The sequence below is a fragment of the Agrobacterium sp. ST15.13.015 genome (assembly GCF_027871645.1).
Lineage (GTDB): Bacteria > Pseudomonadota > Alphaproteobacteria > Rhizobiales > Rhizobiaceae > Agrobacterium > Agrobacterium leguminum.
Genome location: NZ_JAQAHF010000026.1, coordinates 1 through 51,132 on the forward strand (window position 1 = coordinate 1; position 51,132 = coordinate 51,132).

Annotated in this window: 48 protein-coding genes and 1 pseudogene; 25 read left to right on the forward strand and 24 right to left on the reverse strand. The window is 59.1% G+C overall.

All coding sequences use genetic code 11. The features are described 5' to 3' along the window. Positions 1 to 388: 388 nt before the first annotated feature. A complete protein-coding gene (locus PIB16_RS25095) occupies positions 389 to 1,282 on the forward strand; it encodes a lytic transglycosylase domain-containing protein (protein ID WP_271046555.1) in 894 nt (297 codons plus the stop codon). 173 nt (positions 1,283 to 1,455) lie between these two features. Continuing rightward, positions 1,456 to 1,869, forward strand: a complete 414-nt coding sequence (locus PIB16_RS25100) for a hypothetical protein (RefSeq protein WP_271046556.1) — start codon at positions 1,456 to 1,458, stop codon at positions 1,867 to 1,869. 36 nt (positions 1,870 to 1,905) lie between these two features. On the opposite strand, the gene PIB16_RS25105 is transcribed toward PIB16_RS25100, so the two are convergent. Further along, positions 1,906 to 2,808 (reverse strand): hypothetical protein, encoded by a 903-nt coding sequence (locus PIB16_RS25105; protein WP_271046557.1) that lies wholly within the window; start codon positions 2,806 to 2,808, stop codon positions 1,906 to 1,908. A gap of 191 nt (positions 2,809 to 2,999) precedes the next feature. On the opposite strand from PIB16_RS25105, the gene PIB16_RS25110 reads away from it, so the two are divergent. The 6 genes from PIB16_RS25110 to PIB16_RS25135 all read left to right on the forward strand — a co-directional run bounded on the left by PIB16_RS25110 (position 3,000) and on the right by PIB16_RS25135 (position 9,354). Next, positions 3,000 to 3,980 (forward strand): 3'-5' exonuclease, encoded by a 981-nt coding sequence (locus PIB16_RS25110; protein ID WP_271046558.1) that lies wholly within the window; start codon positions 3,000 to 3,002, stop codon positions 3,978 to 3,980. A 182-nt stretch (positions 3,981 to 4,162) separates the two neighbouring features. Then, on the forward strand, positions 4,163 to 5,248 hold the full coding sequence (locus tag PIB16_RS25115; RefSeq protein ID WP_080857148.1) for an ABC transporter ATP-binding protein: 1,086 nt from the start codon (positions 4,163 to 4,165) through the stop codon (positions 5,246 to 5,248). 30 nt (positions 5,249 to 5,278) lie between these two features. Beyond that, positions 5,279 to 6,568 (forward strand): ABC transporter substrate-binding protein, encoded by a 1,290-nt coding sequence (locus PIB16_RS25120; protein ID WP_271046559.1) that lies wholly within the window; start codon positions 5,279 to 5,281, stop codon positions 6,566 to 6,568. 236 nt (positions 6,569 to 6,804) lie between these two features. After that, positions 6,805 to 7,716, forward strand: a complete 912-nt coding sequence (locus PIB16_RS25125) for an ABC transporter permease (RefSeq protein WP_271046560.1) — start codon at positions 6,805 to 6,807, stop codon at positions 7,714 to 7,716. Between the two features lie 4 nt (positions 7,717 to 7,720). Continuing rightward, positions 7,721 to 8,539: an ABC transporter permease gene (locus PIB16_RS25130; RefSeq protein WP_059758750.1), complete on the forward strand. Its 819-nt coding sequence runs from the start codon at positions 7,721 to 7,723 to the stop codon at positions 8,537 to 8,539. Positions 8,540 to 8,550: 11 nt separating this feature from the next. After that, positions 8,551 to 9,354: an aspartate/glutamate racemase family protein gene (locus tag PIB16_RS25135; RefSeq protein WP_271046561.1), complete on the forward strand. Its 804-nt coding sequence runs from the start codon at positions 8,551 to 8,553 to the stop codon at positions 9,352 to 9,354. On the opposite strand, the gene PIB16_RS25140 is transcribed toward PIB16_RS25135, so the two are convergent. Beyond that, positions 9,246 to 9,872 carry a hypothetical protein gene (locus tag PIB16_RS25140; RefSeq protein ID WP_271046562.1) on the reverse strand — a complete coding sequence of 209 codons (627 nt, stop codon included), beginning with the start codon at positions 9,870 to 9,872 and terminating at the stop codon, positions 9,246 to 9,248. The genes PIB16_RS25135 and PIB16_RS25140 overlap by 109 nt on opposite strands. An 840-nt stretch (positions 9,873 to 10,712) precedes the next feature. Here PIB16_RS25140 and PIB16_RS25145 point away from each other — a divergent pair. The 5 genes from PIB16_RS25145 to chrA all read left to right on the forward strand — a co-directional run bounded on the left by PIB16_RS25145 (position 10,713) and on the right by chrA (position 16,320). Further along, positions 10,713 to 11,615: a hypothetical protein gene (locus PIB16_RS25145; RefSeq protein ID WP_065656051.1), complete on the forward strand. Its 903-nt coding sequence runs from the start codon at positions 10,713 to 10,715 to the stop codon at positions 11,613 to 11,615. Between the two features lie 59 nt (positions 11,616 to 11,674). Next, positions 11,675 to 13,543, forward strand: a complete 1,869-nt coding sequence (locus tag PIB16_RS25150) for a tyrosyl-tRNA deacylase (RefSeq protein ID WP_174039791.1) — start codon at positions 11,675 to 11,677, stop codon at positions 13,541 to 13,543. 221 nt (positions 13,544 to 13,764) lie between these two features. After that, a complete protein-coding gene (locus tag PIB16_RS25155) occupies positions 13,765 to 14,307 on the forward strand; it encodes a hypothetical protein (protein WP_271046563.1) in 543 nt (180 codons plus the stop codon). A 135-nt stretch (positions 14,308 to 14,442) separates the two neighbouring features. After that, complete coding sequence (locus tag PIB16_RS25160) at positions 14,443 to 14,925, forward strand: hypothetical protein (RefSeq protein WP_080857141.1); 483 nt, start codon at positions 14,443 to 14,445, stop codon at positions 14,923 to 14,925. Positions 14,926 to 15,111: 186 nt separating this feature from the next. After that, positions 15,112 to 16,320 carry a chromate efflux transporter gene (gene chrA / locus PIB16_RS25165; protein ID WP_271046589.1) on the forward strand — a complete coding sequence of 403 codons (1,209 nt, stop codon included), beginning with the start codon at positions 15,112 to 15,114 and terminating at the stop codon, positions 16,318 to 16,320. Between the two features lie 3 nt (positions 16,321 to 16,323). On the opposite strand, the gene gcvA is transcribed toward chrA, so the two are convergent. Further along, positions 16,324 to 17,205 (reverse strand): transcriptional regulator GcvA, encoded by an 882-nt coding sequence (gene gcvA / locus PIB16_RS25170; protein ID WP_271046564.1) that lies wholly within the window; start codon positions 17,203 to 17,205, stop codon positions 16,324 to 16,326. 133 nt (positions 17,206 to 17,338) lie between these two features. Here gcvA and ampC point away from each other — a divergent pair, with 133 nt between their 5' ends. Both ampC and PIB16_RS25180 read left to right on the forward strand, forming a co-directional pair. Then, on the forward strand, positions 17,339 to 18,496 hold the full coding sequence (ampC, locus tag PIB16_RS25175) for a class C beta-lactamase (protein ID WP_271046565.1): 1,158 nt from the start codon (positions 17,339 to 17,341) through the stop codon (positions 18,494 to 18,496). A 248-nt stretch (positions 18,497 to 18,744) separates the two neighbouring features. Then, on the forward strand, positions 18,745 to 20,067 hold the full coding sequence (locus PIB16_RS25180; protein WP_078053583.1) for a solute carrier family 23 protein: 1,323 nt from the start codon (positions 18,745 to 18,747) through the stop codon (positions 20,065 to 20,067). A 122-nt stretch (positions 20,068 to 20,189) separates the two neighbouring features. On the opposite strand, the gene PIB16_RS25185 is transcribed toward PIB16_RS25180, so the two are convergent. Continuing rightward, positions 20,190 to 21,086, reverse strand: a complete 897-nt coding sequence (locus PIB16_RS25185) for an SDR family oxidoreductase (RefSeq protein WP_271046566.1) — start codon at positions 21,084 to 21,086, stop codon at positions 20,190 to 20,192. A gap of 107 nt (positions 21,087 to 21,193) precedes the next feature. Here PIB16_RS25185 and PIB16_RS25190 point away from each other — a divergent pair, with 107 nt between their 5' ends. Beyond that, a complete protein-coding gene (locus tag PIB16_RS25190; protein WP_078053581.1) occupies positions 21,194 to 22,012 on the forward strand; it encodes a helix-turn-helix transcriptional regulator in 819 nt (272 codons plus the stop codon). Positions 22,013 to 22,085: 73 nt separating this feature from the next. Here the strand turns inward: PIB16_RS25190 and PIB16_RS25195 are convergent, their stop codons facing one another. From PIB16_RS25195 to PIB16_RS25225, 7 genes are all read right to left on the reverse strand, one after another. Beyond that, complete coding sequence (locus tag PIB16_RS25195; RefSeq protein WP_271046567.1) at positions 22,086 to 23,198, reverse strand: FAD binding domain-containing protein; 1,113 nt, start codon at positions 23,196 to 23,198, stop codon at positions 22,086 to 22,088. 101 nt (positions 23,199 to 23,299) lie between these two features. Beyond that, positions 23,300 to 24,547, reverse strand: coding sequence for an oxalate decarboxylase family bicupin (locus tag PIB16_RS25200; protein WP_125146344.1), 1,248 nt, complete (start codon positions 24,545 to 24,547; stop codon positions 23,300 to 23,302). Position 24,548: 1 nt separating this feature from the next. After that, complete coding sequence (locus PIB16_RS25205; RefSeq protein ID WP_271046568.1) at positions 24,549 to 25,016, reverse strand: hypothetical protein; 468 nt, start codon at positions 25,014 to 25,016, stop codon at positions 24,549 to 24,551. Positions 25,017 to 25,256: 240 nt separating this feature from the next. After that, a complete protein-coding gene (locus PIB16_RS25210; RefSeq protein WP_080820869.1) occupies positions 25,257 to 25,631 on the reverse strand; it encodes a response regulator transcription factor in 375 nt (124 codons plus the stop codon). A gap of 66 nt (positions 25,632 to 25,697) precedes the next feature. Next, positions 25,698 to 26,354: a response regulator transcription factor gene (locus PIB16_RS25215; protein ID WP_271046569.1), complete on the reverse strand. Its 657-nt coding sequence runs from the start codon at positions 26,352 to 26,354 to the stop codon at positions 25,698 to 25,700. Continuing rightward, positions 26,347 to 27,927, reverse strand: a complete 1,581-nt coding sequence (locus PIB16_RS25220; protein ID WP_271046570.1) for a PAS domain-containing sensor histidine kinase — start codon at positions 27,925 to 27,927, stop codon at positions 26,347 to 26,349. Before PIB16_RS25220 ends, PIB16_RS25215 begins: the two co-directional genes overlap by 8 nt. 250 nt (positions 27,928 to 28,177) lie before the next feature. Continuing rightward, positions 28,178 to 30,472 (reverse strand): FdhF/YdeP family oxidoreductase, encoded by a 2,295-nt coding sequence (locus PIB16_RS25225; RefSeq protein ID WP_271046571.1) that lies wholly within the window; start codon positions 30,470 to 30,472, stop codon positions 28,178 to 28,180. 412 nt (positions 30,473 to 30,884) lie between these two features. Here PIB16_RS25225 and PIB16_RS25230 point away from each other — a divergent pair, with 412 nt between their 5' ends. From PIB16_RS25230 to PIB16_RS25245, 4 genes are all read left to right on the forward strand, one after another. Continuing rightward, positions 30,885 to 31,403, forward strand: a complete 519-nt coding sequence (locus tag PIB16_RS25230; protein WP_065656035.1) for a Dps family protein — start codon at positions 30,885 to 30,887, stop codon at positions 31,401 to 31,403. A 19-nt stretch (positions 31,404 to 31,422) separates the two neighbouring features. Beyond that, entirely contained in the window at positions 31,423 to 32,403 is a 981-nt protein-coding gene (locus tag PIB16_RS25235) for an alpha/beta fold hydrolase (RefSeq protein ID WP_271046572.1), read from the forward strand. A gap of 68 nt (positions 32,404 to 32,471) precedes the next feature. Further along, complete coding sequence (locus PIB16_RS25240) at positions 32,472 to 32,642, forward strand: hypothetical protein (RefSeq protein WP_271046573.1); 171 nt, start codon at positions 32,472 to 32,474, stop codon at positions 32,640 to 32,642. Positions 32,643 to 32,793: 151 nt separating this feature from the next. Continuing rightward, positions 32,794 to 32,925 (forward strand): hypothetical protein, encoded by a 132-nt coding sequence (locus PIB16_RS25245; RefSeq protein WP_271046574.1) that lies wholly within the window; start codon positions 32,794 to 32,796, stop codon positions 32,923 to 32,925. A gap of 46 nt (positions 32,926 to 32,971) precedes the next feature. On the opposite strand, the gene PIB16_RS25250 is transcribed toward PIB16_RS25245, so the two are convergent. The 8 genes from PIB16_RS25250 to PIB16_RS25285 all read right to left on the reverse strand — a co-directional run bounded on the left by PIB16_RS25250 (position 32,972) and on the right by PIB16_RS25285 (position 41,901). After that, positions 32,972 to 34,390, reverse strand: a complete 1,419-nt coding sequence (locus PIB16_RS25250) for an aldehyde dehydrogenase family protein (RefSeq protein ID WP_271046575.1) — start codon at positions 34,388 to 34,390, stop codon at positions 32,972 to 32,974. A 309-nt stretch (positions 34,391 to 34,699) separates the two neighbouring features. Then, entirely contained in the window at positions 34,700 to 35,116 is a 417-nt protein-coding gene (locus PIB16_RS25255; RefSeq protein ID WP_271046576.1) for an organic hydroperoxide resistance protein, read from the reverse strand. A gap of 149 nt (positions 35,117 to 35,265) precedes the next feature. After that, positions 35,266 to 36,582: an ATP-binding protein gene (locus PIB16_RS25260; protein ID WP_174036665.1), complete on the reverse strand. Its 1,317-nt coding sequence runs from the start codon at positions 36,580 to 36,582 to the stop codon at positions 35,266 to 35,268. Beyond that, positions 36,579 to 37,319: a response regulator gene (locus PIB16_RS25265; RefSeq protein ID WP_271046577.1), complete on the reverse strand. Its 741-nt coding sequence runs from the start codon at positions 37,317 to 37,319 to the stop codon at positions 36,579 to 36,581. Before PIB16_RS25265 ends, PIB16_RS25260 begins: the two co-directional genes overlap by 4 nt. A gap of 94 nt (positions 37,320 to 37,413) precedes the next feature. Beyond that, positions 37,414 to 38,460 (reverse strand): alpha/beta fold hydrolase, encoded by a 1,047-nt coding sequence (locus tag PIB16_RS25270; RefSeq protein WP_271046578.1) that lies wholly within the window; start codon positions 38,458 to 38,460, stop codon positions 37,414 to 37,416. Between the two features lie 201 nt (positions 38,461 to 38,661). Continuing rightward, positions 38,662 to 39,420, reverse strand: coding sequence for an alpha/beta hydrolase (locus PIB16_RS25275; protein WP_271046579.1), 759 nt, complete (start codon positions 39,418 to 39,420; stop codon positions 38,662 to 38,664). A gap of 45 nt (positions 39,421 to 39,465) precedes the next feature. After that, positions 39,466 to 41,211 carry a cytochrome c biogenesis protein DipZ gene (locus PIB16_RS25280; RefSeq protein WP_271046580.1) on the reverse strand — a complete coding sequence of 582 codons (1,746 nt, stop codon included), beginning with the start codon at positions 41,209 to 41,211 and terminating at the stop codon, positions 39,466 to 39,468. A 180-nt stretch (positions 41,212 to 41,391) separates the two neighbouring features. Beyond that, positions 41,392 to 41,901 (reverse strand): cytochrome P460 family protein, encoded by a 510-nt coding sequence (locus PIB16_RS25285; protein ID WP_065656028.1) that lies wholly within the window; start codon positions 41,899 to 41,901, stop codon positions 41,392 to 41,394. Positions 41,902 to 42,372: 471 nt separating this feature from the next. Between PIB16_RS25285 and PIB16_RS25290 the strand changes: the two genes are divergently transcribed. After that, positions 42,373 to 43,461, forward strand: coding sequence for a hypothetical protein (locus PIB16_RS25290; protein WP_174000088.1), 1,089 nt, complete (start codon positions 42,373 to 42,375; stop codon positions 43,459 to 43,461). A gap of 205 nt (positions 43,462 to 43,666) precedes the next feature. Here PIB16_RS25290 and PIB16_RS25295 read toward each other — a convergent pair. After that, positions 43,667 to 43,787 (reverse strand): annotated as a pseudogene (locus tag PIB16_RS25295) (transposase); the annotation flags it as partial. Positions 43,788 to 44,292: 505 nt separating this feature from the next. Between PIB16_RS25295 and PIB16_RS25300 the strand changes: the two are divergent. The 3 genes from PIB16_RS25300 to PIB16_RS25310 all read left to right on the forward strand — a co-directional run bounded on the left by PIB16_RS25300 (position 44,293) and on the right by PIB16_RS25310 (position 45,666). Beyond that, positions 44,293 to 44,811 carry a hypothetical protein gene (locus PIB16_RS25300; protein WP_271046581.1) on the forward strand — a complete coding sequence of 173 codons (519 nt, stop codon included), beginning with the start codon at positions 44,293 to 44,295 and terminating at the stop codon, positions 44,809 to 44,811. A 238-nt stretch (positions 44,812 to 45,049) separates the two neighbouring features. Continuing rightward, positions 45,050 to 45,301: a ribbon-helix-helix domain-containing protein gene (locus PIB16_RS26735; protein WP_333780005.1), complete on the forward strand. Its 252-nt coding sequence runs from the start codon at positions 45,050 to 45,052 to the stop codon at positions 45,299 to 45,301. Between the two features lie 2 nt (positions 45,302 to 45,303). Then, entirely contained in the window at positions 45,304 to 45,666 is a 363-nt protein-coding gene (locus tag PIB16_RS25310) for a type II toxin-antitoxin system RelE/ParE family toxin (protein WP_271046583.1), read from the forward strand. Positions 45,667 to 45,723: 57 nt separating this feature from the next. Here PIB16_RS25310 and PIB16_RS25315 read toward each other — a convergent pair whose 3' ends face one another. The 3 genes from PIB16_RS25315 to PIB16_RS25325 all read right to left on the reverse strand — a co-directional run bounded on the left by PIB16_RS25315 (position 45,724) and on the right by PIB16_RS25325 (position 48,817). After that, a complete protein-coding gene (locus PIB16_RS25315) occupies positions 45,724 to 46,485 on the reverse strand; it encodes a glucose 1-dehydrogenase (RefSeq protein ID WP_271046584.1) in 762 nt (253 codons plus the stop codon). A 41-nt stretch (positions 46,486 to 46,526) separates the two neighbouring features. Then, complete coding sequence (locus tag PIB16_RS25320; RefSeq protein ID WP_271046585.1) at positions 46,527 to 47,603, reverse strand: PQQ-dependent sugar dehydrogenase; 1,077 nt, start codon at positions 47,601 to 47,603, stop codon at positions 46,527 to 46,529. A 125-nt stretch (positions 47,604 to 47,728) separates the two neighbouring features. Continuing rightward, entirely contained in the window at positions 47,729 to 48,817 is a 1,089-nt protein-coding gene (locus PIB16_RS25325; RefSeq protein ID WP_271046586.1) for an alpha/beta hydrolase, read from the reverse strand. A gap of 312 nt (positions 48,818 to 49,129) precedes the next feature. On the opposite strand from PIB16_RS25325, the gene PIB16_RS25330 reads away from it, so the two are divergent. Next, positions 49,130 to 50,020, forward strand: a complete 891-nt coding sequence (locus PIB16_RS25330; protein ID WP_271046587.1) for a LysR family transcriptional regulator — start codon at positions 49,130 to 49,132, stop codon at positions 50,018 to 50,020. 47 nt (positions 50,021 to 50,067) lie between these two features. Here the strand turns inward: PIB16_RS25330 and PIB16_RS25335 are convergent, their stop codons facing one another. Further along, positions 50,068 to 50,250, reverse strand: coding sequence for a hypothetical protein (locus tag PIB16_RS25335; RefSeq protein WP_271046588.1), 183 nt, complete (start codon positions 50,248 to 50,250; stop codon positions 50,068 to 50,070). Positions 50,251 to 51,132 lie beyond the last annotated feature (882 nt).

The following is a 51,132-nucleotide window of genomic DNA, read 5'->3' on the forward strand; positions in this document are numbered from 1 at the left end:
TCATGCACCGGCGACGCACCGATCGGCTTCTCGACCCGCCACCGGACAAACCCAGAAACCAAAACCAGATGGCCTTCCAATGGCCGCAAATTTAAACCGGACAGTAGTGGGCTTGTCCCGAGGATCTGCAACGTATTGATTTTATTCGACGTGATCAGATCCTCGGCACATGGCCGAGGATGACGTCGAGAGAAAGTTGACCCTCCATTATTGACTTGAAAGGGGCTGCCCGCCGTCCGCGCCCCATACGATCACGCCAGTCCATTCGATGTTCGATACGTGATGACAAGCCGGAAAGCTGGGCATATCTTCCGGATTGGCCGATAATCGGCACATCGTGTCTGGAGTTTTCGGGGGCTTTCGCTTGGCAGGGATATCGACAAGCCGCATGGCTCTTGCCCTGTGTCTGCTGACCGCAGCCTTCGGCGCGGCGCAAGCCGAAGAGCCCGCCGGGAAAAAAGCCGCCTGCGCCTATAGCCATGATGTCGCGCCGGACCTGTGCATCAATGCAGGCAGTTACAATAATGATCTTTGCCATGCCATTGAGGTGCTCGCCGCCCGCCATGCCGTTCCGCCGGATTATTTCGCCCGGCTGATCTGGCGGGAAAGCCTGTTCCGGCCCAATGCGGTCAGTCCGAAGGGGGCGGAGGGCATTGCCCAGTTCATGCCGGGCACGGCCCGGTTGCGCGGTCTCGAAGACAGTTTCAACATCATCGCCGCGCTTGAGGCGTCTTCCCGATATCTCTCCGAATTGAATGTGCAATTCGGCAATTTCGGCCTTGCCGCCGCAGCTTACAATGCGGGGGAGGCGGGCCTGCGGAACTTCATCGCCAACGGTCGCCTGCCGACCGAAACCCGCGATTATGTGTTCGCGATCACCGGTTATCCGGTGGAGACATGGAAGGACAATCCGCCAGAAAAGGCGGCGCCGGCGCTGGATGGCAACCGTTCCTTCCTCGATGCCTGCGTGCGTCTCGCCGACACCCGCACCATGAACGATCCCGTTCTCATTGCATCGGCCGACTGGGCGCCCTGGGGCGTGCAGCTTGCCGCGCATTATAATCCGGCCGTGGCGAACCGGCTTTTCACCCGGTCGATCCTGCAGCTTTCGGAACCGCTGAATGCCGAGCGGGCTTTGATCGTGCGCCAGCGGGGCGGAAATTTCGGTTCGCGGCCGCGTTTTGCCGCCCGCATCGGCCGGGAGACCAGAGCCGAAGCGAATGCGCTTTGTGGCGATATCCGGCGCGCTGGCGTTCCCTGCACCGTGTTCCGCAACAGGTGAAAACGGCGCGCGCCGGACCAGTAAATCGTCTTCCCGCGACAGGGCTGGTCATAACAAGTTGATCGGCTTTACGGACGTTCCATCTTTCCGTGCAAAATGATCGTGCCTAGATTTGCCCCCGGACGCCGGCCGAGAACCGCGGCCGGCGAGGTTTTGTAGGGAATGATCTGGAAATGAGATGGCTTGAAAGAGGATGTCTGGCGGCCGTGCTGGTCGTCGTTGCGGCGTGCACCAGCGCCGGCGAGACGGAGATTTCCCGCACTGTCGCCGGTTTCGTGGGGCAACCGCGCGAGGCCGCAATCGCCCGACTCGGCCGCCCGAACAAGGTCATCATCGAGAACGGCGACACCGAATCCTACTGGCTGAAAGTCGATAGGGAGACCTATGCCGGTCTCAGCAACAGGCGCGAAGTCAAGACCGTAGACGGGCAGGCGCAGGTCTCGGAAATCGAGGGCATGAAGATCAAGGAGCATCGCCGCGACTGCATCATCAAGATAACCGCAGATGCCGCCTCCATCATCAGGACAAGCGAGATCATCGGCAATCCGGCCAATTGCGAGAACCTTCTCGACAGCCAGGCCTCCTGAGGAACTGCTGTCGCGGCCGCTCCGCTTCCCGAAGCCTCAAAGCTCCATCTTGATCGTCAGCATATATTCGGTGCCCTTCGCCCGGTCGCGCGTGCGGGAGACTTCGAGCGTGACCTTATCCATCTTGTGCCCAAGGGTTTCCTTGATCGTTCCTCCCGGCGTATCCTCGCGCCGGAACGAGGTGTCGCCGTAACCGACGCCGATTTTGCGGGTAATGGCGTTTTCCGTGTAGGTTCTTCCGAACATGGCGGAAGCCTGGCCGCTGCGCACCGTCGTTTCGAAACCGCGGGATTCGAGGTCGCGATAGGCCGAGGCGGCAATCGAATTGTCCGAGGTGCTATAGCTGCCGCCGGCGCTTATTCTGGCGAGGCGATGGCCGTCATGTTCCAGGGAAAAATTGCCATCCGCCGAAGGTCCGAAACGACCGCCGTTCATGGCATCCTTATAGGTGAAGCGGAAGCGGCCGCTGCGTGCGTCCACCTGATAATTATAGGAGGCGTCGCCGCTGCGGATCTGGATGCCCGGCGCCGGCTCGCTGCCGAGAATCGGCGATACCTTGTCCGCAAACTGGAACAGGGGTTTGGTGACCTCTTCGAATTCCGACTTCGACAATGCCAGCGGCTTGCCATCCGGGTCGAACTTCCCGACCGCCAGGCACGGGCGCTGGTTGATGATGCTCTTCAGGGCAAAGACCGTGCAATTGTCGCTTGTCGTGCCGGCAATCGCGGCGTGCACGGAATTGCGCAGGGTGTAACTGCCGCAGCAGGAGAAGGCCTCGTTGTCGAGGCTCGCATCGCGCGTATAGCCCGTAAAGACAATGCCGCTCGCCCCGTTGGTGAGGCCTGCATTCGCGAAATGCGGCCCGCTTTGCAGCGGAAACAGTTTTAGCCGGCTCTGGTCAGCGAGCGTTTTCGGGTTGGAAGGCGATGGAAGCGGCATTCTTCTTCTCTCCTGAAACACGGGAACGGTGCGCTTTTTTTACCATCGTAAATTGAAGTCGCAACCCTTAACTGTACCCCGTGAGATATGCCGTTTCTGTGGATGAGAGCGACCGCTGTTGTTACCGTGAGCCTGTGCGCATATGCTGGAATACTCAATCTTGATTTCCGGGCAAGGCGGACAGGCGCATAATGACCTCCCAGTTGGATTTTTTCGCACCCGCGGCAGCGCGGCTTCCGCAGGCTGAAAGAGGGCGAAAAGCCGGTGGTCGCGAAACGGCCCAAAAGACCGGTACGGACGATGAGGCCCTTACCGCCTATCTTGAATCCACCGGCAATTATCGTGTCCTGCGCCGGCTGCAGCCGCGCGCGGTCGTTGATCGGCCAAGGCCGGAATTTGCCCGTCAGGGTGTGATCCTCGATACGGAAACGACGGGTCTCGACCATCGCACCGATGAGATCATCGAAATCGGCGTCATCACCTTCACATTCGACGATAACGGCACAATCGGCGATGTCACCGGCATTTATGGCGGGTTGCGGCAGCCAGGTATCGCCATTCCCGAAGAAATCACCCGTCTGACCGGGATCACCGACGACATGGTCGCGGGACAGTCGATAGACATGGACCGGCTGACCTCCCTCGTTGCCCATGCCGATCTGATCATCGCCCACAATGCCGGTTTCGACCGTCCCTTTTGCGAGGCCTTCTCGCCGATCTTCCGCGACAAGGCATGGGCCTGCTCCGTTTCGGAAATAGACTGGCGCACGCGTGGTTTCGAGGGCAACAAGCTCGGTTATCTGATCGGCCAATCCGGCTATTTCCACGATGGCCATCGCGCGGTGGATGATTGTTTCGCGCTGCTGGAAGTGCTGGAGCAGACGCGCCCCGGCCAGAGCAGCACGCCCTTTGCCGAACTTGATGAGGCAAGCCGGCGCTCAAGGGTGCGCCTCTACGCGGAAAACAGCCCGTTCGACATGAAGGACCACTTGAAAAAGCGTGGCTATCGCTGGTCGGACGGCTCCGATGGCCGGCCGAAATCCTGGTGGGTGGAGCTGCCGGAGGAAAAGCTCGAAGAGGAGCTGCATTTCCTGCGGACCGAAATCTACCGCTGGGACGCCGATCCGACGGTCAAATATCTCACCGCTTTCGACCGGTTCAGGGCCGGGTGAAGCGCGGGGCATTTTGGGCTTTCAGATTGCATACAATTTCTGCAATGAATCGAAAACAATCGCTGTAAAATTGGGCAGGTCCGCGCACGGGTCTCCGAAGCGCAAAAAAATATCATTTTACATCAATGGCTAAGCCGATTGGCACGCCTCCTGCATGACAGAGACGTCGCAGGAGAGTGTTTATGAGCAAAGCCGCAGCAATCGACATCGCGTCCGTATCCAAGATTTACGGCAACACCACCGCCGTGCATGCGATAAGCCTCAAGATTCCCGCCGGGAGCTATTGCTGCCTGCTTGGCCCGTCGGGCTGCGGCAAGACCTCGACGTTGCGGATGATTGCCGGCCACGAAAGCATCTCCAGCGGCGATGTCCGGCTCGGCAATACAGTCGTCACCGATCTGCCGCCCGCCCGGCGCGGCACGGCGATGATGTTCCAGTCCTATGCGCTGTTTCCGCATCTCGATCTCGTCGACAATGTCGCTTTCAGCCTCAAGATGAAGGGCGTGGACAAGGAGACCCGCCGGGCGAAGGCGCTCGAAATGCTGCGGCTGATGCAGCTGGAACCCTATGCCAGCCGCCGGCCGGCCCAGCTTTCCGGCGGGCAGCAGCAGCGCGTGGCGCTGGCGCGTGCGCTGATTACCGATCCCGAGGCGTTGCTGCTGGACGAGCCGCTTTCGGCGCTCGATCCGTTTCTCAAGATCCGCATGCGCGCCGAGCTGAAGAAGCTTCAGACCTCGCTCGGCATCACCTTCGTCCACGTCACCCACAGCCAGGAAGAGGCCATGGCGCTGGCCGATATCATCGTTGTCATGAATGACGGCCGCATCGAACAGGCCGCCACCCCGCGCGAGGTGTTCGAGCGTCCCGCCACCGCCTTCGTTGCCCGCTTCATGGGCGACCACAATGTCATTTCCGGGCGTTACCGGGAAAAAACGGATGATTTCGTCACGCTCGAAGTGGCAGGCGGCGGCACATTTATCGCCAGTGGCGTGGCCCCGGATGACGGCGCGGTCGATATTGCCGTGCGCACCGACCGCGTGCGCGTCGGCGAGGCGGATCAGCCGGGCCTCGGTTTCACCGGCATCGTCTCGAATGTCGAATATCGCGGCGCAAGCGTGAAGATCGCCGTCGCCGGCGCGGGTATCGAGGATTTCAACGTCATCCTCAGCGATGCCGCCTTCTTCGAAAATCCGGTCAGGACCGGCGACGCCATACCGCTTTCATGGAATGCGGCCGATGCCATCGTGCTCGGCCGGGTAGAGAAGTGACCCCAAAAATAACCAGAGGAGAACTTTGAAATGACCGATACCACCAACAGCAAAAAGGGCCTGTCCCGCCGCGGCCTCCTGAAGGCGGGCGCTGCCGCCACGGGTGCGGCGATCGGCTCCGGCCTCATCACCGGCTTCCCGACCATCTGGGCGCAGAACCCGATCACCATCCGCCAGTTCGGCACGGGTGTGTCGAACCTCAACGCCATTGCCGAAAAGTGCAAGGCCGATCTCGGCATCACGCTCGAAATGACGGCAACGGATTCGGATGCTGCCGCCCAGCGCGCCGTCACCCAGCCGAATTCCTACGATATCGCCGATATCGAATACTGGATCCTGAAGAAGGTCTATCCGGCCGGCGTTATCCAGCCGATGGAAATCAAGAAGCTGAAATATTACGACGAGATCGTGCCGCTGTTCAAAAACGGCAAGCTGAAGCCGGACAGCGTCGTGGCGCAGGGCACGGCCCCGCACACCGTCGGTTTCGTCGAAAAGCCCGGCGACAAGAAGTTCGCCAAGGGCGAGACCGATTTTTTCACCATGGTTCCGACCATCTACAATGCCGATACGCTCGGCATTCGCCCCGATCTCGTCGGCCGCGATATCTCCAGCTGGGCCGATATCATGGACCCGAAGTTCAAGGGCAAGACCTCCATTCTCAACATCCCCTCCATCGGCATCATGGATGCGGCGATGATCATGGAAGCCATGGGCAACATCAAATATGCCGACAAGGGCAACATGACCAAGGAGGAGATCGACAAGACCATCGACTTCCTCATCAAGGCGAAGAAGGACGGCCAGTTCCGCGCCTTCTGGAAGAGCTTCGACGAAAGCGTCAACCTCATGGCCTCGGGCGAAGTCATCATCCAGTCCATGTGGTCGCCCGCCGTCGCGGCGGTCCGTTCCAAGGGCATCGCCTGCAAATACCAGCCGCTGAAGGAAGGCTATCGTTCCTGGGGCGGCGGTCTTGGCCTTGCGAAGCATCTTTCGGGCGCGAAACTCGATGCGGCCTATGAATATATCAACTGGTACACTTCTGGCTGGGTCGGCGCTTACCTCAACCGTCAGGGCTATTATTCCGCCGCCATGGAAACGGCCAAGGAACACATGAGCGCCGACGAGTGGGGCTACTGGGTCGAAGGCAAGCCGGCGCAGGGCGATATCATCGCGCCCGACGGCAAGGTCATGGAAAAGGCCGGTGCCGTGCGCGATGGCGGCTCCTTCGAGGAGCGCATGGGCAAGGTGGCGTGCTGGAACTCCGTTATGGATGAAGACCGCTACATGGTTCGCCGCTGGAACGAATTCATCGCGGCTTAGTACCCGAAACGGTTAAGATCGGTGGCGTTGGCTGCCGGTCTTGACGGCAACAGAGCCTCTAAACTCTCCGTCATCCTCGGGCTTGTCCCGAGGATCTAACGACCCACCACATCAAACGTGGTTGGGTCCTCGGGACAAGCCCGAGGATGACGTCGCGTTTGAAGAGAGCTTTGCCTGACACAGTGCCTGGTGCGAAAGCTGCCGGTACTTCTGCAAATCCAGCGAAAGGCACACCCATGGTGACGGTCAGACTCATCGGCGTCAGCGATAAAAAGGACAGGCCGCCCCGCAGCTTCGCGCTGCCGCAAAAGCTCGTGTCCTATGTTCAGGCCGCTCCGCTTTTGCTGATCCTCGGCTTTTTCCTGGCTCTGCCGATCCTCATGATCGCCGTCGTCAGCTTCTGGGATTACGATTTCGCCCAGATGTATCCGGATTTCGTGACGTTCAACTATCTGGAAACGCTCGGCTCGTGGGTCACCTGGCAGACCTATCTCAACACCCTGAAATATGCTGCCATGGTCTGGGCCATCACGTTGTTCTGCGGTTTCTGGATCGCCTATTTCCTCGCCTTCCACATCCGCACCACCACCATGCAGATGGTGCTCTTCCTCGTCTGCACCGTGCCCTTCCTGACGTCGAACATCATCCGCATGATTTCCTGGATTCCGGTGCTTGGGCGAAACGGCCTCGTCAACAGCGCATTGGTCGGCACCGGCATCATTCCCGAGCCGATCGAATGGCTGCTTTATTCGGATTTCGCCGTGGTGCTGGCCATGGTGCATCTTTATACGCTGTTCATGGTCACGCCGATCTTCAACACGCTGATGCGCATCGATAAATCGCTGATCGAGGCGGCGCGTGACGCCGGCGCGACGGGCTGGCAGACGCTCACCAACGTCATCATTCCGCTTGCCAAGCCCGGCATGGCCATCGGCAGCATCTTCGTCGTCACGCTGGTCATGGCCGATTTCTCCACGGTTCAGGTCATGTCCGGCGGCCAGAGCGCCTCGGTGGCGCTGATGATGAAGAACCAGATGTCGCTGCTGCAATATCCGGCCGCCGCTGCGAACGCCGTCATCCTGCTCATCCTCGTTCTTCTGATGGTCGCGGGCATCCTGCGCATCGTCGATATCCGCAAGGAGCTTTGATCCAATGCATCAGGAAAAACGCGGCCGCGAATTCTACATCCTCGCCTTCTTTTTCGCCCTCTTCGTGCTGTTCCTCTACGGTCCGCTGTCGGCCATCCTCATCCTCGCCTTTCAGGGGCCGAATGGCGGGCTGACTTTCCCGCTGAACGGCGTTTCGCTGCACTGGTTCGGCAATCTCTTCGAACAGCAGGCCGTCGGCGATTTCGGCGGCTCCTTCCGCCGTTCCCTCGGTCTCGGGCTGATGGTCATGGCCGTTACCGTGCTGGTCTCGCTGCTGGCGGGCCTTGCCTTCCGGCGCAAATTCATCGGGGCGACGCCGTTGTTCTATCTGTCGGTCGCAAGCCTCGTGGTGCCGTCGATCATCATTTCGCTCGGCATCGGCGTTCTGTTCCAGCAGCTCGGGCTGGAGCCGTCATGGTATACATCGGCCTTCGGCGCGCATCTCACCTGGACGCTGCCTTTCGGCGTGCTCATCATGCTGGCCGTCTTCAACCGCTTTTCGCCGTCCTATGAGGAAGCGGCCCGCGATCTCGGTGCATCCTCCTGGCAGACCTTCGCCCATGTGGTGCTGCCGATGATCGCGCCGAGCCTGATCGGCGTCGGCCTCTTCGGCTTCACGCTTTCTTATGACGAGTTCGCCCGCACATTGATGACGTCAGGCACCTACAACACGCTGCCGCTGGAAATCTACGGCATGACCACCAATGTCACGACGCCGGTGCTTTATGCGCTCGGTGCTGTTACAACCCTGTTTTCCTTCCTGGTGATCGCGGCCACGCTCGGCCTGATCGTCACGCTCAATCGCCGCCATTCACGCGGATAAAGAAACGTAAAATGCGCATACTCGTCATCAATCCCAACACCACGCAATCCATGACCGCGACCATCGCCGACGCCGCGACGCGGATAGCCGGCCGCGATACGGACATAATGGCCGTTACCTCGTCCATGGGGCCTGTCTCCATCGAAGGTTATTACGACGAGGTTTTCGCCGTGCCCGGCCTGCTGCTGGAGCTGGCAAAGGCGCCGGCGCTTGGAGCCGACGCGGCGATCATCGCCTGTTTCGACGATACCGGGCTCGATGCCGCCCGGGCTCTCGCCGATATTCCCGTTATCGGCATCTGCGAGGCGGCGGTCTCCGCCACCGCCTTCATCGCCCAGAAATTCACCATCGTCACGACGATGGAACGCTCGCGGCTGCCGCTGGAACATCTTCTCCATCGTTATGGCATGTCCGCCCGCTGCAATGTGCGCGCCGCCGATATTCCGGTTCTGTCGCTGGAAGATCCCGCCTCGAACGCTCGTGAAAGGCTGCGCGCGGAAATCTCGCTGGCCCTGAAAGAGGACAGGGCGGAGGCGATCGTGCTCGGTTGCGCCGGTATGGCGGATCTTGCCGCCGAACTGCGCGATGAGTTCGGCGTGCCGGTTGTCGATGGCGTCGCGGCGGCCGTCAAGCAGGCGGAATCGCTGGTGTCCATGGGGTTGTCCACCGCCAAGCGCGGCGCCTATGCCACGCCGCTTGCCAAGCCCTATCGCGGATTGCTGGAGCCATTCCGGCCGGACAGGCTCTCCGGGGCATCGGCAGACGGCGGAGACGTTCTCACCGCTTCCGCCCATAAAACGACGAAGGCGAGCTGATAGGCCAGATCGCGCTGGACGTTCTGCAATGCAAGATCGCTCAGAACTATTCTGGATCCGTTTCTTTGCAAGATGTTCAAACGCTCGGCCTTGGCGAGTATGGCCGTGACATGAGCGCGACTGACCCCATAGGCGCGCGCCGTGGCCTTGCGGGAGAACACGCAACCCGTCGCATCGCACGCGTCTGTCTTCGCGGCGGACAGCAGGTCCAACAGGATCAGGAAACCAGGCGCATGCCCAAGGAACATCCGCATTCCCTCTGAGAGAAAAGGCAAATCCTGCGCGTGCCGCAGAAACCAGCTCACACCGTCGATCAGCGCGCCCGTTCCGATGGCTTCCTCCGCAGGCGTCTCCGTTGCCGGGAGGGTTTGCCATGGCGAGGCCGCGACGCAATAGGTGCTGGCAAGCCTCTCGATTGCCGAAATAATCCAGCCATTTAGCGACCATGGCCGCTCACGGTTATCGCCGCCGGGCGGGTGACGCTGCGCGGTATTTTCCAGTTCCAGCCAGTCGATCAAGGCGCGTGTCCTGCGGCTGGATGCCCAGCCGGGTGGAACGACGAATGCCTGAACCGCCGCCAGCGTAAATTGCCCGCCATGGACCGATGCGATACCCACGGCGCACATGACGGTGGCGAATGCGCCGAAGTCTCCGAGCGCACGGACGAGGCGCTGCTCCTGTTTGAAGGCGTTCGATAGGTGGGTGCAAAGATAGGTGACAGCATCACCAAAGGCATCGTCGTTCAGGATTCGGTTCGCAAGTAGGTCCAGCCTCTCTCGAAGCATGTCCGGCCGAGGCCGGGCGAAGTCCCTCCTCGGGTGCGTCTTTGAAGCTGGGGCGCCTGCTTTTCCGGATACCTTTCTCCCGTGGTTTTTTGCGCATCGCTACTTTATGGCGAATTCGAAAACGTGAGTTCTGTTCGCTGACAACGGCCGTGCAGGGCAGTCGTGACAGCCGGAAGGTTCCCCTCCGTAAGATGCGTGCATTTTGTTGCACTCCCCCGAGGCCCTGTTGAGCGGTATTAAAAAATACTCTCATAAATTGAATGTTAAGGGGCGCGTAAAAATGTGTTCCCTTTTGAAACGGTTTGCGGGAGTAACGCTGACAATAGCGTTATATGCTGTTTTTATTGCATAATTTAATGAAGCATCGGATGTGGAATCTTTCGTCCATTTTCCCGGAATGCAATCTTTGATGGTTGCTTTTTAGGTCTTGACGACGTTGCAGACGATGCGTCCGAAAGCGCCTGATATCCGAATGTTACTGCCATGTCTCCGGCACGGTCGGCAGCGATGCCGGGCGGCGCATGGAGCCCGTCATGCCTTTTATTCATCCCCAATTCTCCAGAGGAGGTTAAAATGATGCAACTTAAACACGTTGTTTTTGCCGGCCTTGCGGCCTTCGCAATGCAATTCGATATCCCGTCCATGGGCCAGCCGGCCATTGCGAACGCGGCCACCCTCACCGCCGAGCAGACGGCGGCTTTCAAGTCGAAACTGGAACAGGCGGAAGCGAGCCGCGAGTTGCTCGGCCGCCGATCCGTGTGCCTGATGGACCATCTGACGGCGCAACAGCAGCTCAGCGCCGACCGCGAGAAGGCGCTGGGGGAGGCCATGTACCTGCAGATCGAGCTGGAGCGGCAGGTGGTGCAGTCCGAAACCAGCGTGAAGGGCTATGAGGAGCTGGTTCAGTCCGAAAACGAGAACGTCAAGGCGCGCCAGGCCACCTTCGAAAAAGCCCGGAAGGAAAGGGACGAGCAGGCCAAGCGAGTAAAAATATGCAGCGGCGTCCTCTTCTTCCTGCCGGGAATTTGCCAGGCCGGTGACGCCGCGGTGAAGGCGCTGGGCTGGATGAATGATGCGGAGCGGGAATACCGGACCGCGCAGCCACGGCTGGACAATGCCCGGGCGGCTCTTGAAGGCGTTCGCAACCAGCTCGAAAACAATCGCCGCCAGCTTGCGGCGGCACAGCAGAGCCACGCGGAAAACCAGAAGGCGGTGAAAACTCTGGAGGAGCAGATCACCAGGCTCAAAGCGGCGATCTCCACCATCAACGTCAAGGTTCAGGACTTCAACATTCAGGTCGGCAACTTCACCAGCGCTCTGAAGGAAGCGAGCGAGGTCAATCCCGACGACGCGAAAATACGTCAGGTTACGCGGCTGTCCGCCGAGATCGACGGCCTGACCAAAGACGTGCCGCAGTTCATTTCCTCCACCGAGGCCGGACTGCCGGACGACGCGAAGAAACAATGCGGATCGTGAACGATCACTCCCCAAAAAAAAATGACTCTCCGTAACCACCCATCAACAGGAGCATGAAAATGAACAATGTCGTGACTTTCGAAAGCCGGACCGCCCAGATCAACAGCGCAATCGACGCCGGCGTCGACGCTATCGTTTCGCAACCGAATTTCAGCCTTCCCAAGTCGGATACGGCGCTTGTCCGGTCTTATGTCGATAAGATCCAGGGAACCTATGATGTCGAGCGCGCCAAGCGCGACACCGACAATGCGATCGATCTGCTTTACATCGCCTATAACACCACGCCGCAGGAAAACGGCGATATTCGCGTCCGCATCAGCGCTATCATGAACAGGCTGATCACGTCCCAGCAGAAAAGCGAAATAGTCATGAAGAACGCGATGGAGGCAGCCACCCGCATCGGCCTGTCCATCGCCGATCTTTTCCCGGACTGGCTCGATGTCAGGGAAGAAAACGATCAGGCCGAAATCAAGGCATTTGTCTCTAACGATCTGATAAAGCTCGCAACGAATATCCGGGATAGGGCGCTCAGCGTTCGAGACGAGCTTCTTGCCCTTGCTGCAACCTATGACGCCATCATCAGGGACACGGCGCAAACCACGGATATGAGCGAAACGGCCTTGAGCAAACGCCTCGCCGATAAAGCGGTGATGGAACGGGAAATCCGCGAGGCGGACGCACGGCGGGAACAGCTTGAATCGCTTGTCAACGATCTCAAGGAACAGGTTGCGGCATTCGAAAAGAAGGCCCGGGAATATGAGCAGCGGGCCAATACGGCCGAGCAGCGTGCTTTTGTCATGTCGATCGTCCGGGTCGGCGCGCAGATGATTTCAAGCGCAATTCCCGCCATCGCCATGGTGGCGGGCGGTCCTGCCTCCATGCTGGCCTCGTCGGTTGGCGGCGCGCTTTCGGGACAGTCCAAGGCCGGGCAGGATGCAGACGGGCAGGGGCAGGGCGGCGGCTCCCGCACCCCGTCAGGCGGCGGAAGCAAGGCCGATGCGGCCGCCAAGCAGAGCGAGCTTTCCGAAAAGAAAGCCGAGCTTCGCAAGAGCGAGGAAAAACGCGACGCTCTGAAGGGGGATGTCAAGTCGCTCGAGGACGCCAAGGCGAAGCTTGCGCAGGACGCGGAGAGCGCGGACCCCAAATCGAGCAAGGCCATCGAGCTTGCCGAACTCGACAAGCGTCTGGCTGCACGTGCCGCGGAACTCAAGGCGCAGGAAGAAAAGATCGCCGCTCAGCAAACGGTTATTTCCAGCCTGCAGGCTTCGCTCGATGCTTTGGACAAGGGGCTGGGCAAGCTCTCCGAAGAGCAGCAGCAACAGGCGGCCAGCCTGCGCGAAATCCAGATGCAGATGATCGACAAGGCGGAGGCCTATGAGAAGGAACGCCGTACCCAGGCGGCCGAGCTCATCAGGATCAACGCCTTGCTGAAGGGAAAGCAGGCCGAGGATGACAAGATCAAGCTTGCGGTGCAATCGCTCAACGTCAGCATTTCGGCGCTGAAACGCATGAAGGAAATCGTTGAAGAAATCGCCTTCTTCTTCAAGGGCTTTGCCGATTTCATGCAGGCGGTTGCAGATGATGCACAGCGTCAGATCACCGGCATCGAAAATGTCGCCGGGCAGGAGACGCTGCGAAAGAACCGCTTCGCGCAGCTCATCCGCTCCGTCGACGAGTTCTTCGTCAGGCAAACCGCCCAGTGGCACGCGGTGGTGATCGTCTCCGACCGCTTCAACCGCAGCTTTGCCGAAGGATGGTCGAAGCTCAACAAGTTGCAGGGTGGATATATCGACAGTGCCAATCTGCCGGCCTATCTGGCGGGTGTCGCGGAGAAGCTCTCGGCCATCGTCGCCGAACGTGAGGCTGCCGCGGACGCAAAAATCGCGTCGTTGCAGGCCTATCGTCAGGACCTCAGCAAGACCGCCTGATCCCTTAAGAGCCTGCCGCTCCTGTTCCGGCCCGACAGGACGCGTCTCCATGATCCCGGCCGAACACGTCCCCTCGGGCATGGGATCATGGGCAATGTCCTGCCGGCGCAGATGCCGGCAGGACGGCCAACACCACCCAGACCTCAACACCCGGCAGATGTAATCAACGACGGGCACCCGGCTGTAACCCGTACCCCGTCATTTTCAACAAGGAGAAGACCATGCCAACAGTCAACAACCCTCCCGCCCTGGTGCCCCAGCTAACCCCCGCCTGGTGCTTTGCCGCCGTCGAACAGATGGTGCGGGCCTATTATGGACTTCCCGCGGCGACGCAATACGTCATTGCAAGGCGCAACACCGCAGCACTCGCCACCGTCGATCCCGCGGTTCGAGAGCGCTGGGAACTGGCGGAGGTTCTGGATCAAACCGGCGGCATCAATGAACAGGCCGGCGCCAACCAGAACAGCAATATCGTCCAGCTGGTTTCCAGCCAGTGGAACGCCTTCGATCACGAAACGACCGGCGGCCACTTCGTCAATGGCCTGACGGCCGATATCGTCAGACACGAGATCGATAACAACCGCGTCTTCGTGATCGGCACGGAGTACCACTATTACCTCGTCTATGGCTACACCGTGAATGGCAAGGATCTGGAACTTCATATCCTCGATCCATGGCCAGCCGGGCAGGGCGGTGCCAGAACGCGGCTCGGCCTGCAGGCGTTTTTGGCCATGCCGGCCCGCGTCGCCATCACCTTCGGCTAAGCCGCTAGGCCGAACTCCGGCCGCATTTCCATCGATTGCCGGATTATCCGGCGCCCAATCAACCACAGATCCCACCATGCTATCCTGCACGCCAACGTCCGGGAACAGGTGGTCCATGTCCAAAAGGAGATACACATGCCACTTCTTGGCAATTTCGTCGTCAAGCATATCCGGCCCTTCGGTGAAGCAGGCTATAATGCTTTCGGCAATGATCAAACCATCGAGTTCCTCTCAAGTCTTGGGCTCAGCGGCGGGGATATCGCCAGTATCTTCGCCGCCTGGCGTCTTGCGGCCCTGGCCGATCCCATGGGGCAGAGCAGCCTTCTCGTTGCGGCAGCGAATGGGCTGGCGCAGGCGCGATGGGAATATCTCTATGAGACCCAGATGAGCACTGTCCTGTTCCTCGACGATGTCCAGCTTGAATCCCTCAGCCACCTCGCGCCGGGCGCCAACCAAAACTTCTCATGGCGATCCCCAACCCCCATCGCCGCCGCGGTGACCATCCACAACGGCAGCAACCGGCATCACATCATCTGGGATGCGACGGGCTTTTCCGGCGGCACCGATGAAAATGGCTGGATTTCGCACTTCACCGCATTGTTGCCCACCGAGCGATAGGCCCTTCGCCGGATAATCGCCAAATGACGCCGGAACGTTATCGCAACGTTCCGGCGTCAACGCCGTCAGTCCCTTCATATGCCTGTCATAATGGTATCTGATACCGAAACCGTCTTGAGGCTGATATGTGTTGACGACTAGCCGTTGCACGCAGGGAGTTCTTTGGTGAAATCGTCAACGCGAAGCATGGAGGCCGAAGTGCACGGCCAGAGACACGGCACGACCAACGAGGTTTTCGCAGCTTTCCTGAAGCTCGGCGTCACCTCCTTCGGCGGCCCCATCGCCCATCTCGGTTATTTTCGCGATGAACTGGTCGTGCGGCGCAAATGGATCGATGAGGCCGGTTATGCCGATCTCGTGGCGCTGTGCCAGTTTCTTCCCGGCCCGGCCTCCAGCCAGGTGGGGTTTGCGCTCGGGCTGCTGCGGGCAGGCCCGCTCGGTGCGCTGGCGGCCTGGACGGCTTTTACCCTGCCATCCGCCATTCTCCTCTTTTTCTTCGCCATGGTTGCCGCCTCCATCGAAGGACCAGTCGGCACCGGCCTCCTGCATGGGCTGAAAATCGTCGCCGTCGCCGTCGTGGCGCAGGCGGTCTGGGGCATGGCAAAAAGCCTTGCGCCGGATCGTGAGCGGGCCAGCATCGCGCTTGCCGGCATCGTCTGCGTCGTGTTTGTCGCCGGCGCCTTCGGGCAGATCCTGGCGCTTGCCGTCGGCGCGCTCGCCGGCCTTGCCTTCTGTCGCGCCGATGCCGCGCGGCAGGCCACCCATCTCGCCTTCCGGGTGCCAAAAAGTGCGGGATACATTACGCTCGCCACCTTTGCCCTGCTTCTTGGCCTCCTGCCGCTGCTTGCGGCGGTCGCGGCGTCACAGGGCCTCTCCTTGTTCGATGCCTTTTATCGCGCCGGCGCGTTGGTTTTCGGTGGCGGGCACGTGGTGCTCCCGCTGCTGCAATCGGAAGTCGTCGCCACGGGCTGGGTTACGGAAGATGCCTTCATCGCCGGATATGGCGCAACCCAGGCCGTGCCCGGCCCGCTCTTCACCTTCGCCGCCTATCTCGGTGCGGTGGCAGGGCCACAGCCCAACGGCGTTGCAGGTGCGGCTATCGCCCTTGTCGCGATCTTCCTGCCCGGCATGTTACTGCTCGTCGGCGCGCTGCCCTTCTGGGAAGGGTTCCGCAAGCACCTTTTGGCGCAGGCTGCCATGCGCGGCGCAAATGCCGCTGTCGTCGGCATTCTGGGCGCAGCGCTTTATGATCCGGTCTGGACAAGCGCCATCTTCACCCCGAAGGATTTCACCCTGGCGCTCACTGGCTTCATCCTGTTGACGATCTGGAAAACCCCGCCATGGGCCGTGGTGGTCCTCTGCGCGGCCGGCGGCGTTCTGCTCGCCCTGGCATAGGCCTTATTCCGCAGCGCCTATGCTTTCGAACATCCAGTCGGAAAAGGCCTGCATGGCGGGTGTCGGCGGTTTCGATTGCAGCCGGGTCAGCCAATAGCTCCCGAGCGAAATGGTAACCGGAAAAGGCTGGATGATCGCGCCGGAGGCGAGATGCCGCGAAAACATCGATGGCGGCGCCAGCGCCACGCCCAGCCCCTGCAGGGCGGCCTCCATCATGCCCAGAGACGTGTCGAAAACAATGCCGGCATTCACCTGCGCGGCGGGCGTCACGCCGGCCGCGGCAAACCAGTTGCTCCATTCATCGGCCCTGTAGCTGCGCAGCAGCGTCGATTCCATCAGATCAGCGGGCGTTTTCAGCGTCTCTGCCAGTTTCGGCGTGCAGAGCGGGGAGAGAGGCGCCTCGAATAACCGAAAGGCATCCGTGCCATGCCAGGAACCCTGGCCGAAACGAATGGCGAAATCCAGCCCTTCAGCCGCCATATCCACCCGGTTATTATTGGTGGAAACCCTGACATCGATGAAGGGATGCTGCTTCTGAAACGCCTTCAGCCGGGGCAGCAGCCAGCCCACGGCAAAGGTTCCCACAACACCCAGAAACAGCAGTTCGCGCACCTGACCGGCCTCGATCCGGTCGAGCGTCGTCGCCATCTGGTCGAAGGAACTCGTCACCGTCGGCAGCAGGGCCTCGCCTTCCGCAGTAATCTTCAGGCCGCGCGGAAGCCGCTGAAAAAGCGAAACGCCAAGCCGCTTTTCCAGCCCTTTCACCTGCTGGCTCACAGCCGCCTGCGTCACACATAATTCGATGGCCGCGCGGGTGAAGCTCAGGTGCCGCGCCGATGCCTCAAAAGCCCGTAAGCCGTTCAGGGGAAGAAATTGCCGAACCATTCGAGACCTAGATTTTCTTGTGTCTTCTCCGAGATATCATGATTTGTTCGTGCAATGTAGGCCGGTTAAACGTCTTTCGCTGGGAACGGCCCACGGGCTGAAAATCCACCCTAGGTTTTGGAGAACGCGAAAGATGAAACTTAATCGCAGACATATCGCACTGGCCACTTTGCTTTCGACGGGCCTGCTCACGCAGGCGCTCGCCGCCGATGATGCGACGCTGAAAGCGATAACGGATGCAGCGATCAAACCGGTCATGGAGAAAAACGGCATTCCGGGCCTTGCCGTTGGTATCAGTGTCGATGGCGAAAGCCACATCTTCACCTATGGCGTCATGTCCAAAAGCTCGGGCCAGCCGGTGACGGCGCAGACGCTTTTCGAACTCGGCTCCATCTCCAAGACTTTCACGGTCACCCTCAGCACCTATGCCGAAATGAATGGCCAGCTTTCGCTCTCGAGCAAGGTGGAAAATCATCTTCCCTCCATGAAGGGCAAGCCCTTTGGTGATGTCACGCTGATGCAACTCGGCACCCACACCGCCGGCGGCTTTCCGTTGCAGGTGCCGGATAACGTCAAGTCGGAGCAGCAGTTGCTGGCCTATCTCAAGGCCTGGAAACCCTCATACAAGCCCGGAACACACAGAACTTATGCCAATCCCAGCATTGGAATGCTCGGATACATCACCGCAAAGGCCATGGGCCAAAGCTTCGATGACGCCATGAAAGATACGCTCTTTCCCGCTCTGGGCTTGAAGAACACCTTTACCGTGGTTCCTGAGGCAAAGATGGCCGATTACGCGCAGGGCTACAAGCGAACGGGCGAGCCCGCCCGCGTGACACCGGCCGTTCTCTCTTCGGAAGCCTACGGCGTCAAATCGACAGCGGAAGATATGATCCGTTTCGTCAATGCGAATATGGGACTGGAAAAGCTGGACGGAAAAATCCAGCAGGCGCTCACCAACACCCATACGGGATATTTCAGCGTCGGCGCAATGACGCAGGACATGGTCTGGGAGCAATATACCCATCCCGCACCGCTGAAGACATTGCGAGAGCTAAATTCCGGTGCCCTGCTCAAGACTGTTCCGGTTTCCGAAATTTCACCGCCCATGAAGCCGCGCCAGGATGTCTTCATCAACAAGACCGGCTCCACCAATGGTTTTGGCGCTTATGTGGCGTTCATACCAAAGCAGAAATTGGGCATCGTCATTCTGGCCAATAAAAACTACCCCAATGAGGAGCGGGTTTCGGCGGCCTATGAGATTCTGACGGCGCTTGAAAAAGCGCGCTAATACCGTCGATCTGGTATCTTTTTACCGGCGCGGGAGCTGATTGTTCTGCGCCGGAATGCGTAACAGTGGGAAACGGTCCGTTGCCGATGACAGGTGCAGCCGATCGCGCTAACGGAGAAAAGATGCATCGGCTGCCGATTCGATCTCCGGAGGCGGGCGCAAATCATAAAAAGCAAATCTTTTGCACGGCGACGAACTGAAACCGGAAAACCCGGGAAGCGTGTGCCGGCTGTTTCCTGGGGGACGACATGAGTGATACCGGTGGTTATTTTCCACGCTGGCGACTGAAAACCGAAGGGCGCATCCTGCCCGATGAGCGTCTGCCTGCGGGGCAGACCGCGGTGCTCGGTCTTCAGCATGTCGTGGCGATGTTCGGATCGACGGTTCTTGCACCATTGATCATGGGGTTTGATCCGAACGTCTCTATCCTGTTTTCGGGCATCTCGACACTGATTTTTTTCATCGCCGTTGGCGGACGTGTCCCGAGCTATCTTGGCTCTTCCTTTGCGTTCATCGGACCGGTGCTCGTGGCAACGGGTGCGGCCGCGGGCGCGGCGAGTCCTGATATCGCGCTGGCGCTCGGCGGCATCATCGCCGCAGGTGTGCTTTATGCCCTGATCGGCGTCATCGTCATGATCGCCGGCCATGACTGGATCGAAAAGCTGATGCCGCCGGTTCTGACCGGCGCGATCGTTGCGGCAATCGGTCTCGTTCTCGCACCCATTGCGATTGCAAGCGCTTCCGGCTCCGGCCCGGGCAATCCCGACGGCGACCAGCTGTCGCGCTGGATTGCGATCCTGACTGTCACATCGGTCGGCGCGATTGCTGTCTACGCGCCCGGCATGGCGCGCCGCTTGCCCATTCTTCTCGGCGGCGCGATTGCCTATATCGCTTATCTCGTGGTGGCGAACGGCCTCGGTCTCGGCAAACCGGTCGATTTTGCAGGCGTTGCGGCCGCATCGTGGTTCGGTCTGCCGACATTCACCGCGCCGGTATTTTCCGGCTCCGCGATTGCGCTGATTGCTCCGGTCGTCGTCATCCTCGTGGCGGAAAATCTAGGGCATATCAAGGCGATAGGCGCGATGACCGGGCAGAACCTCGATCGTTATCTCGGTCGCGCCTTTATCGGTGACGGCATTGCGACGATGTTCTCAGGCGCCTTCGGTGGCACCGGCATGACGACCTATGCCGAAAACATGGGTGTCATGGCGATAACCCGCATTTTTTCGACGCTCGTCTTCGTCGTAGCTGCACTGGTGGCCATCATTCTCGGCTTTTCGCCGAAATTCGGTGCGCTCATTCAGACCATTCCCGGACCGGTCATCGGCGGCCTTTCCGTCGTGGTCTTCGGCCTCATCGCGGCGACAGCTGGGCGGATCTGGGTTGAAAACAGGGTCGATTTTTCCGAGCCGCGCAACCTCATCACCGTGGGTATCGCTCTGGTGCTGGGTGCCGGCAACTTCAAGCTCAATGTCGCGGGTTTCACGCTCGATGGCATCGGCACGGCAACAATCGGAGCGATTGCCTTTTACCACCTGCTGGGCCTTGGCAGACGGGCGTCGGGCAAGTGATGCCTGCCACCTGAACATCCACCATGTTTGGAAGCAGCATCGGTTTTCCCGGTGCTGCCGTGTTGCCATCTTCGCCGCATCTGATCCTGACGACAGGCGTGAGGCGGACGCCTGCCTGCCGGTTATTTGATCGTCGCGTAGTCCATGGCTCTGAGATCGTCGAGCAGGCCCGGTCCAGTCGGTATCCAGCCGAGTTTCTCCCGGGTGAGCGCGCTGGAGGCCGTAAGATCCATGGCGGCGAACAGGGCAAACCAGCCGAAATGGCCGGCGGCGTCCTCTTTGCCTATGGAAACGAGCGGCAGCCCAAGCCTCTCGGCAACTATCCCGGCAATATCGCGCACCATAACGCCTTCTTCCGCCACGGCATTATAGCGAGCACCCCGCTCCGCCCGAAGGAGCGCCATCACGTAGAGCTTCGCCACATCGTCCACATGCCCGGCTGACCAGCGATTGCCGCCATCCTCGACATAAGCGACGATGCCTTTTTCGCGCGACATCTCGATATAGGGCGAGATGAGGCCCTGTTTTACCGTGTCATGCACCTGCGGGAGCCGGACGACGCCGAGATTGACGCCCGCCTGCAATTGCTCCTGGCCCGCGAGTTCCGAGGCGATGCGCGGATTGAAATGATGCGTATCGAACACATCCTCCCGGGCGGGTTCGCCATTGCCGGGGTCACCCATGCCGACCCCTGAGGTGATGAGCATCGGCCTGTCGGAACCAGCCAATACGGCACCGAGCGCCGCGATCACCCGGCGATCCTTTTCGCAATTGGCGGCGAAATTCGCGAAATCATGGTCGAAAGCCGTATGGATGACGGCATCGGCAGTCTCTGCACCCCCGGCGAGTCTGGCCGCATCTTCCAGCGTTGCGATGTGGGCGGAAGCTCCAGCGGCCTGCAGCGCTTTTGCGCCGGCCTCCGAGCGGGTGAGGCCGACTACCTCATGGCCGTCGATGAGCAGTTCACGAAGAATCCGGGAGCCGATGAACCCGGTGGCACCTGTCAGAAAAACACGCATACAAAATCTCCCGCGTTGACGGGGAGGGTGATCTCATGAAGAATTGTCCTGTTAAAGTAGTGACTTTATCATGGTATAATTCTCAACAGGCTGCGGCGAGAAATGTAATGACGGAGAATGCACTTAGCACCTTCCTGCGCGATCGCCGCCTGCGGCTTGATCCTGCAACGTTTGGTTTTCCCATCGGCCGCCGCCGCACACCGGGTCTGCGGCGGGAGGAGGTCGCCCAGCGTGCCAACATAAGTCCGACCTGGTATACGTGGCTGGAGCAGGGTCGCGGCGGTTCGCCCTCGGCGGATGTGCTGGATCGTATCGCCAAAGGACTGATGCTGACCGATCCCGAGCGCGACCACCTGCATATATTGGCCTTCGGACATCCGCCCGAGCAGCGTTATCGCCAGCCCGAGACGATAACGCCCCGTCTTCAGGGCGTGCTTGACGCGTTGCCCTTCAGCCCCGCGATCATCAGAACGGCGACATGGGACGTCCTGGCATGGAACCGGGCCGCCGCCGTCATCCTCACGGATTACAGCAAACTGGCGAGGGAGAACCGCAACATTCTGCGTCTGATTTTCTCCGATGAACGGGTGCGCACTGCCCAGGAGGACTGGCGCAATGTCGCCCGCTACGTGGTCGGCGCGTTCCGGGCAGATGCCGCGCGCGCCGGCGCTGGCGCAGGCATCCAGCAACTTGTCGATGAGCTCTCGGCCGCCAGCTCCGAATTCAAGGCCATGTGGGATGACAACGAGGTCACAAGCATGCACGAGGGCCTCAAGCGCCTACACCATCCGGTTCTGGGAACAATCGAACTGGAGTTTTCATGCTTTGCGGTGGAGGGACGCTCGGATCTCAACATGATGGTCTATAATCCCGCCAACCCTGAAATGAGCGAGCGATTTCGCTCGCTGATCGCAAAATCCGGATGACCCCCTACGCTTAGCCGTAGGCACAAGCTCCCGGACGACAATGACGCCGGGCGGACCTGATTTTGACCCGTCGTCAGATCGCGGTCTCGGCAAGCCTCCGGCCATAGGCGGCAATTGACTTGCCCACCGGCAGGCGGGTTTTCTGATATCGTGAAAGGGCTGCAGGCAGGTCGTCCGTCTGTCGCAGGGCGTCGCGTAGTGCCATTGCGTCGCCTGCGGCCTTGGAAACGCCCATTGCGGTGTGAGGGCGAACCACAAAGGCGGAATCCCCGACCAGCGCCATATGTGGCGACACCATCTGTTCAGCCTCATAGTCAAAAATGCCCTGGATCGATGGGGTTTCCTCGGCTTCCACCGCAAGAGCCAGTTGCGGCGGCAAAAGGGAAAACGCGTCCCTGCGCAGTTGCTCGCGGCGCTGTTCGGCCAGCTCACCTCGGGGGAGCGAATGCTCGAAATGCCTGCCGTCGCGGCCGGCGAAGGTGCGGGGCAGCTCGTCAGCCAGGGTGGGGCGATACCACACCCAGTTGTAGCGGCGCTGTCCCTGTTGTGTCTCACCCTTTGGGCCTGGCACGAGGTAACCCAAAACATGAATGCCGGGTGCGATATAAAAAGCGAAGCGGTCGAGCAGCAGGGATGCATCGGCCGGCAATTTGGTTTCCCGGATCAGTCCGCGCCAGGCGACGTAACCCGCAAAGGCGTTTTCTGAATGGCGATTAACCGCCTTGCGGATGACCGAACCCAGGCCATCCGCGCCGATCACCAGATCGGCGCGGTCTTCCGTGCCGTCGGTGAAGGATAGTGTCACTCCATCAGGGCCTTCCCGAACCGCGTTGATATGATGTCCGAGACGATAGGTATCGGCGAGGAGGCGGGAGGATACGCGCTCGAAGAGATAGTCCCATGAAATCTGCATCTGCGGCGTCTTCTGGCGCTGGGCGACGTGGCCGCCGGCGTCGAGGTAGATGCGCTCCTTTGCAACCACACCGACATGGGAGACGTCTTCGCAGCCGATCTGGTCCAGAACCTCGAATAATTCCTGCTGCGGCACCAGTCCTGCACCACGCCCTGCGAGGCCGGATGCAGAGCGCTCGTAGACTTTCACATCGTGCCCGTCCTGCTGAAGCAATATCGCCGTGAAGAGACCGGCAAGCGAGCCGCCGGCGATCCGGATCGTCAATGGTTTCATGGCTGTTCCTGACTGTTGATCCTGGTTTTGCGTTGCGTCCTGTCTTGGAAGACCTGCGGATCGGGTATGCCGAAACGCCGGTCAAAGTGTGGGCAGGATGTTCAGCCCGGCATGATCGCCGGCTGGTTTGCGGGAAACTTCGCCACATCCTCGATGCTGACGTTGAGGTGCTGGGCTACGAGCGCCGGCGGGGTGTGGGTCAGCCAGGACGACAGGCTGACCTCCTGGTATTCGGCGGTCTTGAAGACCGCGACGAATTGCAGGTCGGTCTTGCCGGTATTTTCGATGATGTGGCCCTGGCTCCTCTTCACGTAGCCAATGTCGCCAGCACGGAAATCCGCGGTCTGGCTGCGTGGCCCCGCGTCGAACACGGTCATCCGGCCTTCACCCTTGATCCAGTATTGCCATTCGTCCGCGTTGGGGTGCCAGTGCATTTCGCGCACCCCGCCGGGCTTGATCGTTTCGATGGCGGCGGCGATGGTTTTGGACACCGTAAAGGCGCTGCTGTCGGCGAGGCGAATGACGCCGGCAGCGTTTTCCTTCAGTGGCTTTGATGCCGCGAGCTTATAGGTGAACGGAAACGGGGGAAGCCCCGCGCCGGCAACGGCTTCCTGATCCCGGGAGAGCGGTCCCGGCTCCTTGCCCTGGAATATCCAGAGGTTCTGCAGTGGAATGGTCCGGAACACGTCCGGCGCGATGCCGAAATTCTTGGCCAGAAGTTCGGGAGAGGTATGCGCCAACCAGTCGGTGAGAAGCAGGGTGCCATATTCGGACTGGTCGCCTTCGTCGAACACGATGACGAATTCGCAACCGTCGGGACCAAGTCCCTGCAGCGAATGGGGGTAGCCGGCCGGAAAATACCAGAGATCACCGGCCTCCACATCCTGCACATAAGCGCGGCCCTGCGTATCGAGCACGGTGATGCGGCAACGCCCGTTGGTCATGATGGCCCATTCTGCGGCGCGGTGCCAGTGCATCTCACGAATGCCGCCCGGTCCGAGCCGCATGTTGACGCCGGACACGGCATCCGAAATCGCGAAGTCCGACTTGGTCACCTGACGTGCCCAGCCGCCATTCTGGATACGTTTGGCGGCGTTGTTGAACGAACCCCAGAAAAGCTGCATGTCGCCGACATCGGTCGCCGGTGGGCTCTGGAAAGACGGAAACTGGTTGTTGATCGCAGGGTTCTTCGGGCCGGGATCGCTGAGGCCGGCGGCATTGGCATTAATTGCTCCCTCGGCGGGCTGATCGGGATTGCCGAAAGATGCTGCTCCGGCCGCGCTGGCGGCAAGGGCGGTGCCGCCGACGGCGCCGATTGCGAGGACTGCGCGTCTGGTCAACGTTTCCATTTCAGAACTCCTTGTTCATAGCGAGTTGGGACGAGGTGTCGATTGTGTGGGTCTGTGATGCGAGTTGGAGCAAGGCGATGCGGTCGATCAGCTCGGCATTGAAGAGGCGGTGTTGGAGCTGACAGAAGGCTTTTGGATCCAGCGTGTCGTGCCGGTCCGTTTTTCGGGCGGCGCGCATGGCGACGCAGGATGTGTCGTCGGTGGCCGCTACAGTCTCTTTGCCTTCGGTTGCATCGCCGACAGACGCGACAGGCGCGGAATGTCCGTAAGGCCTGTCGATCGTCTGCGGTGTGAGGATGCGGAAGGCGCTGGCTGATGCGACGTCTTCGGAGGCCGCGAGCGCCGGCTCGCTATCCCTGATCAGGAATACATTTCCTCCGAACAAGGCGACCGCACCCAGTACCAACATTGCTGCGACCTTGAGGTGACGCCGTCTTTGCGCGTCGGCATTCTTGCTGATGGAGGTCATGCCCTGCTCCTGAAATGGGTGGTGGTGTTGTCGGGAGCGTCCGGAAGGGAGGCGCTTGACTGGAGCAAAGGTTACGGCGGAGAGGCGGGGCCGGCATCTATACAGAGGTCTAGTTCGTATAGCGGAACGTCTTGGCGGCGAAAGAATCCAGGAAATGGCGCTCGCCCAACGACAACGCATGCCCGGACGCAGGCGTCGGAGCATGAAATAGCGACGGATTTCACTGGGGAAAGATTGTCGTCAGGATTGCGCGTTGAGCACGGATTGCAGGCATCCGATCAGACTGACGATATTGACTGGCTTGCCGAGAAAGGCCAATGCGCCGCCGTTCAAAGCCGCGTTCCGGGTGCGCTCATCCTGATAGGAGGTGACGAAGATCATGGGCGGATGGTCGCCGCGCCGGTTCAGCTCGCTCTGCAACTCGATGCCGGAAAGACCGGGCATTTTCACGTCCACGACGATGCAGTCAATGCCCGCCTGCTGCTTCGATTCCAGGAACTCTTCGGCGGAAGCAAACAGGCGGCATTCGTAACCAAAGGACATGATCAGATCATCCATGGCTTCGCGAATGGCGGGATCGTCGTCGACGACAGCAATGACGGGAACGGGGGGCAATGAAAGCGACCTTTTCTGTTTTTCTTTCTTCTTCTATGCGCCCATGCCGCTATCAAAGATACCATACTAAGATACAGGTGGCCGCAGCTTCTCGCCGATCAGCTCCGCTTTGCGCACGAGATCGGCGACGGATCTCGCCTCCATCTTGCGCATGACATTGCCCCGATGCAGCTTCACGGTGACCTCGCTTATGCCGAGCTCGTAGGCGATCTGCTTGTTCATCAGGCCGCGGACAACCGCGCCCATGACCTCGCGTTCTCTTGGCGTCAGCTGTTCGGCAAGGGAGGTGACGGCGTCGTTCCGGGCGCTTTCGCGGCGTCGTGACGCATCCCGCTCCATCGCGGCCGCGACGGCGTCGAGAATGTCCTGTTCCTTGAAGGGCTTGGTCAGAAAATCCACGGCGCCCGCCTTCATCGCCCGCACGCTCATCGGAATATCGCCGAAGCCGGTCATGAAAATGATCGGCATCCGGTTGCCGACGCGTTCCAGCTGCATCTGGAAATCCAGGCCGCTTATGCCCGGAAGCCGCACATCAAGCAGCAGGCAGCCAGGCCGGTTCAGATTGGCTTTTTCAAGAAAGGCGCCGGCGCTGTCGAAAGCCTCGGCATCGAACTTCATGGAGCGGAAAAGATCGGTGAGCGCCTCGCGCATCGACACATCGTCGTCGACGATGAACACGATGGGTGACGGCGGCTCCTTTGTCGTCTTGCGTGGCTCAGGCATGTTCCATCTCCTGGCTGATCGGCATGGAAATGGTAAAGACCGCCCCGCCGAGAGGATGATTGTCACCGGTAAGCCTGCCGCCCCGTGCTTCCAGTGTCGTGCGGCAGATGGAAAGCCCCATGCCCATTCCCCTTTCCTTGGTCGTGAAAAACGGCGAAAACAGCTTTTCCTTCATCTGCGCCGGGAAACCCGGTCCGTTGTCGTGAACCGCAATATGAATATTGTCACTGTCTTCACGTTCCTTCCGCACCGTGATGGTGCGATTGCCGGTGCCCGCCTCTTCCATGGCCTGAATGGCGTTTGTGAGAAGATTGATGAGGACCTGCTGCAATTCGATCCTGACGGCTGTTATCGGCGGCGTTACCGCTTTTTCTACATGCACCGTGGTTCTGCTGCGTTCCAGCTCATGTTCGAGAAGGCTTAGCGTTTCATCGATAAACTCATCGAGGTCGAAGGTTTCCACCTTGCCGCTCGTATGGGCGAGCAGGCTGCGCGTGTTCTGGATGATTTCACTAGCGCGCTGCCCGTCGCGGATCATGCGTTCGGCCGAGCGGCGGGCGGCGGCGAGATCCGGCGGATCGCGATCGAGCCAGCGCAGCAACGTCTGCGCATTGACGATGATGGCGCCAAGCGGCTGGTTCAGTTCGTGGGAGAGCGATGCGGACATGGCTCCGACGGCCGCCGCCTTCGAGGCCTTTGTCAATTCCGCCTGTGCCTCGGCCAGCGCCTTCAGCGCCATTTCGCGCTGGGTGATATCCACCATGCTGACCACCACACGATTGAAGGAGGCCGCCTCCGCGGGGAAACTGATTGAAAGAAGCACCAGCTTGTCTTCGCCGCTGTCGGTGCGCACCACCACCTTGTCTTCAAAGACACCCTGATTGTCGATGATCGCCTGCAGCACATCGACGAACTTGCCGGACGAAGACACGACTGACCGCTGAAGGGTGCCGCGGATAGAGGAATCGTAACCCAGCATTTCCTTTCCGGCTTCATTCGATGCAACGACGGTGATGAGATCGATGCATTGCTGCGTAAAACCCGGATTGGCGCGGGCATGGGCCCGCATGTCGGTGATGCCCCGTTGCTTGAGGCCCATCAGCAGGGCGTGAAGCTTCGAATAGTCGCGTTCCCAAAGTGCGACGCGCGTACGGTCGAAAATGGAGCGATAACGCTCCTCGCTTTCCTTCAGCGCCGCATTGACGGACAACATTGCCAGCCGGGCGGTCTCGGTTTTCAAAAGCAGCATGGTGGTGACGGCAAGTGCCGCAAGGGCGACGACCAACCGAAGCGCCGACTGGAAATCCGCATCCTGCGCGTGGGTCGCTGCATAGGACAGGAGGGAAAGAATGGCGCAGGCGCAGGAGATCACGATCAGTCCCGACCAGCTTACAGTCTGCGCGGCCAAAAGGACCGTGATGACATAAAGCACCGCGATCGCGCCTTCTATGTCGGTATAGGTATCAACGTAAAATACCGCGGCCGCCAGCGCCAGCGCCCCAAGGCCAAAGGCCAGATGGTGCGCTCCACCTTCCGGTTCGCGCGCGCGAAACATCCTTGACGCAATCGACATTGTTCCCCCGATGCGATTTTTGCCGACAATACGGTTTTTTCAGCACAACCTGACCTATACATAGGTCTTGGTTGCCACCGTCGTCGAAACGTCAGGATAGCGGTAAAACGGCACGGCGATATATCGAAAAATCCGCATATATGGCCCGTCTTCCACAGGCCATGCCTGATGGCCCGAGGTGACGTCCAGCCCAAACGGTGGGGAAAAGAGCGTGCAAAGACCGTTGCATTGCGCGCCGGGCCTCCGGGCGTCAGGCGGCTGCCGGACTCACCGTGATCGGGACACCCTTGTAGGAAGGCGTTCCGGAAAGGCGGTCATAATGGCCGAGCGCCACCACCGCATTCATCTCCGGATAATAGCCTGCGGCCGATCCCTTCGGGATATTGTATTCGACCGCCGTGAAACCCTGAACGAGGTGTCGGCCCTCATTTTCCGGGCCGATGCCGTGGATATCGATGCGATCACCATCCTTCAGGCCGCGCGCGGCAAGGTCGTGCCGGTTCATGAAGATGATGTCCCTTCGGCCGAAGACGCCGCGATAACGGTCATCCATGCCATAGATCGTCGTATTGTACTGATCGTGACTGCGGATCGTGGTCAGCACGAGTGCTTCCGGATTGGAGATGAGCGGGTCTTCCTCAAGTCCTGTGGCGACGAGGAAATTGGCCCTGCCGCTCTGCGTGTTCCAACGGCGGAAGGAGGCCGCGACATCAAGGCGAAAACCGCCTTTTACCCGAACCCGGCTGTTGAAATCCCTGAAATCTGGAAAGACCTCTTCGATCTTGTCACGGATTCGGTCGTAATCGGCAATCAGCCAGTCCCAATCAATTCCGTGACGGTTTCCGACGGTCGCCTTGGCGATGCCGGCGATGATGGCGGGCTCTGACCTCACCAGTTCCCCTGGTGGATTGAGGAAACCGCGAGAGGCATGCACCATCGACATCGAATCCTCGACTGTTACAGCCTGCGGTCCTGACGCCTGAGTATCCAGATCGGTGCGTCCAAGGCAAGGCAGGATCAGCGATGTCTTTGCTGTCAAAAGATGAGAGCGGTTGAGCTTCGTTGCGATATGAACGGCCAGATCGAGGTTGCGCATGCCCTCGAAGGTCGCGCCTGTATCCGACATGGCGACGGCGAGATTGCCGCCGAGGCAGATAAGTGCGCGGGATTTGCCGGCGATGATTGCCTCCACGGCTTCTATCGCGTTGTGACCCTTCTCCGCAGATGGGCGGAAACCGAAAGCGCGCTCCATGCCGTCCAACAGCGCCTTGTTCGGGATTTCGGTAATGCCGACGGTACGGTCCCCCTGAACATTGGAATGGCCACGAATGGGCGCTATTCCCGCCCCGGGGCGACCCATATTTCCACGCAGCAGCAGGAGATTGGCGATCTGCTGTACGTTGCTGGTACCCTTGGCGTGCTGGGTTAGACCCATGCCGTAACAGATGATGACGTTAGAAGCGTTCACATAAATCCTCGCAACACTCTCTATAGCCTCCTTCGTCAGCCCGCTGACTGAGCAGATCATATCCCAGGACGTCGCGTCGATATCGGCGCGAAGCGCGTCGAGGCCTGCGGTATGTTGCTCGATGAAAGCCCGGTCGAGTACGCCGCCGCGGTCCGCCTGAAGGCTCTCCGCATCGAGTTCGAACACCGCCTTCATAATGCCCTTGAGGGCGGCGAGATCGCCTCCGGTGCGAAGCTGGTGATAGGCGGAGGCGATTGGCGTCGAAGAGAGCGTCGCCATCTCGATCGGGTCCTGCGGCGCGGCGAACCGTTCGAGCGCGCGTTCCTTCAGCGGATTGAACACGACGATCGGCACGCCGCGTTTTGCGGCATTATGCAGAGTCGTCATCATGCGGGGATGGTTAGTGCCGGGATTGTGGCCGAAGCTGAAGATCGCATCGGCATGATCGAAATCCTCCAGCGTCACCGTGCCTTTGCCGACACCGATGGATTTTGGAAGGCCGACGCTTGTCGCCTCATGGCACATGTTGGAACAGTCAGGGAAATTGTTCGTGCCATAGGCGCGCACGAAAAGCTGGTAGAGAAACGCAGCCTCATTGGATGCCCGGCCGGACGTGTAGAATTCAGCCTTGTCGGGGTCGTCAAGCTTGTTGAGTTCCCGTGCGATCAGGCTGAAGGCATCGTCCCAGGCGATCGGTTCATAGCGGTCCTTCTCGGAATTGTAATGCAGGGGAAGGGTTAGCCGGCCGGCATCCTCAAGCTTGTGATCGGTCCATTGCCACAGCTCGGAAACCGTATGCTGCGCGAAAAATTCGGGTCCGGATCGTTTCGCCGTCGATTCCCAGGTGATTGCCTTGGCGCCGTTTTCACAGAACTCGAACGATGAGGTGTGTTTGGGGTCGGGCCAGGCGCAGCCGGGACAGTCGAAACCTTCGGGCTTATTGGCCTTGAGGAGCGTCATCGTGCCCTGTGCGACGATCTGCTGATGCGCGAGCGTTTTCGCGACAGCTTTCAACGCATCCCAGCCGCCAGCGGGATGATCGTATTTTTCAATACCTTCCGGCCGCTCTTCTGCCATGTCGGAGTTCCTTCGATTTTGCAGATTGACGATTGTCGTGCCCGCTGACGCTAGCGCAACTGCGGATGGGTAAACATCATACTCAGGCATAGGTTGCCTGCTCCCTGGAGGGCGGAACGAAAAAGGCCGCCTCCTGCGGCGGGGGCGGCCTTGGCGGATCGGGAGGAGATCCGCGGCTCCGGGAGAGGGGATACCGGAGTTCATGGCTTCTGCGAGCCAATCGCCCTGGGGCGGGGCGACAGGCAAAAACTATCCCGGGTGGGAACCCGCCGAAACTACACTTAGGTATCGGGTGGACTGTACCACCAGCCGATTTCTCCCGAGCCATTCTTCTTTCTATCCTCGGTGCCGATCAGACAGCCGCAACAGGGGCGCTCAACATCGGGCGGTCGATTGCAAAAGGAGAACGATCATGGACATGACCACAGTTGCCAGCAACCGCAAGCTTCCACTCGCAACGCCGACTGACCTCGGTGCCGAAGCGAGCCGCGACATCGCCGCCGCATTGACCGCCCTGCTGGCGGATGTCTTCACGCTCTACATCAAGACCAAGAATTTCCACTGGCATGTTTCCGGCCCGCATTTTCGTGATTATCACATGCTGCTGGACGAACAGGGAGCGCAGATATTCGCGATGACCGACGACATTGCTGAAAGGGCGCGCAAGGTCGGCGGCACTACCATCCGTTCCATCGGTCATATCGGCCGCCTCCAGCGTCTCCTTGATAATGATGCCGACTTCGTCACCCCGGAGGACATGCTCGCCGAACTGCGCGAGGACAACAAGCAGCTGACCGCCATCCTGCGACAAACGCACAACCTCACCTCCGACCTCAACGATCACGCCACCACCAGCCTGATCGAAAACTGGATCGACGAGACCGAGCGCCGCACATGGTTCCTGTTCGAAACCACCCGTCGCTCCCGCTGAAGCCAGGCAGGAAACCGACATGACCGACGATCCAATTACGCTGGCGCTTTCGAGACGACGTCTTCTCGTGGCCGGTGCCGCGCTTTCCGCTGCGATGGCAGTTCCATCAACAGCCTTTTCAAAATCCACCTCATCCCGAAACGAAGGAGCATTTCCAATGACCGAATCATTCGTAAAGACCAAGGACGGCGTCGATATCTATTTCAAGGATTGGGGTCCGAAGGATGCCCAGCCCATCGTGTTCCATCACGGCTGGCCGCTATCCTCCGACGACTGGGATGCCCAGATGCTGTTCTTCGTAAACAACGGTTACCGCGTCGTCGCCCATGACCGTCGCGGCCACGGCCGTTCCCAGCAGGTGAGCGACGGTCACGACATGGATCATTATGCCGCCGATGCATCCGCCGTTGCCGAACATCTCGATCTCAGGAACGCTGTTCATATCGGACACTCGACTGGCGGTGGTGAGGTCGCGCGTTATGTCGCAAAATTCGGCGAACCGCAGGGCCGGGTCGCCAAGGCCGTTCTCGTCTCCGCCGTTCCGCCACTGATGCTGAAGACGCCTTCCAATCCCGGCGGTCTGCCGATCGAAGTCTTTGACAGCTTCCGCAAGGGTGTGGCCGAAAACCGCGCCCAGTTCTTCCTCGACGTGCCGACCGGTCCGTTTTACGGCTTCAATCGTCCGGATGCCAAAGTCTTTCCCGGTGTTATCCAGAACTGGTGGCGTCAGGGGATGATGGGCAGCGCCAAGGCCCATTACGACGGCGTCAAGGCCTTCTCGGAAACCGATCAGACGGAAGACCTGAAGGCGATCACGGTGCCGACGCTCGTTCTGCACGGCGATGACGACCAGGTCGTGCCGATCGCAGATTCTGCCGAATTGTCGGTCAAATTGCTGAAGAATGGCACGCTGAAGGTGTATAAGGGATATCCGCACGGCATGCTGACAACTCATGCCGACATCATCAATCCGGATCTGCTGGCCTTCGTGAAGAGCTGATCACCGGTAAAGGGTCGCCGCCGGAAAAAGCGGATGGCGGCCAATTTCCCGCGCGGAAGGAGATTCCGATGCCGTTCAAACTGTCTTATGAAGACCTTGTCCTTCGTGACGGCATCGCCAGCCTGCCCGAGATGCAGGACATCCAACTGGAGCTTCCCCTGTCGCAGCAGGCCGAGGCGGAAAATCGCGTCGATGCGAAGCCGGATACTTCGAACAACGAAACGAAATTTCAAGACTGATCGATGTGATTGCCGTCCTCGGCCGTAGCTTATTGTATCAGCAACCAGACAGGCTACATCGAGGTACCGTTTTCGGTTTCGATGGAAAACTCTCGACACAACGCTTCTCCATCAAGTGGCGCAATATCGTTATTCATGATGGAGGTCCGAGATGACCAACGCCGTGTCGCGTCCGGAACAGGTAGATGTTGATCGTATCCCGGCTGTTTCTTTCGACCTGCTGTTGCGTCATCAAACGTCGGTTTTCGCACGGCTGACACGTCTGGATACAAAGTCGGCCTGAAGCAGAACGGAGAGTGCGCCGGGACCGGCGCTGCAGATTTCTCGCGTTACGGGGTGAGAACGGCTCGCGGTTCGAGCATGCCGTCGAGACCGAAGGCGCCGATCTCCCTGCCGATACCGGATTGCTTGAAACCGCCGAAGGGCGCGCGAGGATCATGCGGTGCGCCGTTGATGACGACGCGGCCGGCCATCAGCCTCTCGGCGATGCGTTCGGCACGTCTGAGGTCGGATCCAAGCACATAGGCTTGCAATCCGTAGTCGCTGTCATTGGCGATTTTGACGGCCTCATCTTCGTCCTCATAGGCGAGAAGACACAGGACGGGACCAAAGATTTCTTCGCGGGCGATGCGCATTTCGTTCGTGACATCTGCGAAGATTGTCGGGCGGGCGAACCATCCTTTTTCAATCCCGGCCGGTCGTCCGGTTCCGCCTGTCAGCAGGGTTGCTCCTTCTTCGACACCAAGCCGGATGTAAGTCTGGATCCTCTCCCACTGGGCAAGGCTGGCGAGAGGGCCTACCCGAACCTCCGGATCACGGGGATCGCCAACTTTGAATTTTTCAGCCGCCATCCTCAACCGCTCGGCAATCTCGGGGAGACGGGACCGCGGAGCCAGGATGCGGGTACCCGCGACGCAGGCCTGGCCGCTGTTTGCAAAGCCCGACATCAGGGCGACAGGTATAGCCTTGTCGAGGTCGGCATCCGGCAGGATAATGGTGGGTGCTTTGCCTCCCAGCTCCAGAACCACCCTTTTCATGCCGTCAATCGCCGCACGCTGAATGATCTTTGCAGCCTGGGTGGAACCGGTGAAACTGACGGTCGCCACGTCGGGATCCTGCGTCAGCGCCGCGCCGACCACCGGACCGGTGCCGTTGACAATGTTGAAAACTCCTGCCGGCAGGCCGGCCCGATGCAGCCTTCTCACCAGAATATCGGTCTGAAACGCACTCTGTTCGGCCGGCTTGATGACGAGGGATGAGCCTGAACCGATTGCATGCGCAAGCTTGGTGGCGATAAAACCGAAATTGCTGTTCCAGGGCGTGATGGCGGCGAGAACGCCGCGCGGCAGCATCCTGACGGTGCTTTTGCCCACGACCCGGTCAAAGTCGTAGTTCGCCACGGTCTCAGCCATAACATCAAAAATCGACGCTGCGTTTTGAACGGAGAAAGCCGTGAAATAAGCGGGCGCGCCGTATTCTTCGGTCATGACCTGCGTAAGCTCATCCGGTCGCTCTTCGATCGTATCGCGCAGGCTGCGCAGCATATCGATACGCTGCGCCTTGGTGGATGTTGCCATGGCGGGAAAAGCCCGTTTCGCGGCTGCCACTGCGGCCCTTGCATCATCGGCATTGCCAAGCCGGACATCGCCGATTTTTTCTTCCGTTGCCGGATTGAAAAGGTCCAGCCGTTCATTGCCGTCTGGCACCACAAATTTACCGTCGATATAGATGTGTTCAATTGATCGCATTGATCTGGCCTCGTTTAAGATGGTTGGAAATCCGGCTCGTCCGGCCGCCGCGGAACGCGCTGGAGGCGCGCCGCATGGGCCCAAGCAGGCTTCATTGAGTTGATCAGAGGGACGGCAGGAAGAAGTGGAAACGCGAAAACGGCTGCGGCGGGCGCCGAGCCGTTCCCTTGTGGTCACATCGATGAGACCGCGCCCAGAAGTCCCGCAAGCGGCGAGGGCTCGTCGGATGTTGCATCATATACGCACGGTGCTGCAAATATCGCCGCAAACACGATGGCGATGACAAGCGCACGGGCGGAGACAACAGGCTTAAGCGAGCTTGAGCGTAACATCGATGTTTCCCCTGGTTGCCTTCGAATAGGGGCAGATCTGATGGGCATCCTCGATGATGGCCTGTGCTACGGGACGATCGATCCCGGGCAGGCTTACCGCCAGGCGAGCCTGCAGGAAGAACTCGCCGCCCGTCGTGCCGAGGTCGACTTCCGCATCGACGGCGGTGTCGGCGGGAAGCCGGAGCTGGCGTTTCGCCGCCGCCTTTGTCATGGCGCCGATAAAACATGCCGACCAGCCGGCCGCAAAAAGCTGTTCGGGATTCGTGCCCGGCTTTCCGCTGCCCGGAGGCGAGAGCTTGATGCCCAGCGCGCCATCATCGCTCTGCGCCGATCCGTCACGCCCGCCGGTCGTGTGGGTCTTGCCGGTATAAAGAACAGTCTCGATCTTGGTCATGGGAGGCTCCTTTCATTTGCCGCTGCTGCGGCGTTTCGTGATAGGAGCTTTGTGATAGATCAGCGTATCCGGCATGTTTCCGGAAACTGCGAAACTGTATCGAAAAGTATCGGCGCTTTGTCACTGGTTATCGTCGACCCGTTTCCCTGTCAGGGAAAAGCCACCTCGGCCGCAAGCCCGCCGCCCTGCCTGTTATAGAGGCGAACCGAGCCGCCGATCGTTCCGGCGAGTTGCTGCGCGATCGCCAGTCCGAGACCGGTTCCGCCCGTATCGCGGTTTCTCGATGTTTCGATCCGGAAGAAGGGCTGCATGGCATTTTGCAGCATCTCGTCCGGGATGCCCGGCCCCCGATCGAGCACCGTGATGACCACTGTGCCTTCACCACGCCGGTCCACTTTAATCTCGGCGCTGCCGGCGAATTTGAGGGCGTTATCTATGAAGTTCGTCAGGATTCTTCGCAATGCATGGGGCTTTGTCGACGCGGTGCCGCGCACCATGCCGGCAACCGTTACGGCTTTTCCGGTATCCTGATAGTCGTAGGCAATGCTGTCGATGAAAGAGGCCAGATCGATACGGGAGGATTTCTCGCCATTGCCGTGAGCGCTGCGTGCGTAAGCGATCCCATCCTGCACCAGACGTTCGATTTCACGCAGGTCACTGACCAGCTTTTCCTTTTCCGGCGTATCGTCTGCCATATCGGCCCGCAACCGCATCCGGGTGATGGGCGTCTGCAGGTCGTGCGAGATCGCCGCAAGAATCTGGACACGCTCCTCGAGATATTGCGCGACGCGATCGCGCATGGCGTTGAAGGCGCGGGCGGCGTGAGCAACTTCGCTTGGGCCGCTCTCACTCATCGGCGACCCCTTTTCCCCCGGATCCAGCGCTTCGGCTGCCGCAGCAAGCGCGCTGAGGGGTCTGGTCGTCTGTCGCACTGCAAACCAGGTGCAGAGGAGGAGAAGCGCCATCTGCGCGGCGAAGACATAAGGCAGCCATTCCGCCAGGGGCATCACGCCGCGCGGTGTCACGTCGATCGTCAGGGGCGAGCCGTCCGATAGCGTCAGGTGCGCCTGAAGCCGCTTGCCGTCGCCGGGAATGGACTCGACCCTGACGGGAAAACGGTGTCCCGCGGCTTCCTCGATCCTTTGCGCAATTTCAGCGCCGCGGCCGGTCATGTCGGAAACACCGGGAAGACCGGGGCCGAGGACGAGTTGATAATTGTTGCGGCTCAGGCGATGGACCCATTGCGCCCGCTCTTCCGCAGGCAGGCGGTCGATGATGGCGATCGATACCGCCAGATCCTGCTCCAGAGTGCCGAGCATGACCGCCTTTGCCGACATATATCGTTCGGCAAAGAGGATGCTGAACGACAGGCCGTAGGCAATGGCGAGGCCGGCAAAAAGGATGATGAAAAGTCTGGACCGCAATGAGCGTGGCCACCAGCCGGCGAGCAGGCGCGGGCCGTTCATATCCTCGGCTCCGAAATCTCCACGGGCACCGCAAAGACATAACCCTCCGCCCGTACCGTTTTGATGTACATGGGTTCGCGCGCGTCATCCCCCAGGCGCTGGCGCACGCGGCTCACAAGAAGATCGATCGACCGGTCGAAAAGCTCCGCATCGCGTCCCTGGGTGAGATTTAACAGCTGGTCCCGGTTGAGGACGCGCTGGGGATGATCGATGAAGACCCTGAGAAGCCGGTATTCAGCCCCGCTCAGGGCAACGGTCGTGCCCTCCCTGTCGAGCAGGTGACGGCCCACCGTGTCGAGGCGCCAGTCACCAAAGGTCAGGAGCTGCCCGGCCTCGCTGATCTGCAGATTGGGAGGCAGCATCCGCGTGCGGCGCAGGATGGCCTTGATCCGCGCAAGAAGCTCACGGGCAGCGAAGGGCTTCGACAGATAGTCGTCGGCTCCCATTTCGAGCCCGATAATGCGATCCATCTCGTCATCGCGGGCGGTCAGCATCAAGACCGGCGTGGCTTTGTGTTTCCCCGCTCGCAGCTCACGGCATAGGACCAGCCCGTCATCGCCAGGCATCATCACGTCGAGCACGATGAGATCGACGGTATTGCCGTCGAGAAAACTTCTCATCTGCCGTCCGTCGGCCGCCACGCTCGTGCGCAGGCCGTTCTTCTTCAGGTAGCTGGAAACCAACTCCCGGATTTCCCTGTCGTCGTCTACGACGAGAATATGGTCGATATGTTCCATTGGATGCCTTCGTCGTCCGGACGGTTCGAGTGGCCCGCTACCGCGTCCCCTGCGTCACATGCAGTAAGACAACGGTTCGCGGGCTTCGGCAAGTTTAAAGCTTTGCGACGTCCAGAACAGCCCTGGCAAAAGCCTCGGGTGCTTCCTGCGGCAGGTTGTGACCGATGCCGCCGCTGATGTTGCGGTGCTGGTACTTGCCGGAAAACTTCGATGCGTAGGCGGAAGGATCCGGATGCGGCGCGCCGTTGGCGTCGCCTTCCAGCGTTATCGTCGGCACGGTGATGACGGGAAGTTTCGCAAGCTGGCGCTCGTAATTGTCGTACTTGGCTTCTCCGTCGGCCAGTGCCAGCCGCCAGCGGTAATTATGGATGGTGATGGCCACATGGTCGGGATTGTCGAATGCGGGGGCCGAACGATTGAAGGTCTCGTCGCTGAATTTCCAGGTCGGAGATGCCGTCTGCCAGATCAGGCGCACGAAGTCGCGGGTGTTGGCGGCATAGCCCGCACGGCCGCGTTCCGTCGCGAAATAGAACTGATACCACCAGGAGAGTTCCGCCTTGGGCGGAAGCGGCTTCTTGTTGATCTCCTGGCTGCCGATAAGGTAGCCGCTGACCGATACGAGCCCGGTGCAACGTTCGGGCCAGAGCACCGCCATGATGTCGGCGGTGCGAGCGCCCCAGTCATAACCGGCAACGACGGCCTGCTTGACGCCGAGCGCGTCGAGAAAGGCGATCATATCGACCGCAAGCGCCGCCTGCTGTCCGTTGCGTGCGGTGTCGTCCGAGAGAAAACGGGTCGTGCCATATCCGCGCAGATAGGGGATGAGTACCCGATATCCAGCCGATGCAAGGATAGGTGCGACATCGACATAGCTGTAGATGTCATAAGGCCATCCGTGCAGCAGCAGCACGACCGGGCCGTCTGTGGGGCCGGCTTCTGCATAACCGACGCTGAGTACGCCCGCTTCAACCTGCTTCAGGGCGCCAAAGGAGGTGGCTCCGTCGCGTCCGGTTGACGGCTGAGGCGAAGGCGCTTCGCCCTTGGCATGAGCAAGGCCTGCGGCCCCGAATTCGACGGCGGCAACCGTCATTGCGGCAATGCCGAAGAAGCGGCGGCGCTGGAAATTGATCTCGGAATTCATTGCTGTCTCTCCTGTCCATGTTGGATGCGGGCAGGTAACGCGGTGCGTGTATCCTCGATGTGTCGCAACGAGGACGAATGTGAATGGTTTTGTAGCAGCGGGCATTCCGGATACAGACTGATACATTCGGTCCGCCCTCCTTACGCAATCAGCCGCCCCGGTGTCTGGGGCGGCTGTGTTGGACTTCGAGGCGGGCGCGGTTTATTTGGCGGATTGCCGGGCGGCCTGTTCGATAATGTCTGCGACCTTTTCGGGCTGGGAGGCAAAGACCGCATGGCTTGCCGCAATCTCGGTCACCGCACTGCCGGCGCGCTTGGCCATGTCGCGCTCGAGATCGGGGTTGATCGAGCGATCCTGCGTTGCGACAATCGACCAGCTTTTCTTGGTTTTCCAGGCGGGTTCGCCGGCTTTGGCGGCAAAGGCCGCCTTGGCGGCGAAGACCTGACTTCTTGCCATGAAGGCCGCGTCCTCACGCGGCAGATCGCCGGCGAAATCCTGTCCAAAGACGGCGGGATCGAGATAAAGGAACGCGCCATCCTTCGTCGGCTTGATGCCGTTGCCGGCCGGCGGTTTCGAGCCGGCGAGGTCGAGAAGGCTCTCTCCCTTCTCCGGCTGGAAGGCGGCGACATAAACCAGCCCGGCCACATCCGGCCGGTTACCCGCTTCCGAGATCACCATCCCGCTGTAGCTGTGCCCGACGAGCAGGCTCGGCCCCTGCTGGAGATCGAGAACACGGTTGGTGGCCTCCACGTCATCGGCAAGAGAGGTGATGGGCTCCTGCACGATCGTGACGTTGAAACCACGGCTTTCAAGGATGTCTGTCGCCCTGCGCCAGGCCGAACCATCGGCCAGCGCGCCATGGACGATGACGATATTCTTCACCTCTGCCGCCTGTGCGGCAAAAGCGATCAGTGCGGTTGCAACGGCAAGCGCGAATTTTGGCATGAGACGATGGTGCATCATATTTCTCCTTTGGTTTTGATGGGTACGGGAGGAAAATCCGGGTCAGCCGAAAGTGAAGGCATAGGCCTGCACGCCGGGGTCGAGGAAGCGGATAGCAAAGGTTCTCGCTTCGACGGCGCCGGACTGGCGGACGAGCTGGTAAAGACGGGTTGAGGTGACGACGCCATTGCCCTCGGCATCCGTGTCAGCGCCGTGGTCCGCACCCGACGGATGCCCGTCGATGGTGACCTGGAAACGAACCGGTTTTCCGGCTGCATCCGGCCCAAGAACCAGATGCAGGTCACGGGCGCTGAAGCGATAGGTGATGCCGCCATCAGCCGCATCAAGTGTGGCCGCCTCCGCGCCAATCGTCCAGGTGCCGGAAAGTCCCCATTCGTTGAGGGAAGGCGTCTTGACGGAGTAGTCGCGCGGCGTGTCTGCACGCATCGCCTCGTTGGATGCGAAGCTTCGAGCCTGCCGGTAGCCTATATAGGTTTCGCCCGAGCGCATGTGCCCGATATCCGCACCGGCTTCGGCTCCTGTCGCCTGCGGGCTCACCGGTGCGCTGGCGGAGGCGCTGCTGCCGGCCTCGCGCAGCAGATCCTGGATCGCCTCTTCGGTCTGCCGGTAGTTGCCCTCGCCGAAATGGTGGTAACGGATCTGGCCCCTGGCATCGATCAGGTAATGTGCCGGCCAATAGCTGTTATCAAAGGCGCGCCAGATCCTGTAATCATTGTCGATTGCCACCGGGTAATCGATCTTGAAGTTGGCGACGGCCTGTCTGACATTGTCGATCTTCTTTTCAAAGGCGAATTCGGGGGCGTGAACGCCGATGATCACGAGGCCCTGATCCCGGTATTTGTCCGCCCAGGCACGCACATAGGGAATGGTCCGGATGCAGTTGATGCAGGAATAGGTCCAGAAGTCGATGAGAACGACCTTGCCACGCAATTGCTCACGCGTGAGCGGCGGGGAATTGAGCCACTCCACGGCGCCGTCGAGGGATGGGGCCTTGCCCTCAACCGGCAGCTCCGACCGTGCCGCGGCGGCGCTGACGCCCGCCGCCGCCACTTCGGGCGCTATGGCGGTGTGAAGCCGATCGAGCACCCGCTGTTCGAAGGATGCCGTGCTCGCATAGGACATCTGCGACAGGAAACCCGTATCCAGCCCGAGCGCGATGACCGCGACGCCGGCAAGCACCGCCGCGCCAAGCACCTGCCGGATCCGCTCGCTGAAACCCAGAGACCGCTTCATGGCTGCAAATACCCTGCCACCGACGAGGATGGCGACGGCAAGGGAGGTCGCAGCCCCGGCGGCATAGGCGGCAAGCAGCAGGCTGGTTTCCAGATTGGCCCCCTTCAGTGCCGCACCCGTCAGCACGAGCCCGAGGATCGGTCCGGCGCAGGGCGCCCATAAAAGGCCGGTGGCGATGCCGAGTAACAGCGAGCCCGCAACCGTCGGCATTGCCCCGGGCTTGCCGGCGGCATTGGCGAGCCGGTTGCCGAGTTCGACGACCGGACGGGTGATGATGCTGGCCGCACGCGGCGAGAGCAGTCCGACGCCGAAGACCGCAAGCAGCGCAAGAGCCGCGAGCCGGCCATATTCATTGGCGCTGATTGCCCAGCTGCCACCCACCGCGGCCAGCGTCGCGACGGCGCAAAAGGTTGCCGCCATTCCCGCGAGCAGGGGCAGCGTGCTGCGCAGAAACGGTTGCCCCGCCCGCGCAAAAACGAAGGGAAGGATGGGCAGGATACAGGGGCTGAGAATTGTCAGCGCCCCTCCGAGATAGGCAATGACCAGAAACGTCATCATCTTTTCCTTTCAGGCAGGAGTCCGGGCTCCGGGCGGCGAAGGCGACCCGGCGATGGCGCCAATTTCCCGGCCCCAAGTATCCCTGATGTGTCGGGGCTTCGGTGAATTTGTAATCGAGTGTAAAAGCCGCCACCGGCGCACGGCGGCTAAAGCGAAACCGCATGTCCCTGTCATTTGTCACTGCGCATAGCGCGTGAAGACGAAATCATGGTCCTTGACGTTGCCCTCGTGGCAGGAGAGACAGGTCTCATGTTGCGCGGCATCCACCGGCTTGCCGTTGACAAACCGCCCGAAGCCCCAGCCGTGGCTGCCGGCATATTTCTTGGAATCTTTCACCATCACCTGCACGGTGGTTGCCGCTCCCGGCACCGTGGCCGGCGGAAACTCCGTGGATTGCTGCCGCTTATAGGCAAGCTTCACCAGTATCGAGCCATCGGGAAAGGGCAGGGTTCCGCTTTTGTAGGCGTTGGCGGCGACATCGTTTGCCAGAACAGCGCGAAGCTCGTCCAGCGGCGGCGCTTCCTGCGCGGGCGCGATGAACGTCCAGTCACGATATCCGTCAGGAAGAGTGACACCATAGATGGGAGAGGCGTTTTCCGGCAGCGTGTCCGCTGAACTTGAATAAACGGTTCCAAAACCCGCTGCCGCAACCGATAGGGCGACGGCGAAGAAAATCTGGCTTTTCATGGGAAATCCTGCCTAATCCGAAATAGATCAGGTCATGATCTGCCCTGCAGGTATCCGGCATGTTTCCTGAAACCCGCACTTATGTATCAAATCGTAGCAGTGCGCACCGCCACGGGGGCAAGGCCGCGCTTAAAGGCCGGCGAGCACCCTCTTGCGATCTCGGGCCCGGATTTCCTCGCCAAGGCTCATATTCGCCCGGTGGCCAGGCTCTTCCTCATCCAAGCCCACACCGTCGCCCGCCGGCCGAATTTGCGCAAAATCCTTCCGAAACAACGAGAAGTCGTGAAACTTTTTCGGGTGCGATGAGTTTGGTGCAGGAGCACTCGGCTCACATTTCTCGCTGCATATAATCACCCGCTACGCGGAGGATTGGTCATCCTTTCGGAGGAGATACCACATGAATTCCATCATCTATCTAGTCGGACTCGTCGTCGTTGTCCTGTTCATTCTCTCATTGCTGGGGCTACGCTGATGGTTGATCCAACGGGTATCGAAACAAATCCAAACCGCAGCTATGTAGACTGGCCAGCGATTTTCGCCGGTGCCGTCATCTCCTCGGGCGCCATGGCAGTCCTCACCGCATTTGCGGGCGGCCTGGGGCTGAGTTCGATCTCGGCCGACGATGGCGGCGAGATCAGCACAGTCTGGCTCATCATAACCGCGCTCTTCGTCATCATTTCCATGGTCGGATCTTACATGCTGGGTGGCTATATTGCCGGCCGCATGCGTCGGCCTGCCGGCGCTGCCGACAGGAACGAACTGACGGTCCGCGATGGTGTGAATGGCTTGGTCGTATGGGGTCTAGGGACGGTCGTCTCGGCATTTCTCGCGCTCGGCGTGCTGTCCGGTGGCGCCAAAGCTGTCGGCAGCGTGGCGCAGACCGCCGTCGAGGCCACGGGTTCCGCAGTCGGCGGCGCCGTTCAAGGGGCTGGCCAACTGGCAGGCGGCATCATTTCCGGCGCTGGCAGTGCAGCCGGTGGTCTGGCGCAAGGAGCCGGTCAGGCGGCAGCACCCAGCATTGAGCAGATGCTTCCGCAAGGCCTGAGAACCAACCCGATCGACTATTTCACGGATACGCTACTGAGGACCGATACGCCCGCCACCCCTCAGACGGGTGAACAGAGCGCCGGTGACTATCAGCGCCAGATTAGCGGAATCCTCGGCAATCTGATGGCAACAGGCGAGATATCTGATGCCGACAAAACATGGCTCGCCAATCAGGTCGCTGCGCGCACAAACATCAGCCAGACCGATGCGCAAACGCGCGTGAACCAGACGGTTGAACGTGTGCAGGCCGTCAGGGCGGAAGCACAGAAGAAGGTCGATGAAGCGCAAAAGCAGGTCGATACCTTGAAGGCGGAAGCGCAGAAGGCATTGGACGACGCCAAGACCAAGGCTGCGGATGCCGCAGAAAAAGCACGGGTCGCAGGTATTCTGACAGCATTCCTGCTGGCCGCTTCCGCGCTCGTTTCCGCTGCGGCTGCCTATATCGGCGCAGTACACGGCGGCCGCCACAGAGACGAAGGCCGCATCTGGGGTGGGCTAGCCTACCGCAAGTAACCAGAGCGACGGCAAGAAAATCGGCTTTTCAAAAAAAGTCCTGCCCGGACCAAATTCCGGGCAGGACATACGTTTTAGTAATCTGGCGTCACGGATAGGGTCTGCAGCAAGGCAAGTGCGACCGTGGATGCCGCCAGGATTGCGGTCAGCGCCAGTGGCGCAGTGGCGCCGCAGGAATCTACTGGCTGGGATCGTCGCCGTATTACTGAACCCATTTGCGCAAGACATTCTCGGGAACATCAATATCAAGAGCAGCCTGCGCAACAGTGATCCCCACGTTCCCTGACCAACTTCACCGCTTCAAGCTTATACGTCTTTGCATTCATGCTCTCCGGTTTCAGGAGGAACACCTTAACTCGATGTCCATAAAACCGGCAGCAGGCCAGGATGATGAAGATTTGTGGCGTGGCTATCCACTGACGATGTCATTTAGCCTTCTCGGGCAAAAAAAAGAGCAATGTTATATTACGGCAATTTTTTGGGTGCGATTGATTATCGTATTAGAATAAATGCTGCGACGCTATTAAGTATTTATCTGGGTAATGGTTAGTTTTAGGCAAGTTCAATCCGGCATGATTGGGGAGTAATGTAGGAGATTTGCTATGAATACGATTGGATCGGCAACATATTATAGCTCCGCTATTCGCTACGGTGGACTAGAGAAGAACGATACTAAATCCGCTGACGCATACGCGACGTCGCAACTGCCGGGGGATGGAAGCAAGTCATTGGGCGCGAGCGACAATCCTTCTGGTCTTTCGACGGTCACTCTTCAGCTCCAGGGAAAACTGACCAGCTTGTACCGTGTTCGATTTATCGAATGCTAAGCCCATGAACATCTCTGCTCTGCCCCAGGATCAATACGATGAATTTATGGAAGCAAAGAAACAGCTTATCGAGACTAGTATGAGCAGCCTGGAAAGCGAGTATAGCACCCATGAAGCTCCTGATCTTTCCAATTATGCCGGCCTTAAACCCTATGCGAACGTCGTTATTGCTGGAAATGTAGTTGCGACCATCGATAATCAGGGAGCAGTGACGAGCGACGACGCTTTAGGCAAGCGGCTCCGTAACCTGTTAGCGGGTCTGGATGGCGTATCTGGCCCTGATTTTGCCCAAAAAATTGCAGAGCAGATCGCCAATCTGGTTGGGGGCCGAATACAGAAAGCCGGTACGGCCCTGACGCAAAGGCAGTTTAATTCGCTGTCTCCAATACCAGAAACCAGGGTGACGGTTGATTATGTGGGTATGAAGACTGATCCGCGTTATGCGCAAATCGAAGGCTGGAAACAAGATTATGTGCGGTACGAAAAGGAGCGGGCGGAGTATTTAACGCAGCTACCAAATTAGATTTTACAGCTCCGACTGCGCGCAAAAAATGCAAATTGGATGTACTTACTGCGTCTAAAATTTGAGCAACTATCATTTTACCGTCGGCGCTTCAAAAGTGTTTTCTTCTATCCTCTTTGGTAACCATCCGCTGGTGGCAAAAGACCAAACGCGTGGCCAGCCGAACCAGCAATGCGTGATGAATATTGACAATATGTGCTACACTTTTCATAGTTTTAGAGATCGAAAGGAATACGCCATGGCGTCAGGAAGCATTCACGTCAAAGTCAGCGGAGCATTGCAAGACCATATCCAGCAGCAGATTGGTGATGACGGTCTTTATGAGAATGCGAGCGAATATATTCGAGCGCTTATTCGGCGTGACCTGCAAACCCGCGACGAGGCCTGGGATGCCTTGCAAAAGGAACTGGCTCCCGCAATGCGCGCGGACGACAGCGAGTTTAGAGTCGTCTCTGCTGATGATGTAATCGGTCGAAACAAGCGTCGCTAGTTATGGCAGCTTATCGCTTTTATGCGCCTGCCGATGCCGCACAGGATAAAATCTGGCGCGACACCGTGGATACTTGGGGTGAAGCACAGGCTGAGACCTATATACGTGGCCTGCACGCGCATTTGCAGCGCCTTTGCGATAACCACCTGCTTTGGCGGCGTCTTCCCCAAAGGCTTGCCGTCCCCGGTGACCTCAAGAGTGAGGCTTACTTCAGCCGGTATGAGCATCATTACCTGTTTTTTAGAACGCTTGATAACGGCGATCTGGGTGTGATGAGTATTCTTCACGAGCGGATGGATATGGCCGTACGCTTGAGAGAGGATCTCGTGGCGCTCGATGCGAGAGGCATTATCCAAACTGGCTAGAGCGGGCGACTTGTGGAACGCGCAATGCGCCCGCCTCTGAGAATGTGGTCTAGCGGTTTATTGAACGGTGTAACCACCATCGACAGGCAAAGCATGCCCGATGATGTAGCTGGCGGCATCGCTGCAAAGCCAGAGCACAGCGTTAGCGATTTCTTCTGCCTTCCCGAGCCTGCTCATCGGCACGACCTGCATCAGCGCATCCATCGCTTCCGGCTGCGTTTCAAGCATTCCGGTTACCATGGGGGTTTCTATGATGCCTGGGCATATGGCATTAATCCGGATTCCCTTGGCGGCATATTCGAGCCCTGCGCTCTTTGTTAAACCGACCACGCCGTGCTTCGAGGCATGATAAATGCCGCGCTCCGCAATCCCGACCAGACCACCGAGCGAAGAGTTGTTCACGATTGCGCCGGAACCCTGTCTGCGCATCTGCAACAACTCGTACTTCATGCAATTCCAGACACCGCGCAGATTGACACCCATGACGAAGTCGTAATCCTTGGGGTCTGCATCGGCCGTTTCTGCGACGGGGCTCTGGACACCGGCATTGTTGAAGGCAGCATCAAGACGGCCAAATTCAGCAACTGTTCTATCGACCATAGCCGCGACCTGGTCCATATTCGCGACGTCGCACCGGATGGCGATAACACGATGTCCTGCGGATGCCAGAGCGTCGGCCGAGGCGCGAACAGCGTCTTCATTGACGTCGGCAAGCGCAACCGCTGCGCCAGCCTCTGCGAATGCCCTGGCTGCCGCCAGCCCCATGCCAGAAGCGGCGCCTGTGACAAGGGCGACTTTGTTTTTGAAAGAGATGTTCACAGCATTTCCTCGTTGTTCAGATGGAAGTTGAGCCTCTATCACTAGAGTTTGGGCGACAACCTGATGAGACGATCATCCGACGGGCCTTCGCCTCGTGGCGATCGGTTCGTGGTGATGGCGTAGATGTCATTGCCGATGGAGAGCACGTCTCGATACCGATCCCCCGATGTGTAAATCGGCTTTAGTTCACTCCTCCGCGCGTCGAGAGCATAGATGCCGCGTCCGACGAGAGTGGCCACGAGAAGTTCGCTACCTCGGAATGTGATACCCGACGGTGCCCAGGTGTCGCTGCCGGAGTGAAGGTATGCGGTTTCCATTCCATCCCGCTGCCTGTCGCCATCGATCAATGGCCAGCCAAAGTTCGCTCCGGGCTTGATCAAATTTATTTCGTCACGGGCGGATTGCCCGTGTTCTGCGGCGAACATTTCTCCGTCTTGGTTCCGCGCCAACCCTTGAGGATTTCGGTGCCCGAGGGAATAAACATAGGACCCTTTGAAGGGATTGTCGGAAGGTACTTCCCCGCTCAGCGTCATCCGCAACACCTTTCCCGCAAGGCTGTCGCGATCTTGCGGAAGGCTGCCGTTCTCAGTCCACCCGGTGGTGACGAAGAGATGACCATCCGGACCGATTGCCAGACGACCGCCGTTATAGAGCCTGTGCCCCGGAATTCCCTGTAGCAGAGTTCGGGTTTCCCGCCATGAATTGCCGTCGAATACAGCTTCGATAACCCTGTTGCGCAGGCTGCCATCGGCACGATAGGTATGGTAAAAGTAGGCCGTGCCCGAAGTCCCGAAATCTTGGGCAAGCGCCATGCCAAGAAGGCCGCCGCCACCGTCACGGATTATCCCGGTCGAGGTTTGCAGATTGTATCTGCGCAACTGGCCATTTTGAACGACGACAATGTTTCCCGCTGCCTCTGTGACGAAGACTGTGTCACCGTCAGCTTCTATGTCCCAGGGATAGTCAAGGTCTTCCGTTATGGTTTCGACGTTCCAGTCGTCGCTGGACATTCCGGCTACGGTACGCGCAGGCTGCTGATTGTTCGCCAGGGCTTGCGAGGTTGCCGTTGAGCCTAACACACACGCCAGAGCGATTGCCGATAACAGAGGTTTCGTCATGATTGTTACCTGTGTCGAGTAGATGCCACCCGGTCATGGGACGGCGTGCGGGTAATCAGGCGAAGGATGTTTGCCGCCTTCAGTAAAGCTCCTCCGCCCCATCGTTGGTAAAGTCGTGTCGCTGGTTACGCTGACAGGTGCTGATCGAAGAACGACTTCAGCTTGTCCCACGGGATCAGGTCGACCTTGTCGTAGAGGTCAACATGGCCAGCACCTGAAACGATGAACAGTTCCTTGGGCTCTGCCGCCTTCGCAATTGCCTGTTCACTGAAGAAACGCGAGTGAGCATTTTCCCCGGCGACCAACAAGACGGGTCGTGGCGAGATCATGTCGACATGATCGAACGGACGGAGATGCAGGTAGGACGGGTCACCGGAAATGTTCATTGCGGTTGTCGCACGCGGATGAGCGCCACGCGGTGTCCGGTAGTAATCGAAAAATTCCCGCGTGATTGCATCCGTTTCGGGCGTCAGAGCTTCAGGCAGAGCGAGGTACTGCTTCGGCGCCCCTCCAGCTTCGGCCCAGCGCTGCTCGCCGATTTTATTAAGAAGGTCGGTCCGCGCATCGGCCTGCATCGTCTCGCCTTTCCATGCCCATTTCGCTCCGCCCATGTCGTACATACTGACGGTTGCCACCGCTTTCATACGCGGATCGATCTGAGCGGCAGCAAGGGCGAAACCGCCACTAGCGCAAACGCCGATCACCCCGATACGATTTCTGTCAACACGCGGGTCTAAACCGAGAAAATCGACGCCAGCGCTGAAGTCTTCGATGACGGCTTCGGGCGATGAAATGAAGTGTGGCTGGCCGCCGCTTTCACCGTTGTAGGAGGCATCGTGCGCAATGGTAACGAAGCCTCGTTCTGCCATCGTTTGTGCGTATAGCCCGGAGGTTTGCTCTTTGACGCCACCGTAAGGGTGGCCCACGATCAGCGCCGGGTGGCGTCGCGAGGTATCAAGGTTTTTGGGGACATACATGTCAGCGACGAGATTGATCCCCAGGCGGTTGACGTAAGTAACCTTGCGGTGCTCTACGCGTTCACTCGGTGCGAACGTCTTGTCCCATGTGCCAGTATACTGGGCGAACGCTGGGCGAGCAGCTAATGTCATTATGCCTGCTGCGGCTGCGCCAGCGCCGGTCAGCTTGAGAAGCTTGCGTCGGCCGATACCGATCATTTCCTGTCGATCATGCGATGTATCCAGTTCATTGCCCATCGTCGTTCTCCTTGCCGTCCGGTTGGTTGCAGGAGGAATATAATCGAGTGGGAACAGCGTGATTATCGGCTGACTTTCGCAAGCGCTTATGTGTCGCATGCATAAATCTATCACATGAGAAATCGGTTTCCTCGGCTCCAGAAGTACTTTGCGACAAGGGGAAAGAGACTCCGCCGTCTGTCTTTCGGAACTCATGATGAAGGTTAGAGCAGACCGGATTTGACGACTTATTCGTGAAGAGCAATAATATGTGACTGAGCTTATCGATACTGGCCGTATGCCGTTTTCATTCCATTCCAAGGACTCTGCCGAATGCTGCGAGCGAACGTAAACGACCTTCTGGCGTTCATTGTAGTGGCAAGGGAGCAGAGCTTCACCAAGGCGGCCGCACAATTAGGCATGTCACAATCGGGTCTTAGCCACACGATACGGGCTCTTGAAACTCGGCTAGGGCTCCGACTTCTGACACGCACCACGCGCAGCGTTTCACTCACCACGGAGGGTGAACGCCTGTTGAATGTGATCGCTCCCCGGTTCGGGGAAATTGAGGAAGAGCTTTTTTCGATCACCGAACTTCGAGACAAGCCCGCTGGTACAATCCGCATCACTGCTGAGGACTACGCCATCGACACGGTTTTATGGCCGAAACTCAAAAGGGTTCTCTGGCAGTATCCTGATATCAAGGTCGAGTTCATCGTCGATTACGGACTGACGGACATCGTTGCTGAGCGATTCGACGCGGGGGTGAGATTAGGGGAGATCGTGTCGCAGGGCATGATTTCGGTGTGTATCAGCCCCTACCAACGGATGATCGTTATTGCCAGCCCTGACTACATCAAAGAGCGAGGAATTCCGATAACGCCGCAGGAATTGACGGCGCATCAGTGTATAAATCTCAGGCTCCCAACCCATGGTGGGACCTATGCATGGGAATTCGAAAAAGATGGTGAAGAACTGCGGGTCCGTGTGGACGGTCAGGTCATCTGCAACGGTATCAATCAGATTTTGAAAGCTGCGCTCAGCGGGTATGGTTTCGGTTTCGTGCCTGATGGTTTGGCGCAACAGGACATTGAGGCAGGGCGGCTGATCCAGGTGTTGTCAGACTGGTGCCCGTCCTATCCGGGGTATCACTTGTATTACCCTAGTCGACGGCAATCATCAGCAGCCTTCAGGGTCATTCTCGATGCTCTCAGACAGAAGTGATATCTCTCATCATGTGAAGAACGACGGCAAGTCGCTAGATGTTAGTTTCAGCCGGAGGCAAATATCATCATGCTTTTTGTAAATGATGCCGAAGTAGAAATTTTTTTGCCTTGCTTTCGTTGTTTTTGTTCGTGTTTTTGAAATAAAATAACTAATTCATTTTCAATGACTTGATGCCCTTCCACCTCTCTTTTCAGGCTTTTGGTAAGGGACTTTTGCGTCCCCGCCAATCCCCGACCCTGTTGACCTGACCTATACTGTCCCTGTTCGGCGATGAACCAGAAATATTCCGGTTTGAAGCGGAGCCAGCGCCGATTGTGGGAGAGGACGTCACTCTCATATTTCGGCGTCTGACAGGGAAAGGCCTCTGTCAATGAACGAAGGAGAGATCGATGGGGTTTGTGGTGGACCTCTCTATTCCTCTGAAGGTCGTTGGCTGAAGGATTGGCTCTGACGGGCGTAAATCGCTGAAGCGGGGCCCTGATAAGTGTCTTTATTTTCCACAGGCGGCAATTTTCAGTGCCCCGTTGCAATGCCCATCGAGCTGAAAGGCAGATGGGAAAGAGAGATGAAGCTCATAACACGGTCGCAACTGCGTCGCGTGATAGGAAAGGTGTGTTCAAATGGGTCTCTATGAGATGTACGTTCTTGCAGCCCGTGCAGATACCGCCCTGATGAGGCGAAGGGTGGCGAAGATTATGAATCGTCGGCGGAAGAAGCAATATTTGCACAACCAGAAGAAGAATTCGGATTTGGAAACCGAGATGAAGAGGGGAGCACACCTTCGGCCCGGGAGAATTCCATAAACATATATTTATATAGATATATATGCGGACACATATAAAATATATGCTGCATTGAATTATATATGAATAATTGAGAACGGATGAAATCCGTGTCCAGAATCTTGCTTTTACGGCCTGCAATTTGCGGATTGCGGGGATGATAACGCGTAAATATATGATTTTTATGTTGAAAATACCAATATGGCTGGAGAATGATTATGCGTGGAATTGATTGAAGTGGAGGTAGGATTTGAGCGGCGATCGATCATAATAACAATATCATGATATTGTTATTATGATCGATCGCCGCTCAAATCCTACCTCCAC

Bases quoted from the DNA above. Each gene is read 5' to 3' on its own strand.
- PIB16_RS25095 (WP_271046555.1), top strand. From the start codon at position 389: ATGGCTCTTGCCCTGTGTCTGCTGACCGCAGCCTTCGGCGCGGCGCAA.
- PIB16_RS25100 (WP_271046556.1), top strand. From the start codon at position 1,456: ATGAGATGGCTTGAAAGAGGATGTCTGGCGGCCGTGCTGGTCGTCGTT.
- PIB16_RS25105 (WP_271046557.1), bottom strand. From the start codon at position 2,808: ATGCCGCTTCCATCGCCTTCCAACCCGAAAACGCTCGCTGACCAGAGC.
- PIB16_RS25110 (WP_271046558.1), top strand. From the start codon at position 3,000: ATGACCTCCCAGTTGGATTTTTTCGCACCCGCGGCAGCGCGGCTTCCG.
- PIB16_RS25115 (WP_080857148.1), top strand. From the start codon at position 4,163: ATGAGCAAAGCCGCAGCAATCGACATCGCGTCCGTATCCAAGATTTAC.
- PIB16_RS25120 (WP_271046559.1), top strand. From the start codon at position 5,279: ATGACCGATACCACCAACAGCAAAAAGGGCCTGTCCCGCCGCGGCCTC.
- PIB16_RS25125 (WP_271046560.1), top strand. From the start codon at position 6,805: ATGGTGACGGTCAGACTCATCGGCGTCAGCGATAAAAAGGACAGGCCG.
- PIB16_RS25130 (WP_059758750.1), top strand. From the start codon at position 7,721: ATGCATCAGGAAAAACGCGGCCGCGAATTCTACATCCTCGCCTTCTTT.
- PIB16_RS25135 (WP_271046561.1), top strand. From the start codon at position 8,551: ATGCGCATACTCGTCATCAATCCCAACACCACGCAATCCATGACCGCG.
- PIB16_RS25145 (WP_065656051.1), top strand. From the start codon at position 10,713: ATGATGCAACTTAAACACGTTGTTTTTGCCGGCCTTGCGGCCTTCGCA.
- PIB16_RS25150 (WP_174039791.1), top strand. From the start codon at position 11,675: ATGAACAATGTCGTGACTTTCGAAAGCCGGACCGCCCAGATCAACAGC.
- PIB16_RS25155 (WP_271046563.1), top strand. From the start codon at position 13,765: ATGCCAACAGTCAACAACCCTCCCGCCCTGGTGCCCCAGCTAACCCCC.
- PIB16_RS25160 (WP_080857141.1), top strand. From the start codon at position 14,443: ATGCCACTTCTTGGCAATTTCGTCGTCAAGCATATCCGGCCCTTCGGT.
- chrA (WP_271046589.1), top strand. From the start codon at position 15,112: ATGGAGGCCGAAGTGCACGGCCAGAGACACGGCACGACCAACGAGGTT.
- gcvA (WP_271046564.1), bottom strand. From the start codon at position 17,205: ATGGTTCGGCAATTTCTTCCCCTGAACGGCTTACGGGCTTTTGAGGCA.
- ampC (WP_271046565.1), top strand. From the start codon at position 17,339: ATGAAACTTAATCGCAGACATATCGCACTGGCCACTTTGCTTTCGACG.
- PIB16_RS25180 (WP_078053583.1), top strand. From the start codon at position 18,745: ATGAGTGATACCGGTGGTTATTTTCCACGCTGGCGACTGAAAACCGAA.
- PIB16_RS25185 (WP_271046566.1), bottom strand. From the start codon at position 21,086: ATGCGTGTTTTTCTGACAGGTGCCACCGGGTTCATCGGCTCCCGGATT.
- PIB16_RS25190 (WP_078053581.1), top strand. From the start codon at position 21,194: ATGACGGAGAATGCACTTAGCACCTTCCTGCGCGATCGCCGCCTGCGG.
- PIB16_RS25195 (WP_271046567.1), bottom strand. From the start codon at position 23,198: ATGAAACCATTGACGATCCGGATCGCCGGCGGCTCGCTTGCCGGTCTC.
- PIB16_RS25200 (WP_125146344.1), bottom strand. From the start codon at position 24,547: ATGGAAACGTTGACCAGACGCGCAGTCCTCGCAATCGGCGCCGTCGGC.
- PIB16_RS25205 (WP_271046568.1), bottom strand. From the start codon at position 25,016: ATGACCTCCATCAGCAAGAATGCCGACGCGCAAAGACGGCGTCACCTC.
- PIB16_RS25215 (WP_271046569.1), bottom strand. From the start codon at position 26,354: ATGCCTGAGCCACGCAAGACGACAAAGGAGCCGCCGTCACCCATCGTG.
- PIB16_RS25220 (WP_271046570.1), bottom strand. From the start codon at position 27,927: ATGTCGATTGCGTCAAGGATGTTTCGCGCGCGCGAACCGGAAGGTGGA.
- PIB16_RS25225 (WP_271046571.1), bottom strand. From the start codon at position 30,472: ATGGCAGAAGAGCGGCCGGAAGGTATTGAAAAATACGATCATCCCGCT.
- PIB16_RS25230 (WP_065656035.1), top strand. From the start codon at position 30,885: ATGGACATGACCACAGTTGCCAGCAACCGCAAGCTTCCACTCGCAACG.
- PIB16_RS25235 (WP_271046572.1), top strand. From the start codon at position 31,423: ATGACCGACGATCCAATTACGCTGGCGCTTTCGAGACGACGTCTTCTC.
- PIB16_RS25240 (WP_271046573.1), top strand. From the start codon at position 32,472: ATGCCGTTCAAACTGTCTTATGAAGACCTTGTCCTTCGTGACGGCATC.
- PIB16_RS25245 (WP_271046574.1), top strand. From the start codon at position 32,794: ATGACCAACGCCGTGTCGCGTCCGGAACAGGTAGATGTTGATCGTATC.
- PIB16_RS25250 (WP_271046575.1), bottom strand. From the start codon at position 34,390: ATGCGATCAATTGAACACATCTATATCGACGGTAAATTTGTGGTGCCA.
- PIB16_RS25255 (WP_271046576.1), bottom strand. From the start codon at position 35,116: ATGACCAAGATCGAGACTGTTCTTTATACCGGCAAGACCCACACGACC.
- PIB16_RS25260 (WP_174036665.1), bottom strand. From the start codon at position 36,582: ATGAACGGCCCGCGCCTGCTCGCCGGCTGGTGGCCACGCTCATTGCGG.
- PIB16_RS25265 (WP_271046577.1), bottom strand. From the start codon at position 37,319: ATGGAACATATCGACCATATTCTCGTCGTAGACGACGACAGGGAAATC.
- PIB16_RS25270 (WP_271046578.1), bottom strand. From the start codon at position 38,460: ATGAATTCCGAGATCAATTTCCAGCGCCGCCGCTTCTTCGGCATTGCC.
- PIB16_RS25275 (WP_271046579.1), bottom strand. From the start codon at position 39,420: ATGCACCATCGTCTCATGCCAAAATTCGCGCTTGCCGTTGCAACCGCA.
- PIB16_RS25280 (WP_271046580.1), bottom strand. From the start codon at position 41,211: ATGACGTTTCTGGTCATTGCCTATCTCGGAGGGGCGCTGACAATTCTC.
- PIB16_RS25285 (WP_065656028.1), bottom strand. From the start codon at position 41,901: ATGAAAAGCCAGATTTTCTTCGCCGTCGCCCTATCGGTTGCGGCAGCG.
- PIB16_RS25290 (WP_174000088.1), top strand. From the start codon at position 42,373: ATGGTTGATCCAACGGGTATCGAAACAAATCCAAACCGCAGCTATGTA.
- PIB16_RS25300 (WP_271046581.1), top strand. From the start codon at position 44,293: ATGAACATCTCTGCTCTGCCCCAGGATCAATACGATGAATTTATGGAA.
- PIB16_RS26735 (WP_333780005.1), top strand. From the start codon at position 45,050: ATGGCGTCAGGAAGCATTCACGTCAAAGTCAGCGGAGCATTGCAAGAC.
- PIB16_RS25310 (WP_271046583.1), top strand. From the start codon at position 45,304: ATGGCAGCTTATCGCTTTTATGCGCCTGCCGATGCCGCACAGGATAAA.
- PIB16_RS25320 (WP_271046585.1), bottom strand. From the start codon at position 47,603: ATGACGAAACCTCTGTTATCGGCAATCGCTCTGGCGTGTGTGTTAGGC.
- PIB16_RS25325 (WP_271046586.1), bottom strand. From the start codon at position 48,817: ATGGGCAATGAACTGGATACATCGCATGATCGACAGGAAATGATCGGT.
- PIB16_RS25330 (WP_271046587.1), top strand. From the start codon at position 49,130: ATGCTGCGAGCGAACGTAAACGACCTTCTGGCGTTCATTGTAGTGGCA.